This is a genomic window from Arthrobacter tecti (assembly GCF_054511355.1).
This window is the reverse complement of record NZ_JBTNCT010000001.1, coordinates 115,344-171,625: the sequence shown is the minus strand read 5'-3', so window position 1 is coordinate 171,625 and position 56,282 is coordinate 115,344. Positions and strand designations below refer to the sequence as shown.

The window sequence follows — 56,282 nt, the reverse complement described above, 5'->3', positions numbered from 1 at the left end:
ACGCGGTGAGCGTCCGTGCCGCGCTGCGCTTCCTGCTCTCGGGTCGCAGCGCTTATGTGAATGGCCAGTTCGTGAGCGTGAGAACCAGCGGCGGTTTAGAGCCGCAGAGCTGGCAGGCACCTCTTGCCGGCCGTACAGCGGTGGTCACCGGGGCTGCGCGTGGAATCGGCGCGGAGATCGTCAGGGTTCTGGCGAGGGAAGGCGCGCGCGTGATCGGCGTTGATGTTCCGGCTGCAGGGGAGCAATTGATGCGGGTTGTGAACGGCGTCGGCGGCACAGCGTTACACGCTGATGTCACCGCTTTCGATGCTGCCGAGATCATCCTGAACCATGCGGCTACCCGATACGGCGGCCTGGATATTGTGGTGCACAATGCCGGGATCACCCGGGACAAGCTACTCGCAAATATGGACGCGGGCCGATGGGATTCAGTGCTGGCAGTGAACCTTGAGTCGCAGCTACGTATCAATGATGCGCTTCTCGCTTCCCCGGACTTCAGTGCCGATGGACGGATTGTCAGCCTCGCCTCTACCAGCGGCATTGCCGGAAACAGGGGGCAGACGAATTACGCGGCGTCGAAGGCGGGAGTGATCGGTATGGTGCGCTCGACGGCGGCTATGCTGCAGGACTCGGAGCGGACGATCAACGCGGTTGCGCCCGGATTCATCGAGACGGAGATGACAGCCAGGATGCCGTTCGCTACCAGGGAGGTAGCCAGGCGACTGAGCAGTCTCCAGCAGGGTGGGTTGCCGATCGATGTTGCTGAGACGGTTGCCTTCCTTGCAACGGGTGCGGCCGCCGGAATCAGCGGGCAGACGCTGAGGGTCTGCGGACAGAACCTGGTCGGTGCGTGATGGAGACCCGGCTTGAGAGTGTTCCGGCCCTCACAGCCCTCTATGGGAAGGCGCTGACCCATTCCATCAGGGCACGCATACCGGCGGTCACAAGGCAGCAAACATTGCCTGCGGCCCGGCATCGGGTCGAATCGGTGACAGCGAGCCCCGAACACGTGCGAGCCTTTCAGGCCCTCATGGGGCAGCCTGCGGGGGAGTTTATGCCCTCGGGCTACCAGCATGTACTCGTCTTTCCCGTCGCGATGAGTGTTCTCGCCAGGAACGACTTCCCGTTGCCGTTGCTCGGCATGATCCATCTTCGCAATGACATCGAGCACTTCAGTCCGGTGAACGTCAGCGAGGAACTCTCGGTGTCCGCGTGGGTGGAAAACCTGGAGGGTCACCGGAGCGGTACCACGGTCGACGCGGTCGTCCAGGTCGAAAACAGCACCGGGTTGGCCTGGCGGGGCCGGTCGACGTATTTGGCCAAGGGAACCTATCTACCGGGTTTGACAAAGCCGGCGCCTGCGTCGGACGCAGCACTGGCCGGCGTGCTACCGGACTACCCGACCACTGTGTGGACTCTTGGACCGGATGCGGGCCGGCGCTATGCGGCCATCTCCGGTGATTACAATCCGATCCATCTAAGTGTCCCGTCCGCGCGGCTGCTTGGGATGAGGAAACCCATTGCCCACGGCATGTACCTGGCTTCACGCATGGTTGCCGAAGCCGGTCCCCGCGAATGGACGCCCATGCGTTGGACGGTCGACTTCCACTCGCCGGTTCCGCTTCCTTCGAAGGTCTTTCTCGCCCTTGATGTCGATCGCGCGGGAAGCGAGTGGGAGGGGGCCAATGTCACGGCGTGGGATCCCCGCCGTCGTCGTACGCACTTCACTGGACGGATGGATCGTCTTGGGTGAGCGCGGCGGAGATAATTGCATGACCGTTCTGAAAAGTCCACATCGCCCCTTCAATCTCACGTTATTTTGGACCAGATTTGTTCTCAAATTGTGATCTTCGTCGCAAACAGGGCAGACTCCAGTGGTCAGTTACCGCTGACGCTTCACACGATCGAAATGAGGAATTTCGTGAATTCACGAGGTTTGAAGGCAACCGTGCTGGCAGCATCGACGCTGGTCGCAACGGCTCTCATGGCCGGCGGTGCCGCCAACGCAGCCCCGGAGGCACAGTTGAAGGCGCAGGGCGCCACTGTTTCCCACGTCCAGGTCGAATCGCAGGAATCCCTTGAGGCGTACTGGACCCCCGAGCGGATGAAGGATGCCAAGCCGGGCAACACCATCAACTCGCAGGGATGGGCTGAGCAAGGTCGTTCGGTGATGCCCAAGGCCGGGGCGGGAACGCTCAAAGCGGCACCCGAGAAGAAGGCAGCGCCAAGCAAGCGGGCAGGCAGCCCGGCTCCTGTCTCACACATCGGGAAGGTGTTCTTCACCCTCGGCGGCCAGAACTACGTGTGCTCGGCCAATTCGGTCCAGAGCGCCAACCAGAGCACGGTCGCCACGGCCGGCCATTGCACGTACGACATCAACGCAGGCTGGGCCAGCAAATTCGTTTTCGTACCCGCGTACAACAACGGTGACGCGCCGTACGGGATGTGGTCTGCCACGTCGCTGCATTCCACCAGCGAGTGGATCTCACGCAACGACATCAGCTATGACGGTGCCTTCGCCGTCGTCGGGCCGCAGGATGGCAAGACCTTGGCCGCAACCGTCGGTGCATCGAAGATCGGTTTCAACCTCGCACGCGGGCTCTCCTACACCGCTTACGGCTACCCGGCCGCCAGCCCCTTCAACGGCGAGACGCTGAAGAGCTGCGCCGGCCGTGCCTCAGCTGACCGGATCGGCGGCTCGCAGTCTCAGGGGATTCCCTGCGACATGACCGGTGGTTCCTCCGGCGGCCCGTGGTTCGTGGGCTCCGGATCCGGTGGCACCCAGAACTCCGTGAACAGCTTCGGCTACAACACCCAGAAGAACGTGATGTACGGACCGTACTTTGGATCCTCGATCCAGACGGCCTACTTCACCGCCTCGAACAAGTAGCTTCATCGCAAGAAGCCAGGAGCCGCCTCCCGAACAGCAGCGGGAGGCGGCTCCTTTGCGCTTCCGGCTTCATGAGCCCGACCTAGACTGAAACCATGCCTTCCGACTCGCAGCTCACGCTCGCCCGATCCCTGGACGCGCAGGATCCGCTCGCGCGGTATCGACGGCGCTTTCATGGACACGACGACGGTGGGATCCCTGCCTACCTCGACGGCAACTCCCTGGGGCGGCCATTGACGGCAACCGCGGACCGCCTGGCTGACTTCGTTCGGAGCCAGTGGGGCGCGCGCCTTATCCGCGGCTGGGACGAGGGCTGGTTGGAACTCCCGGCACGCCTCGGCGACCAGATAGGTCGCGTGGCGCTCGGGGCCGCGGCGGGCCAGTGCGTCGTCGCAGATTCCACCAGCGTCATGTTGTACAAGGTGGTCCGCGCAGCCCTCGCTGCACGCCCCGGCCGAACTGAAATGGTGATCGACCGGGACAACTTTCCCACGGACCGCTTCATCGTCGAGGGGATAGCGGCCGACCACGGACTGAACGTGCGCTGGGTGGAAGCAGAGCACGACGCCGGTCCCACCTCTGCTGGTGTGACTGCGGCATTAAGCCCGGAAACCGCCGTCGTCGTACTGAGCCATGTCGCCTATCGGTCGGCACATATAGCGGACATGGAAGGCATTACCCGTGCCATCCACGAAGCTGGAGCGGTGGTTGTGTGGGACCTGAGTCATTCCGTGGGATCGGTTCCCGTGCAGCTGGATGCGTGGGATGTCGATTTCGCGGTGGGTTGCAGCTACAAGTACCTCAATGGCGGTCCGGGTGCTCCCGCGTGGGCGTATGTGGCGCACCGTCACCTCAGCGACTTACAGCAGCCGATTCATGGCTGGCTCGGGAGCGCCGATCCGTTTGGCATGGGAACCGCGTACGAGCCGGCAGAGGGAGTCCGTCGCTTGGTATCCGGGACTCCGCCCATCCTCGGCATGGTGGCCATGCAGGGCATGCTGGACCTCCTGGAAGAGGTGGGCATGACCAGGGTGCGGCGGAAATCAATGCAACTGACCGCGTTCGCCGTCGAAAGCGTGGAGGAACTGATGGGTGCCCATGGTGTGCGGATCGCATCGCCCCGGAACCCGGAGCTGCGCGGCAGTCACATCACGATCGACCACCCGGCGTTCAAGACGATGCTGCCTGAACTATGGAACGACGGCGTCATCCCCGACTTCCGAAACCCCGACGGTCTGCGGCTCGGTCTTTCACCCCTGTCGACATCGTTTGAGGAGACGTACACGGGAATCCGCGCGATTGCAGATCTGCTGCGATGAGCGTCCCCGATTAAGTTCTTGGCCCACTGTCGTGTTAGAGTTTTTCTCGCTGCTTTCGAGCGTTTCCCAAGGAAATTTTGCTTCGAAAACACCACCTGCGCGGGTGGCGGAATGGCAGACGCGCTAGCTTGAGGTGCTAGTCCTCTTATTGAGGGTGGGGGTTCAAGTCCCCCTCCGCGCACAATGAAAACCCCGGGTTTCCCGGGGTTTTTTTGTGCCTTCTGCAACTGCTCCCTGACCTTAAATGCAGAGCGCCTGCCCTCGAGGAGGGCAGGCGCTCGTCTCTTGGAGCAGAGGGCTACTCGGTTGCCGGTAGCTCCGCATCCGGTGTTTCTTCCAAGTAGGTGGCCTTCCAGGAGCCGTCCGTGTAAACGACAGTGGCCGAGTACATCGAACCGGCCGGGTCGAACGGGCGTGATTCCTGGACTTCGCCGGCCTCATCGAAGGACGTGTAGGCATCAGGATTGACGGGAATGAGCGCCTCAACCTCCGTGCCCTCGGCAACCTCTTCAGCAGGGGTCGTGATGACAATCTGCGTCACCTTGGGCTGCCCGCCGAGGATCCACCCGCCGTCGTCGTAAATAGCCTTGATTGCTTCGGCGTCCGTGGCAGCGGCCTCAGCGCCGTCCAAGGATGCGAGGAGGGGCTCGATGTCCCCGGTCTGCTGCGCGTAGGACTTCAATTCGAACACGTGGTGAAGGAAGGCCTTCGCGCCCGCGGCCGTTGGCTCGCTCATCAAGTCGTTGGTGGATGGCGCCGCGATGTTCTGCGCGGCGGCAGTGGAGCTTGCGGGAGCGGGTGACGTATTCGACGTCGAGTCGGGCGATTCGGTGGACTCCCCGCACCCGGTAAGCGCGGCGATGGCGACGGCGGCAACAGCCGCAAGCTTGGTGATCTTCATGTTCTCCCCAGCGAAGTTGGATGCTCGGCGCCTGGATGGCGCTGACACCTTCAAGATTAGCGGTGGCCTGGGGCAACAATGGTCGAAACGAGCGCGCTGTGCGCGAGATCACAGGGCCGCGCGGGTTGCATCATTCCAGGTAGGTACGCTGGGAGGACAGCCACTACCTATGGAGGTTCCGAGATGGGCAATGCCCCCGAAGATGAAGTAGTCCGCATCTGCCGAGACCTTATCCGAATCGACACCTCGAACTTCGGGGACAACGAAGGCCCCGGTGAACGGGAAGCTGCTGAATACACCGCCGGTCTGATCGAGGAGGTGGGCCTGAACGCGCAATTGTTCGAGTCTGCTCCTGGACGCGCCTCAGTGCTCACACGCATGGAGGGTACCGATCCCAGCTTGCCCGCACTGGTAGTCCACGGCCATCTCGACGTTGTTCCCGCCCAAAAGGAGGACTGGAGCGTCGATCCCTTCAGCGCGGAGGAGAAGGACGGACTTATCTGGGGGAGGGGAGCGGTGGACATGAAGGACATGGACGCCATGATCCTTTCCGTCCTGCGCTCAATGCAGCGCGACGGCACCCGCCCCAAACGTGACCTGATCTTCGCTTTCTTCGCTGACGAGGAAGCAGGAGGGAACTACGGCGCTTCCTGGCTGGTCGACAACAAACCCGAACTGTTCGACGGCGCAACCGAGGCCATCTCCGAGGTCGGCGGATTCTCCGCGAACATCGGCGGTCAGCGAACCTATCTGTTGCAGACAGCCGAAAAAGGAATCTCCTGGCTGCGCCTCGTGGCACATGGGCGTGCGGGGCATGGATCCCAAATCAATACCGACAATGCGGTGACCAGACTGGCGGGGGCGGTGGCGCGGGTCGGCGGCCACCACTGGCCGATCGAGCTGACGCCGACCACCAGGGCGTTCCTCGATGGTGTTACCGAACTGACGGGCGTCGAATTTGATGCCGAAAACCCCGAACGCCTGCACAAGGAACTTGGCACCGTGGCGCGGTTCGTGGGGGCAACATTGCAGAACACCTCCAACCCGACAATGCTGAAGAGCGGCTACAAGCACAACGTCATTCCGGGAACTGCCGAAGCGTTGATCGACGTTCGCACGCTTCCCGGCCAGGAGGAGCAGGTGCTGGCAACCATCAAGGAACTCGCGGGCGAAGGCGTTGACGTCACTTATGCGCATAAGGATGTCTCGCTGGAAGTACCCTTCGCCGGCAACCTCGTTGATTCGATGGTCGACGCGCTGCTGGCCGAGGATCCGGAAGCGAAGGTTCTCCCGTATACGCTTTCGGGCGGTACGGACAACAAATCCCTGAGCCGCTTGGGAGTCACCGGTTACGGGTTCGCGCCGCTCAGGCTCCCGGACGAGCTGGACTTCACCGGCATGTTCCACGGCGTCGATGAGCGGGTGCCCACTGACTCGCTGCGTTTCGGCTCACGGGTACTTCACCGCCTGCTCCGCACCAGCTGATGACCGCCCTTCCCGAGGACATCCTCCCCGACGGTCTTCTGGAGCGTTTCCGGCAGCGGGCGGCAGACTATGACGCCCGGAACGTGTTCTGCCAGGAAGATTTCGAGGAGCTGGTGGAGCGCGGTTACCTGCGCCTGTTCTGTGAGAAGGACGACGACGGCGCGGCGCTGGGGATGGTGGGGGCGGTCGCCTGCCAGCGGCGCCTGGCAGCGGCGGCTCCGGCGACGGCGCTGGCTGTCAACATGCACCTTGTCTGGACGGCGGTCGCTAGGCTGCTCCGGCAGAGCGGGGACACTTCGCTCGAATTCATCCTGCGGGAAGCCGCTGCCGGTGAAGTATTTGCGTTCGGCCTTTCGGAGCCGGGAAATGACTCAGTGCTGTTCGATTCCCTGACGCTCGCCCAGCGACGCGATGACGGCGCGTATGAGTTCACGGGTACGAAGATCTTTACGAGCCTTTCGCCCGTCTGGACCCGCCTCGGCGTGTTCGGAAAGTCCACTGGTCCGGAAAATGAAGAGCTGGTACACGGCTTCATCACTCGAGGCACCGCAGGCGTGGAGATCCTCGAGGACTGGGATACGCTCGGCATGCGCGCCACCCAATCCCATACCACGCGGCTGGAAGGCGTTCTCGTACCGGCAGAGCGAATTTTCCGGCACCTGTCCGTAGGTCCCAACCGCGATCCGCTCATCTTCGCGATCTTTGCCGCGTTCGAAACGCTCATCAGCGCCGTGTACACGGGCATAGCGGACAGGGCGTTGGAGCTGGCTGTCTCCGCTGTGGAGGATCGAAGCCCCGGTATCGACGGCACCCCCGTCATTGACCGCCCGGAAGTCCGGGGTGCGGTTGCGGATGCAGCAATCGACTGGGAAGCACTTGATGCCCACCTTCGCCTGCTCGCGCAGGACATCGACAACCAGGTGGAACACAACGGGCGCTGGTTCGCAAAGCTGGTTGCGCTTAAGCTTCATGCAACGTCCTGCGCGCAGAACCTTGTCGAGGCAGCGCGCACCCTGGCAGGGGGGCGGGGATACTTCCGCGGGAGCGAGCTCAGCCGATTGTCGCGCGATGTGGCGGCAGGGCGGTACCACCCATCTTCCCTGGAATCTGCCCGGCGGACCGTGGCAAGTGCATGGCTCGACGGAAACCGGCCGTGAACATCCCGGGACCGGGCAGCGAGTTCAGGCTGTGCGCTGTACCCGCAGGACTTTGCGCCTGAGCCAGAAACGCCTGTTCCCGCCGGTGTAAATGCAACTGCGCTCGAGTTCCCACTTGCCGTATTCTGCGTGTTCGGTCAGAAGCTGGCGCGCGGCAGACAGCGGTTCGCCCGCGTTGACAGTGACAACCAGATACTCATACTGGCGCCCATAATCCCGCTTTCGGATGACGGTTGAGTTCAGAAATTGTTCGCGCATTTCCCTCCAATTTGCTTCACTTTACCGATAACGTCTAGAGCATGAGCATCGATCCGCGTGTCGCATTGCAATCGCTCGTGTCCGCCCTCGAAGAACATCTCGCTGCTGCTGCATCCAGGCGCGGAGAAGACGATCCGGCGGTCGAAGCCGCCTACCTGTCCATCGCTGACGCGTTCGAGTCCTACGAGGAATCGCTGTACGAAGCACATGGTGAAGTCACCCCTCTCGTCATTTACGAGGATGACGACGAGGAAGAGGAAGACGAGGCAGTGCCGCGCGCTGCGAGGTGAGTCAGCGCGGAGCCGATACCTCATCCAGAACGTCTGAAATCTGTGCGGGCAGCGCAGCAAGAGAAGATCCGAGCAGTTCCTTGAGTTGCTGGCCCGTTCGCGCGCCCAGCAAGACAGCCGCAACCGTGGGGCGGTGAGCCAGCCATCGAAGGGCAACCTCATGCGGGGTTAGCTCCAGTCCCCGCGCGGCTGTACAGACTGCGTCGGTGATGCGAGGGGCTCGTCCGTCCAGGTAAGTCTCGACGTAGGGTGCCCAGGTATCGGATGCTGCCCGCGAATCCGAGGGGATCTGTGATCGGTACTTTCCCGTCAGGGCCCCACGCCCGAGAGGCGCCCAGGCAAAGGTACCGACGCCAAGGGCCGACGACGCCGGCAGGACTTCCGCTTCGACGCGCCGGTTCAACAGGGAGTACTCAGTCTCGTGCACGGTCACCGGAAATCCGGCCGTGGCACACAGCCGCGCTATTTCCCAGCCGGCATGATTGGTCAGCCCGACATACCGCGCACGCCCGGAGCGGTAGGCGCTTTCGAGGGCTGAAAGAGTTTCTTCGACCGGCACGTTTGCGCCCCCCGATGGAGCCATCCAAAAGTCGACACTGTCAGTCCCCAGCCGCGACAGCGAGGCGTCCAATGAATCGAGCAGCCCCTTACGCGATGCGTCGCTCTGTCCGTCTGCCCATCGTCGTGGTGTTCCTCCGAGTACGGCCAGCACTACTTCTGATCGCGCGACGACGTCTCCGAGCAGCGAACCGAGGATTGCCTCCGACCGGCCGTCCGAGTACCGCGCGGCGGTACTCAGCAGGGTGCCGCCTGCCTCTGTGAATACCCTGAGCTGTTCGCGCGCGCTCTCCTCGTCCGCGTCGATTCCCCAGGTCATCGTTCCGAGGCCAAGCACGGATACCGACTGTCCGCTACTGCCCACTTTTCGCGACTGCATACGCCTAAGCCTACTGGCCGAGGGTCCCGCGCCGAGCGTCAGCGAGGGGTGGGAGGCCGGTGGGCGCTACTGGCCGAGGGTCCCGCGCCGAGCGTCAGCGCACCCTTCCATGTGACGTAGGGTCTTATCTGTGAATTGGATTGAAGCGGCCGTCCTGGGCCTTGTTCAGGGCCTTACCGAGTTCCTGCCAATCTCATCGAGTGCGCACCTGCGCATTGTCGGGGAGCTGATGCCCGGAGCACAGGATCCGGGTGCGGCGTTCACTGCGATCACCCAATTGGGCACTGAAACCGCCGTCGTCGTTTTCTTCTGGCGGGACATCATGAGAATCATCCGCGCATGGTTCGGATCCCTGACCGGATCCGTGCCGCGCAATAACCCCGACGCCCGCATGGGCTGGCTCGTCATTCTCGGCAGCGTCCCGATCGTGATTCTCGGGTTGCTCTTCCAGGACCAAATCGAGAGCACGTTCAGGAGTATGTGGTTGGTTGCGACCATGCTCGTTGTCTTCGGTGTCTTTCTCGCGATCGCCGATGCCTACGGCCGGCAGCAGTTGACCCTGGATCGGCTGACGTACCGGCATGGCATTTTCTACGGTTTGGCCCAGGCGCTGGCGCTGGTGCCCGGCGTGTCGCGGTCCGGGGGGACCATTACTGCCGGCCTGCTCATGGGCTACACCAGGGAGGCCGCTGCCCGGTACTCCTTCCTCCTGGCGATTCCGGCTGTCTTCGGCAGCGGACTGTATCAGCTCTACAAGAGCGCCGGTACGCCCGGACCCTACGGTGCCGGTGAGACCCTGCTCGCGACGGTGATCGCATTTGCCGTGGGTTATGTCATCATCGGGTGGTTCCTCAAGTTCGTCTCCACCCGCAGCTATGGAATATTTGTGTGGTACCGGATCGCCCTGGGGCTGGTTCTCTTTCTTCTGCTGGGGTTCAACGTCATCAGTGCGTGATACGTCCCACCCGCGTTGGGACACGATCCCTGATCTGCCAGCCCGTAAGGTAGAACCGTGATTTCTTGGAACTCCCGCTCCGTACCAGATCTGCCGGGCTCTTCAGCAGCCATTCGCCTGTGGGACAGCGCAAAGGAGACGCTGGTCGAAGTCCCCGACGATCCGCAGCAGGGCCTCTACGTATGCGGCATAACACCGTATGACGCCACCCACATGGGCCACGCATCCACGTATGTCGCTTTCGACCTGTTGAACCGGTTATGGCGGGATGCCGGCGCCGAGGTCAACTACGTGCAGAACGTCACGGATATTGACGACCCCCTGCTGGAGCGTGCAGCGGCCACCGGCGTCGATTGGACCGACCTGGCGCAATCACAGACCGACCTGTTCCGCACGGACATGGAGGCCCTGAACGTATTGGCCCCTTCGCACTACGTTGGCGCCGTCGAATCAATAGGTTCAATCGTCCGGGTGATCGAGTCCCTGCTGGCGGAGAATCTGGCCTACCGCGTTCCAGGCTCGGGCTCCGAGCCCGACGGCGACATCTACTTCTCCGTTGATGGCGCGGTCGCGAAAACCAGCGAGTCGTCGGAGGCACAGTGGAGGCCGGGGTTTATTTCACACCTGACCGCGGAACAGATGCTTCCCCTCTTCGGCGAGCGTGGTGGTGACCCCGATCGGCCGGGCAAGCGAAACCCGCTGGATCCACTCCTGTGGCGGATGGCCAGGGAATCAGAGCCGTCCTGGGAAGCTGCTTCCCTCGGGAGGGGGAGGCCGGGGTGGCATATTGAGTGTTCAGTCATCGCGCTGCAGTTCCTCAAGACGCCGTTCGCCGTTCAGGGCGGCGGAGCAGACCTCATGTTTCCTCACCACGAGATGAGTTCAGGTCACGCCCAGGCCATCTCGGGGCGGTCTCTTGCACGGCATTACGCGCACGCGGGAATGGTTGGCCTCGATGGCGAGAAGATGAGCAAGTCGAAGGGCAACCTCGTTCTGGTTTCGGCGCTTCGTCAGGCAGGAACCGATCCCGCTGCCATCCGCCTTGCCATCCTTGCTAACCACTACCGTTCCGACTGGTCCTGGACCGCCGAGGGCCTCCACGCTGCCGGAGTGCGTCTCGATGCGTGGCGTGCTGCTCTAGACACAGCAACAGTAAAGTCAGTCGAGGACGTGCTGGGAAGTATCAGGGGCGCACTGGCTAACGACCTTGACGCACCCAGCGCGCTGCTTGCGGTTGATCAATGGTGCACCCTGACCGCGCATCAAAAAGGAACCGACGACGGCGCCCGGTTGGCAGCAGCGGCGTTCGACGCCCTGTTAGGAGTCCGGCTGAAGGACTAATCCTTCCGCCGCTTCTTCAGATAGCGTTCAAACTCCCTGGCTATCGACTCCCCGCTCGCTTCAGGCAGGTCCGCCGTGTCCTTAGCCTCCTCGAGCTGGCGAACATATGCCGCTACCTCCGGGTCTTCGGTGGACAATTCATCCACGCCTCGCTCCCAAGCCTCCGACTCTTCGGCAAGGACATGGGTATCAAGACTGACATGCAGAAGTTCTTCAAGCCGGTTCAGGAGCGCCAGCTGGGCTTTGGGCGACGGTGACTGACCGACATAGTGAGGCACGGCAGCCCACATCGAAAGGGTGGGAATGTCTGCCAACTGTCCCACCTCGGCCAGGACACCGACGATGCCGATGGGCCCCTCATAGGTGGATGACTCGACGTCGAGGGTGGTGCGCACCTGATCGTCATCTGTTGAGACTGTCACGGGGATGGGACGAGTGTGCGGCACATCTGCCAACAGCGCCCCCACCAGCACCAGGCAATCCACTTCGAGCTCTTTCGCCATGCCCACGAGCTCCGCCGTATAGGCGCGCCATTTGTAGGAGGGCTCAACGCCGTGAACGAGGATGATGTCAAGGTTGCTTTGAGATACCGATGCCCGGCTGATCCTGGTGGTGGGCCACTCGATACGACGTTGGCCAGAGCTGTTGCGCTTGATGACGGGACGTGTGAACTGGAAATCGTAGAATTCGTCGGCGTCGATCGTGGAGATTTTCTCGCCGTTCCAGTGTTTGCCCAGAAACTTCAGTGCGTCGCTTGCAGCCTCACCGGCATCATTCCACCCCTCAAACGCGGCGAGCATCACAGTGACCGGGCGCTCACCGCCGTTCTCGGTGAACATACCGCGTATGCCCGCGGGCTGGGCGTCATCAAAGGTACTCACCGTTTCACCCTAAACCTCTGCGCATAGACCTGTCAGGCGGTACGGGACGGCTTCGCGGAGAGCGGACCCGCCGTACGCAGGCAAGTGGACACGTAGACTTGGGGCATGGTCACCCCTCCCGGCAATACAACTGCGCCCTCAAACAGTGCTGACGGGACGGTCGGAGGAAGGCCGGCTCTGGAATATCTGCAGGCCGTTCTATGGGATATGGACGGAACAATTGTTGACACGGAGCCTTACTGGATCGAGGCGGAGCACGAACTGGTCAACACCCACGGCGGTTCCTGGTCCGATGAGGAGGCTACCGGCCTGGTAGGGCAGTCGCTCACATTCTCCGCCGGTGTGCTGCAAGCTGCCGGGGTGAGCCTGAGCGTGCGCGAAATCATCGACCATCTCATCGGGCGGGTGACCGAGCGGGTGCGCGTATCGGTGCCATGGCGGCCGGGAGCCCGGGAACTGCTCCTTGCCCTGCGCGAGAACGGCATACCTTGCGCAATGGTCACTATGTCCGAACAGCTCCTCGCGCAGGAAGTCGCGCGGAAGCTCCCCGTTGGTACGTTCGAACTACTCGTGACAGGCGACATGGTTGCCCGCGGCAAACCGGATCCCGAGGCGTATCAACTTGCGTTCGATGGTCTGGGGAGCTCACGGGCGCTGGATAAGTCGCGTGTTGTCGCCATCGAAGACTCAATCCCTGGAATCGCCTCCGCAAAAGCCGCGGGTCTTGTTGCGCTCGGCATTCCACACATGGTGGCATTGCCGACAGATTCGGCGGACCATGAGTGGGCGACACTGGCTGGTCGAACCGTGGGTGATCTTGAGGAGCTTGTCCAGTCTTCGTCAGCGGCGGCATTGTCAAAAGGACCCAAAGCATGAGTCGGCCCTCCCAACACGGAGCCGCCCGACGCGAAGGCATCCCGCTCGGTCGGCTCTGGGGCATCCCCGTGGTCCTCGCCTGGTCCTGGTTCATCATCGCCGCGTTTGTCGTCTTCGTGTTCGGCCCGCAGGTGGCGGACCTTTATCCGGGCATCGGCTTGGGCGCCTATGGGGTAGCACTTGCATATGCGGTCCTGTTGGCGGCCTCGGTTCTGGTCCATGAACTCGCGCATGCCCTCTCGGCGCGGGTCTTTGGCTGGCCAACCACACGAATCGTCCTGAACCTCTGGGGCGGACATACCCAGTTCGAGAATTTCGCGGCCAGCCCCGGCCGGTCGCTCATCGTTGCGCTCGCCGGGCCCGCCGCCAACTTCGTGATCGCTTTGATCGGTTGGGTGGCTCTGCTTCTCATAGAGCCGTCCGGTGTGGCGAATCTCCTCGCGAACATCCTCGTCTGGGCGAACTTCCTCGTGGCGCTCTTCAACGTGCTTCCAGGGCTACCGCTCGACGGCGGCCGGATCGTCGAGTCGGCCGTGTGGCAAGCGACGGGTAGCCAGGAGAAGGGCACGGTCGCAGCCGGCTGGACGGGGCGTGTGATCGCAGTCGGCTTGATCGTGGCCGTCGTTCTTGTACCGCTCATCCGCGGTACTCAGCCTAGCGCCACCACCGTACTCGTAGCCGTCGTCATGGGCGGTTTTCTCTGGCTTGGCGCGAGCTCAGCCATCACCAATGCCCGGATGCGTCTGCGCCTGCCTGAAGTAAGCGCCGGCAGGCTGAAGCATCCCGCGGTTGGCATGCTCGCGGGTAGCTCCGTACAGCAGGTCCGTCGGGTCCTTGGTGACCGCCCGGGGGTCGCGGTGGTCCTGACAAGTCCGGCAGGACTGCCGGAAGCCGTCGTGGATTCAGGTGCGCTGATGGCGGTTCCCGATTCGCAGGCCGCAGCGACACCTGCCAATGCTGTCGCCCGAGCGCTCGCTCCGGGAGCCTACGTACCCGAAATTGCTGAGGGCCAGGAACTCGTGCAGTATCTGGCGCGACTGGCCGGAAGCGAATACGCCGTTACGGACCGGCAGGGGACAGTAACGGGCTTGTTACAGCAGGCTGTCGTCATAGCTGCAATCACCGGTCGCTCGCACCTCTAGCGGCATTTCTTCAACTGAAGCACCGGACGGCAAAGAGCTGCCCGAAAGAACCCCGAAGGATCCTTCATGAACACAACTCACCCCGACACCGAGACCGGGCAGCAGCCTCACGGTGCCGCTGCCCGCCGTGGACCGTTTCGGCCCGGTGAACGGGTGCAGCTCACGGACGAGAAAGGGCGCATGAACACCATCACCCTTACACCCGGCGGAGCTTTCCATACCCATAAGGGTTTCCTTAGCCACGACCAGCTGATTGGCGCATCCGAGGGCACCATCGTCACTAATACCACCGGCGCCCCGTACCAGGCGCTGCGTCCGCTGCTCTCGGACTTCGTATTGTCGATGCCCCGTGGAGCTGCGGTTGTCTATCCGAAAGACGCCGGCCAGATTGTCACCATGGCCGACATCTATCCCGGTTCCCGTGTGGTCGAGGCTGGTGTGGGGTCGGGCGCACTCTCTATCTCGTTGCTCCGCGCCGTAGGCGACAGCGGGTATCTGCACTCCTTCGAGCGCCGCGAGGAGTTCGCAGATATCGCGAAAGGCAATGTCGAAACCATATTCGGCGGCAAGCACCCTGCCTGGAAGATAACGCTCGGGGATTTCCAGGAACAGGTCCTCGAACAGGAGGCACCCGGCAGCGTCGACCGGGTTGTGCTGGACATGCTCGCGCCCTGGGAATGCCTAGACTCCGTAGCCACCGTTCTTGCTGCCGGCGGTGTGTGGATCAACTATGTTGCCACCGTGACACAACTCTCCCGGACGGCTGAAGCTATCCGCGCAGACGGCCGGTTCACCGAGCCCGAGGCTTGGGAATCGATGGTTCGTGGCTGGCACCTGGAAGGACTCGCGGTACGCCCTGACCACCGGATGGTCGCCCACACCGGCTTCCTGCTGACCACGCGCCGCCTGGCACACGGCGTCACAGGGATCAGTACCAAACGACGGCCATCCAAGACCGGGTTCAGCGAGGAGGACCTCAACGCATGGACGCCGCAGGCGGTTGGGGAACGCGCGGTTTCCGACAAGCGGCTCCGCCGCGTTGCCCGCGACGCAAGTTCGACTGTTCAGCGCGGGGCACTCCCGGCAGACGAAGCACAGGCTCGCCGGGAAGCTGAGCAGAACGGCTCACCCGACTGACTGCCTCGAGCAAGATGACGAAGTGGTCACTTTCGCCGTAATCCGACCCCCTCTGCGCTATGGTCAAAGAGCAAGCATCAGACAACGGTGAAGGTGGCGATGACGTTGAATACAGCAGATAACGGCTCCGGAACCGGACAACCTGAGCCGGATCCGACCCGCGCGAATACTGATAGCCAGCTCGCAGTCGCCCAACGCCAGCTCAACGTCCTCCGTGACAAGCTGCGGCATATTGACCGACAGCTCGCTTCCGCCACGTCAAACAATGCCAAGTTGGTCGCGGCACTTGAAAACGCGCGGACCGAAATCATCCGGTTGAAAGCGGCGCTTGAGAAGGAGGGCGCCACGCCCTTCAGCTTCGCAACAATCATCCAGGTGAACGCCAGGGACTCGGGGGTGCCAGGCAGCGGGGCCCAGGCGGCGCACCAGGACAGCGCCGACATCTTCCAGTCCGGCCGCAAACTCCGGGTTTCGGTGAGTCCGCTCGTCAACGTCGAACAATTGATGCCCGGTCAGGAAGTGCTCCTGAATGAATCGCTGACCATCGTTGCGGCTCTCTCGTTCGAACGCACGGGTGAATTGGTAACAATCAAGGAGTTGCTCGGCAAGGACCGCGTCCTGGTGATCGGCCGGGCCGACGAGGAACGCGTTGTCCGGTTGAGCGGGCCGCTCCAGCTCGAGCGGATCAGAGTCGGTGATGCACTGTCGGTTGACAATCGGACCGGCTATGCGCTCGAGAAGATCGCACGGAGCGAAGTGGAAAACCTGGTGCTCGAGGAAGTGCCGGATATCGCCTATGAGGATATCGGGGGACTGGGTCCGCAGATCGAGCAGATCCGCGATGCCGTGGAGCTTCCGTTCCTGCACCCGGATCTGTACCGGGAGCACGGGCTCAAAGCCCCGAAGGGCATTCTTCTCTACGGCCCGCCCGGTTGCGGGAAGACCCTGATCGCGAAGGCCGTCGCAAATTCTCTCGCTGCGCGGGCCATAGAACGCACCGGATCCGAGGAAACGCGTAGCTACTTCCTTAACATCAAGGGGCCCGAGCTGCTTGACAAGTATGTCGGGGAGACAGAGCGGCACATCCGGCTCATTTTTGCCAGGGCGCGTGAGAAAGCATCCGACGGCTCGCCTGTGGTCGTTTTCTTCGATGAGATGGATTCGCTGTTCCGCACCCGGGGAACCGGTGTGTCCTCCGACGTCGAGACCACCATTGTTCCGCAACTGCTCAGTGAGATCGACGGTGTCGAGAAGCTGGAGAACGTGATCGTCATCGGGGCCTCCAACCGGGAGGACATGATCGATCCTGCGATACTGCGACCGGGAAGGCTCGACGTCAAGATCAAGATTCACCGTCCCGATGCGGAGGGCGCCGCGGAGATCTTTGCGAAGTACATCACTGATGATCTGCCGTTGCATCGCGATGACCTCGCTGAATACGGTGGCAGCGTTCCGGCGACCATCCAGGCGATGGTTGATCGCACTGTGGAGAAGATGTATTCCACCGAGAAGTCCAATGAGTACCTCGAAGTCACGTACGCCAATGGCGACACGGAGATGCTGTACTTCAAGGATTTCAATTCGGGCGCAGTCATTCAGAACGTGGTGGACCGCGCGAAGAAGAATGCCATCAAGGATCTGCTGCTCGACGGACAGAAGGGCTTGCGCATCGAGCATCTGCTGCAGGCTGTCGTCGATGAGTTTCGCGAGCACGAAGATCTCCCCAACACCACGAACCCCGATGACTGGGCACGGATCTCAGGCAAGAAGGGTGAAAGGATCACTTACATCCGCACGATTGTGCAGGGTAAGGCGGGCCAGGAGCCGGGGAAGACCATCGAGACTACGGCCAATACAGGACAGTATCTTTGACAGAGAATTCACACGGGCCAGGTCCTACCAGACACGACGGGACGCCCCTGACCGTGCACAGGGTGATGGGTACGGAGACCGAATACGGCATCATCGCCCCTGGAGTGGCAGACGCCAATGCAACGGTACTCTCCACTCAGGTTGTCAATGCGTACGCAGCAACCCTGCGCGAAGGGCTGGGGAACCTCGCCGGAACGCGCTGGGACTACACCGATGAAGCGCCGCTGTCGGATGCTCGTGGCTGGCAGATGGGACGGTTGGCAGCGGACCCCAGCCAGCTAACTGATGAAGCGCCGGTGTTGTCTGCTGAGCAGATCGCCCTCGTGGACCAGGGGTTGAGCGAGCCCTCTGAAGACGCCGCGATTCTGATGAACCTTGTTCTGGGTAATGGTGCGCGGCTGTACGTCGACCATGCGCACCCCGAGTACTCCTCTCCGGAGGTGACAAGTCCGCTGGATGCTGTGCGTTGGGATCGCGCGGGCGACGTCGTCGTGCAGCGTGCAATGCAGCGCATTGCTGCCACCCCGGGGTTCTCGCCCGTCAACCTGTACAAGAACAACACGGATAGCAAGAGCGTGTCCTATGGTTCCCACGAGAACTACCTGGTGCCCCGCGCGGTCCCCTTCAACAGGATCGCTGCTGCGCTGATTCCGTTCTTCGTTTCCCGGCAAGTGATCTGTGGAGCGGGCAGGGTTGGCATCGGTGCGCTCAACCAGCAGGCGGGTTTCCAACTCAGCCAACGGGCCGACTTCTTCGAGAACGAGGTGGGCCTGGAGACCACTGTTCGGCGTCCCATCATTAATACCCGCGATGAGCCGCATGCCGTTGCGGAGAAGTATCGCCGGTTGCACGTCATCATCGGCGACGCCAATCTCAGCGAGGTATCGAACTACCTCAAGCTCGGAACTACATCACTGGTGCTTTCACTCATCGAGCAGGACCTTGTGCCGGTCCCGGAAGTTGCCGAACCGGTCCGCGAACTGCAGGCAGTGAGCCATGATCCGTCCCTGCGCCATCTGATCCGTTTGACGGACGGGCGTCAGATCACAGCAGTCGATTTGCAGGCGATCTACTTCGAGGCAGCGAGCAAGGCAGTGGCTACGCAGGGTTCATCGGACCCACAGACAGCCGACATTCTTCAACGCTGGGGGGCGTTGCTGGACGTCCTGCGCAGCGAACCAATGGATGCCGCACGGCAGGTGGACTGGATCGCCAAGCTGAAAGTTCTGCAGGCCTACCGGGACCGAGACGCGTTGGGTTGGAAAGATCCACGACTTGCGCTGGTGGACCTCCAGTACGCGGATCTTCGCCCTGGGAAGGGCATCTACTACCGGCTGGCGGCCAGGGGCGCGATAGAGCGGCTCGTGACCGACGACGACGTCGTGCGCGCTGTCAGCGAGCCCCCTCGCGACACGCGGGCGTACTTCCGGGGGCACTGCATCTCGCGCTTCCCCAAGGAAGTGGTTGGCGCGAGCTGGGATTCGATCATTTTCGAGCTGCCGTCCCAGCGGCGGCTTCAACGAATCCAGACCCGCGAACCCCTTCGTGGGACGGCTGAACTGACCGAGGAACTGTTCGCGGGTTCGCGGACGGCTGAGGAATTTGTCTCCCGGCTGCAGGGCGGTCCGGAACCCAGCATGGCACCATAGAAGTAGCGGACAACAGGCGAAGAGAAGGGCTCTCACCATGGCAACACAGGACCAGCGGAACACCGGATCACGCCCGCAGGAGCAGGACGAGGCAGAGCAGGATCCAACGCCTCCGGAGCCAGCCGGCCAGCCGCAGGAGACCAGCCAGACCGAAGGCGTCGACGATCTCCTCGATGAGATTGACGGCGTCCTTGAATCGAACGCCGAGGAATTTGTTCGCGGGTTCGTACAGAAGGGCGGACAGTAACGCATGCTGCCGGAAGACGCCGCTGCGGCCATCGGCCGGGCGGCATCCACCTCTTTTTCCGATTACATCGCTTCCCAGAATCCAACGGCCCTGCCCTCGGCGCGTAACGCGGGAAGCAGCGGGTCCGGCAGCGGCACCGAACTGGCACCACACGCCACCACCATCGTCTCGCTGACCTATGCGGGCGGAGTCCTCATGGCTGGTGATCGCAGGGCAACCATGGGCAACGTGATCGCCAGCCGCCATATCGAGAAGGTCTTTCCGGCAGACATGTTCTCGGTTCTCGGCATTGCCGGCAGCGCGGGGATCGCTCTTGATCTCACCCGGCTGTTTCAGGTTGAGCTCGAGCATTACGAGAAGATCGAGGGAACCCGCATGAGCCTGGACGGCAAGGCCAATCGTTTGGCTGCAATGGTTCGGGCAAACCTGCCGCTCGCCCTGCAGGGGCTCGCAGTCGTTCCGCTCTTCGCGGGATTCGACACTACCCGAAGGATCGGCCGGCTCTTCTCCTATGACGTGACCGGCGGCCGTTACGAGGAACAGGAGCACCACTCGGTGGGCTCAGGTTCCGTTTTCGCCCGTGGAGCCCTGAAGAAACTCTGGAAGCCGAACCTCGGCGAGGATGAGGCCGTGAAGGTAGCGGTCGAAGCACTCTACGATGCGGCAGATGACGACTCCGCGACAGGTGGCCCCGACGTCGTCCGCCAGTTGTGGCCCGTTGTCTACACCGTTAACGGCGCCGGGAACAGGCGCATCCCGGAGCGCAGTCTGGCCCAGGCGGCTGAGGAGATTATCGCCTCCCGTTCGGTATCCGGCCGGGAGGCTTAACCATGACACAACAGTTCTATGTATCGCCGGAACAGCTGATGAAGGACCGCGCGGATTTCGCCCGCAAGGGGATCGCGCGGGGACGATCAGTAGTGGTTCTCAGTTGTCGGGAGGGTATGGCGCTCGTGGCTGAGAACCCCTCTCCTTCACTACACAAGCTCGGTGAGATCTACGACCGAATCGCCTTCGCGGCCGTCGGCAAGTACAACGAATTCGAGAGCCTGCGCCAGGCGGGCGTCCGCTACGCCGACGTTCGCGGATACTCCTACGACCGGGAGGACGTGACTGCGAGGGGCCTTGCCAGCGTGTACGCGCAAAGCCTCGGGGCGGTGTTCACTGCGGAGAGCAAGCCATTCGAAGTTGAGCTCGCGGTCGCTGAGGTCGGTCTACACCCGGGCCAGGACCACATCTACCGGTTGACCTTCGACGGTTCCATTGCGGACGAGACCGGTTTCATTGTGATGGGCGGTCAGGCAGATGCTGTCGTTGAAGCCTTGTCCGGACGCTGGGAGGCCGAGCTCGATTTCGCGCAGGTGGTTCGCGCGGCCGTGGATTCCCTCAGGTACGACGCCGGGACTTCCGGGGAGCCGCGGGCTCGTCTGGATTCAGCGACCCTCGAGGTCGCCGTTCTGGACCGTGATCCCCTGGCTGCCCGTGGAAGCGCACGTGCCTTCCGGCGCCTGCCTGCAGCAGAAGTCGATGCCGTACTCGCAACGGACAGGGCATCCTCATAATGGACAGACGCATTTACGGCATCGAGACGGAGTTCGGGATCGCGTACTCCGGCCCCAACTCGCGCCCCTTATCACCCGAGGAAGTGGCCCGCTACCTGTTCCGCAAGGTGGTGAGCTGGGGGCGGTCCTCGAACGTCTTTCTCACGAACGGATCCCGTCTCTATCTCGACGTCGGGTCCCACCCCGAGTACGCAACGGCCGAGTGCGACGACGTCGCGCAACTGATCGCGCATGACCGCGCCGGTGAGCTCATTCTGGAAGACCTCATTACCGAGGCTCAGCGAAAGCTTGGACAGGAGGGTTATGACGGTCGGGTCTACCTCTTCAAGAACAACACGGACTCCGCCGGTAACTCCTACGGCTCCCACGAGAACTATCTGATCCCGCGAAAGCTGGAGTTTTCCCGCCTCTCGGATATCCTCATTCCGTTCCTCGTTACGCGGCAGTTGCTGGTCGGCGCGGGGAAGGTGTTGAAAACTCAGTCGGGGTCTATTTATGCCTTCTCCCAACGAGCGGACCACATCTGGGAGGGTGTATCTTCCGCCACCACACGCTCCAGGCCAATCATCAACACCCGCGATGAACCGCACGCGGATGCCGAATACTATCGCCGCCTGCATGTGATCGCCGGTGATTCCAACATGTCCGAGACCACCACTCTGCTGAAGATAGCCTCAGTGGATCTCATCCTGCGCATGATCGAGGCCGGAGTGATCATGCGGGACTTCCGGTTGGAGAACCCGATCAGGAGCATCCGGGAGATATCCCACGACCTGACGGGCCGTCTGCCGCTGAAGCTCGCTAACGGACGGCGTGTTTCGGCGCTCGATATCCAGCGCGAATATCTTGGTCGAGCCCGGTCATTCGTCGAAACGGAGGGGGCCCACACGCCACACCTCGAGCGGGTGCTGGAGTTATGGGAACGCACGCTCACTGCGGTCGAAACAGACAATCATTCTCTGGTTGAACGCGAGATCGACTGGGCGATCAAGAAAAAGCTCCTTGATCGCTATATGGATCGGAACGGCCTGGACCTCGAGTCGGCCCGCGTCGCCCAGCTCGACCTGACCTACCATGACATCTCGCCGGGGCGCGGGCTGTTCTTCATGCTGCAGGCCCGTGGCGAGACCGAGCGCGTGGTTGACGATGTCGACATCAAGGCAGCAGTCGACATCCCGCCCCAGACGACGCGTGCCAAGCTGCGTGGAGAATTTGTCCGGCGCGCTAAGGAAGCGAACCGCGACTTCACCGTGGACTGGGTCCATCTGAAGCTGAATGACAGGGCTCAGCAGACCATTCTCTGCAAGGATCCCTTCGCATCCGAGGACGAGCGCGTCAGTGCGTTGCTGGAACATCTCTAATTTTTACGCCGCAATCCCGGGAGAAAATTTCGCACCCAACCCGTTAGGGTAGGTAAGTCCGCCGCCGTAAGGGTGGCCGACACGATCGCGAATCCTTCTCTCCATCCCACCCGAAAGAACTACCGTGCGAAAAGTACTAGCTATCCTGCTGCCCGCAATGCTATTCCTCAGTGCATGCGGCGGAGCCAGCACGCCCGCAGACTTCGAGGACGGCAAGTCCGCCGGAGCGGTCGAGACACTCGAATCCGTCAGGGTCACTGACGCGGGAACCGACACAGCGCCGGAAGTCGAGTTCGACGCGCCCCTCGACATCACTGAGACGGCCGTTCGTGCGGTCACCGAAGGTGACGGAGAGGTCATTGAAGCCGGACAGGACCTCACATTCCATCTCGTCTTCCTCAATGCGGAGGATGGGAGCGTTCTTCAGAGTTCCTACGAGGACGGTCAGCCGCAGAGTCTTACGCTGAATGACCAGTTGAAGGAAGTTGACCCGGAGCTTTATGAAGTCCTCGTTGGTACAAACGTCGGAGCGCAGATTGCCTATACGGCCCCGCTTCCTGAGGGATCCCAGGCTCCCACGGATCAACTGCTGGTACTGAAGGTCCTGAGCGCGGAGACTCCTCCTGAGCCGCCGAAGAAGCTTTCCTCCGAAGAAGTTGCTGCGCTTGAGGAAGCCGGGGAGTTGCCCACCGTTACTTTGGACAACAACGGTGTGCCTTCGATCGAGTTTCCCGACGTTGAAGCGCCTTCGGGCCTCGTGGTCAAGGTGATCGAGGAGGGTACGGACGAGGAAGTCACAGAGGCAGACACAATTGCGGCCAACTACACCGGATGGAGCTGGCAGGGCGAGCAGTTCGATTCCAGCTTCGAGCGCGGGGAGCCGAGCGAGTTCCCGCTGAGTGGAGTCATTCCGGGATGGACTCAGGGCCTTTCCGGTTTGAAGGTGGGCGCGAAGGTGCTGCTGGTTATTCCGTCGGAAATGGCATATGGGGATACTCCCGCGCAGGGCCAGCCCGCCGGGCCACTTGCCTTCTACGTTGAGATCGTCAAAAAAGTACCCCAGGACTAGAAAAAGTACCCCAGGACTAAGGAGCACCCATGTCATTTGGAGCGCGAGAGTATGACCGCAGCAAACCAGAAGTCGATTTTCCGGGGCAGGACCTGCCCGAGGACCTCGTAGTAAAGGACCTCATCGAAGGCAGCGGCCGTGAGGCACAAGTCGGTGACACGGTTTCCGCCCATTATGTGGGCGTCGCATTCTCGACGGGAGAAGAGTTTGATTCCTCCTGGAACCGTGGCACGCCGCTCGATTTCAGGATCGGTGTGGGGCAGGTCATTCAGGGCTGGGATCAGGGCATCCCCGGGATGAAGGTCGGTGGTCGCCGCCGCCTTGAGATCCCGCCGAACCTCGCATACGGCGACAGCGGCGCCGGGTCCGCCATCGCACCCGGCGAATCACTCATATTCGTGGTGGACCTGATGGGTGTCCGGTAACCGAAACGCGCCAGCAGGGATATGAACAGGGCGGGTGCTACACCGGCGTGTAGTGCCCGCCCTGTTTGCGCGTTCCGGTGAAGGGGAGCGGGTATCCTAGCGACCGTGTCTGCGAAACGAACGGAACGCCTCCTTACTCTGGTGATGCTGCTTCTTGCCGGCCGCCGGGGTTGGACCAAGGAGGAACTGTTCCGCGAGGTCGAACAGTATGCCCAGGCACCAACAACAGCGGCACGGGAGAAACTCTTCGACCGGGACAAGGCCACGCTTCGCGAGCAGGGCATACCTGTGGAGTCCTTTACCGATGATCCTTTCTTCGACAGTGACAACGCCAACGTCCGGTACAGGATCGACGCCGAGGACTACCGGCTTCCCGGGATGAGCTTCACCCCTGCGGAATCAGCTGCCCTCACAGTGGCGGCCGGGATGTGGGATGAAGCCTCCCTCGGAGCTGCAGCGTCACGCGCCCTGCGCAAGCTACGCGGCAGGGGAGTGGACACTGGCGGCCCTGCGGCACTGCCGGTTGCAGCGCGAATTCAGACGAACGAGCCATTCTGGGACGTGCTCTGGCGCGCCATCACCGGACGCCACGGCGTCCGGTTCAGCTACCGCGCGGCCAGTACTGGGGATGAACGATCGCGGACCGTTCAGCCGTGGGGGATGGGCAGCCGCTTCGGGCATTGGTACCTGGTCGGGTTCGATGTCGATCGAGAGGCTGAACGATGGTTCCGGCTCACGCGCATCACCTCTGAACCGACGTTTGTCGTCGGCACCTACGAAGCCCCTGCGGACTTTTCCATGGCGCGCTCTTTGGCGTCACTGGACAGTGCCCCGGGAGCCGCGATTGCTGCCGTCGATATTCGACCGGGAACAGCACAGATCCTCCGTGCGCGGCCAGGTGCAACTGTAACGGAACGCTCCGAAGGGTGGCAGCGAGTCACTTACAGCTACTCGGACCAAGCGGCGGCGAGCGGGGAACTTGCGTCGCTTGGTGCGAATGCCCGCGTCATTGCGCCGGCGTCGTTGGTGAACGAGGTCCGGGCGCGGCTGGCAGGTGCCCTGGAATCGCTCAGCCAGGAACCGCCATCGTTCATCCTGAGTGACCAGCCGACCGCCAGCGGTTCGTCTCCTGCTGCGTCGACGGAGGACCGGCTCCTGAGGCTGCTCGACCTGGTCCCCTACTTCCTGGGTAAGCCCGGGGTGGACGTTGCTACAGCGGCCCGGGACTTCAGAATTTCGGAAGCGCAGCTCCTGCGGGATCTGGAACTGTTATTCGTCAGCGGGCCGCGCTACTATCCGGATGGATTAGTAGATATTCACCTGGAGGACGGCCGTATACAGGTGAGCGACCCGCAGGTGTTGAGTGAGCCCATCCGGTTCGGCCTCGACGAGGTGTGCGCGCTCCTGGTCGGTCTGGAGACCCTGAGCGCGCTCCCGGGCCTGCCTGAGCGTTCGGCGGTTGTGTCCGCGCGTGACAAGCTCCGCGAAGCCGCGGGTGAAATCGGGCGGCCGGACCGCTCCATCGCTACCCTCCTTACCGAGGACAGCGTTGCGGCGACTTTGGAGCTCATCCGCACCGCAATGGACCAACAGAGGCAGCTGTGGTTGAGGTATGTTGTCGCGGCACGGGATGAAGTCACAGACCGCTTCGTGGAGCCACAGAGAACGTTCCTTCAGGACGATGTGTGGTATCTAGAAGCCTGGTGTCACAGTGCGCAGGGGCGGAGGCATTTCCGCCTTGACCGTATTGGGGACGCCCGCCTTACCGACCGTCCTGCCACTATCAACCCACAGCACGACGACTGCGCCACCAGGCTGTTCGATCCGTCCGAAGCGGACGAAACAGTAGCGCTGATTCTTGCGCCGCACGCCCGCTGGCTCGCCCAGCGGTACGCAGCGCAGCACACCGCTGAACTGCCGGATGGACGATTGGCCGCCGAAATCAGGGTGGCCTCCACGGGCTGGCTCCCCGGCCTTGTCGCAAGTCTGGGCGGGGACTGTGCGGTCGCCGCCCCGGACGCCCTCAGACGGGCGGCCGTGGGTTTCCTCGAAGCCGCGTTGGCAGTGTATAGGGGGCCCGAGGAAGCCTGAGTTAGGCTGGTTTCATGCTCTGGTGGACATGGATTCTTCTGTGGGTGGCACTCATCGCTGTCTCCCTGCTTTTCTTCGGTTTTTTGGCGTGGCGCCTTTTCCGTGGCTCCACAGCGCTCATGGAGGAAGTCGGGCGGGCCGCCGAAGTGCTGACTCCCTCATTCACCGGCACGGAGACGGCGGAGGGCAGGCACTTCGTTTCGGCCGTGTTTCGAGCCCCCGCAGAAGTGAGAGCGGAGAACGCCCTCAACACCCGGCTCCGTCGTTGGGCACGGCTGGAGCAGCGGGTCCATCGGCGGGTATTACGCGATCAACCCCAACTTCTTCGTGATCTGCCCCACTTATGACCTAGACTTGAAGAAGACTCATCGAGAGGAATTCCGTCATGCAGATTCAGGGTTGGCACATACTGATCATCATCGCAATTGCGATACTCCTGTTTGGTGCGCCCAAACTTCCCGGGCTTGCCCGGAGCGTGGGGCAATCTCTGCGCATCTTCAAGTCGGAAGTCCGCCAGATGAAGGAAGAGAACGGCCCAAATGACAATGACAATGACGGGTCGCCGGTCGAAGGTCGGGTAGTCAATGAGCAGCGCACGGACGGAACCCAGGAGCACGATTCCCAACACGGAACGCCCCGCGCGTCCGGGCCTGGTAGCACCTCCTCCAGCACCTGACAGGCATGCCACGGGTCAAAGGGCGCAAGGCCGCCAATCCTGAAGGGCGAATGGCGCTCAAAGAGCACTTGAAGGAAGCCCGTAACAGACTGTTCAAATCCGCGATCGCTTTGGTTGCCGGCACGGTCATTGGCTTTTTCATTTATAACCCGGTGCTTCAAGCACTCTCGCAGCCAATCCGAACTATCAACACGATTGACGGGCGCAACGCCGCGCTGAATTTCGATGGTGTTGGTTCGCCGTTCGACCTGATGATTCAGATCTCGGTCTTCCTGGGCCTGGTCATCGCAAGTCCGGTATGGCTCTACCAGCTCTGGGCTTTCATCACGCCCGGGCTGCGGGTCAAGGAACGCCGCATAACCCTCGGGTTCATTGCCGTTGCGGTTCCCCTGTTCCTCTCCGGTCTCGCGCTGGCATGGCTGATCCTGCCGAGCGCCGTTCGCGTGCTTACCGACTTCACCCCGGAAGGTTTTGCCAACTTCATAACCGTCCCTGTGTACATCACCTTCATGCTCCGGTTGATGTTGGCCTTTGGGATTGCGTTTCTGCTGCCGGTCGTGCTCTTCGGCCTCAACATGGTGGGAATCATCAAAGGCAAGCAGATCCTCAAATCCTGGCGGATCACAGTGTTCCTGGTCTGTCTGTTCGCTGCTATGGCGGCTCCAGGCGGCGATGCCATGAGCATGTTCTACCTCGCTGTCCCGCTTCTGTTGCTGTTCTTTATCGCCGTCGCCCTCTGCCTGCTCAACGACAAGCGACGCGAGAAGAAGAACGCGGAACGTGAGGCCGATCTCGAGGCGAACGCAGACCGCGCCTCAAGCCTGGAAGGGCTCTGAGGCAAGCGCAGCTCGCTGACGCTCGCCTCGGGTCCTGAGCCGATAGCGCCCGTCGAACCCCCCAAGGCTCGCTGACGCTCGCCTCGGGTCCTGAGCCGATACGCTTAGACCATGACCACCCCAGCCGAGCAGTATCAGGCAGCGCGGGCGCGTAATCGGTATGCGAAGACCCGGCTACACGAGTTTGAGCAAACCCTCGGATTTGAACTGGATGAATTCCAACGGGACGCCTGCACATCGCTCGAGTCCGGCCGGGGGGTGCTCGTCGCGGCACCCACGGGCGCGGGGAAGACCGTCGTTGGAGAGTTCGCGATTTTCATGGCGCTCTCAAACGGTCTCAAAGCCTTCTATACGACCCCCATCAAGGCGCTGTCCAACCAGAAATACGCCGAACTGGCAGCAGTACACGGCGCGGACCAGGTGGGCCTGCTCACCGGCGACACGAGCATCAACCCGGAAGCCGCCGTCGTCGTTATGACAACAGAGGTCCTGCGCAACATGCTGTACGCGGATTCGGACACACTCGCCGGTCTTGGCTATGTGGTCATGGATGAAGTGCATTATCTCGCGGACCGTTTCCGCGGCGCTGTGTGGGAAGAAGTGATCATTCACCTGCCCACCGAGGTCAAAGTCGTGTCGCTGAGCGCGACAGTCTCAAACGCCGAAGAGTTCGGCGCGTGGCTGCACACGGTGCGCGGGGACACCGACGTAGTCGTATCCGAGCACCGCCCGGTTCCGCTATGGCAGCACGTTATGGTCGGGCAGGAACTGCTGGACCTTTTCGCAGGGGAAGTCGCTTTCGATGAGGCTGCGCCGGTCGGCACAACGGGAGCCGAGGAAAAGTTCGCGGTCAACCCCGAGCTGCTGGAGCTCGCGACCAGCGAGACCCGGCTGAACCAGCGGGCGCGCTGGGGGTCTGGTAGCCGACGCGGGCGCGGAGGCCCCAATCGCCATCAGCGTCCGCACACCGCGGTGGCCAGAGCGAACCGGCCGCAGGTCATATCCGCGCTCGATCGTGAGGGCCTGCTGCCTGCAATCACCTTCATATTCTCGCGCAACGGCTGTGAAGCCGCTGTCAGCCAATGCCTGGATGCAGGGCTATGGCTCACCACGGAGTACGAGCAGAGCATCGTCAGTTCACGCATTGACGAGGCAACGCTGGACATCCCCGAGGAGGACCTTGAAATCCTCGGATACTGGGCATGGCGTGAAGGTCTCATCCGCGGATTCGCTGCCCACCACGCCGGCATGCTGCCCACCTTCAAGGAGGTCGTTGAGAAACTCTTCGAGGAGGGGCTGGTCAAGGCAGTTTTCGCGACGGAGACACTCGCCCTTGGTGTCAACATGCCGGCACGCTCGGTCGTCCTGGAGAAGCTCGATAAGTTCAACGGAGAATCCCATGTGAACATCACGGCGGGGGAGTACACACAGCTCACCGGCCGCGCCGGACGCCGGGGAATCGACGTCGAAGGACACGCGGTGGTGCTGTGGCGACCCGGGACAGATCCGGGCGCCGTCGCCGGTTTGGCCTCCCGGCGCACCTACCCGCTGAACTCGAGCTTCCGGCCCACCTACAACATGAGTGTCAACCTCATCTCGCAGTTCGGGCAGTACCGCACGAGGGAGATCCTGGAAACCTCCTTCGCCCAGTTCCAGGCAGACCGATCAGTGGTTGGCCTGGCACGGCAGGTCCGAACCAGGGAGGAATCCTTAAAGGGTTACGCAGAGTCGATGACCTGCCATCTGGGCGATTTCTCGGAATACTCGGGCATTCGGCGTGAACTATCGGATCTGGAAACGGCTGCATCAAAGGCCGGCGCCCGGAGCTTGCGGAGCGCGGCCGCTGAGTCGCTTGAGGCACTTCGCCCCGGGGATGTCATCGATGTTCCCGCAGGCCGCATCGCGGGCTTCGCTGTAGTGCTGGCGGGGGATTCCTCGCGCGAACCGCGCCCAACGGTGCTGACTGCGGAGAAGCACGTTCGCCGCCTCGGGGTTCAGGACCTGGACGGGCCGGTGGAGGTCCTCTCCCGAGTCCGAATACCGAAGCAATTTGATGCCCGCAAACCGAAGGACCGCCGCGACCTCGCCTCATCACTTCGCAATGCGCTGAACGAGAACCGACCGCCGACCATCCGCCGACCCCAGGCATTCGCGACTGGCGGTACCGACCGCCAGGAAAAGGCTATCGCGGAGCTGAGGCGACGCCTTCGGGCACATCCATGCCACGGCTGCAGCGACCGGGAGAACCATGCGCGGTGGGCTGAACGCTGGTGGAAGCTGCGCCGGGAAACCGACCGGCTGGTTCAGCAGATCCAGGGACGCACCAACACCATCGCCAAGATCTTCGACAGGGTTTCAGAGGTGCTGCTCGAATACGGCTACCTGCAGCCGGACGAGGACCAGGGGCTCGCGATCACACCCACAGGGCAAAGGCTCCGGCGCATCTACGGCGAGAAAGATCTACTGATCGCGCTAGCGCTGCAGCACGGCGCATTCGAAGACCTCGAGGCGGCCGAGCTCGCTGCCCTCGCCTCGGCCCTCGTCTATCAGGCCAAGCGCGAGGAGCGCGGACTTCGTCCGCGGATGCCGAGTGTTTCGCTGGAAACCTCGATTGACCTCGTCACTCGCCAGTGGTCCCGGCTTACCGACCTCGAGGAACAACATCGCCTCGCCGTCACGAGCGAGCCTGACTTCGGCCTGATGTGGCCGATGTACAAGTGGGCACGCGGCAGGGGATTGCAGAACGCACTTCAGGGCACGGAACTGGCCGCAGGCGATTTTGTGCGGTGGGCCAAACAGGTGATAGACCTGATCGATCAACTGGCCAAGGTTCCCGATCTTCCGGCTGGCTTCCGACGCCGATGCCTTGATTCGATCGACCTGATCCGTCGCGGTGTTGTCGCGTACTCCGCGGTCACCGAGTAACCGTCTCCCTACCTGAAAGCTGCGTCAGCCGTGCCGAGTCCAAGCCCTACGCCCGTTTTGTACCGTAATGGATCCGTCTATAGTGCGGCTGATCCCTTCGCAACAGCCATGCTGGTAATCGGCGATACGGTTGCGTGGGTCGGCTCCGAGCATGCCGCGGCCGCCCTGGCTGACAGCAGCATGTCGGTAGTGGATCTGCAGGGCGCCCTCATCGCGCCGGGTTTCGTCGACTCCCACGTTCACACGACGGAGACGGGGCTGGCGCTCACTTCCCTGGATCTATCCCAGGTCAATAGCCTCGATCAGCTACTCGATTCAGTGGCGCGTGCGGCCGTGACCTCTGCTGGAACGATACTGGGCAACGGCTGGGATGAGTCACGTTGGCCTGAACGTCGACCACCGTCCGCGCTTGAGCTTGGGAATGCGTCAAAGGGACGTGATGTCTACCTGGTCCGGGCAGACGTGCATTCAGCCGTCGTATCCGCTCCGCTCGCGGATAAGCTCTCGCTCTCCGCCCTTGACGGCTGGGATGACGGGTTCGTCGTCCGCGACGCCCACTTTGCCGTGCGGACGGCTGTGCGTGCACTGAGCCTGCCCGAAAGGGAGGACCTGCAGCGTGTGGCGCTCGGCGCGGCTGCTTCGGAAGGCATCGTTGCGATCGTTGAGATGGCGGCTCCGCACATCGCCCCACGGGAGGATCTCCTGTCGTTATTGTCGCTGGACGGTGGTTTCCCTGAGGTCCTCGCTTACTGGGGGCAGGCTGCCGGGTCGGAGGAGGAACTGCGGACGATCCTCCACGAATTCGGCGAACGTATTCTCGGTCTGGGCGGCGATCTGAACGTAGACGGATCAATTGGCTCGCATACTGCGCGTATGCGCGTTCCCTATGCGGATGCCCCAGATTCCTGCGGAACCGCTTTTTTGCAGGCCGACGACGTCGCGGCGCACCTTGGGGCAGCTACGTCGGCCGGGGTGCAGGCCGGCTTCCATGTCATCGGAGATGAAGGACTCGATACCGTTATTGCCGGACTCGAGAAGGCTGCGGCCACACATGGCATAGAAAAGGTACGAGGTGCGCGCCACCGCCTGGAACACGTAGAAATGGCAGACGATGCTGCAATCAGCAGCCTCGCCCACTTCGGGATCACAGTTAGCGCGCAGCCGGGGTTCGACGCGCTATGGGGTGCATCTGGGGGGTTGTATGAGCAGCGTCTAGGCAGCGGCCGTTATCGTCCGATGAACCGTGTGGGCAGCATGCTGGGACGGGGCATACCAGTCTGCCTCGGTTCCGATTCCCCGGTAACGCGCATGTCGCCTTGGCAGTCGATTCGCGCTTCCGTCAGTCACTTCAGTCCAGGCGAACGAATCTCTGCCCGAGCCGCCTTCATCGCACATACACGGGCAGGGTGGCGTGCAGCGGGAGCAGGACACCCTTTGCTGGGGCAACTCGTTCCCGGAGCACCGGCGTCCTACGCCATCTGGGAGGTGGACGAGCTCATGGTCCAGACGCCCGACAGCCGGGTTCAATCCTGGAGTACCGACCCAAGAGCCGGTACTCCACTCCTGCCGGCGCTCGATACAGACCGCGAACCGCGCTGCCTGCAGACCGTTCACCACGGCCGGCAACTGTTCTCCAGCGGTGACCTCGGCGACAGGGCTTGATCCATCGGATGGAAAAATAGCTGTGCCGTAACCGTTATGGCTCTGACCTGCGAAAACACTCAAAAGTGCAGGTCAGCGAGCTGTTGACACTTCCTCCACAACCCGTAAGCTTTTAGATCTACGGGTCGGGATCCATGCTTCGGATAGACCTGACCGAGTCAGCGCACACTGCGACGCCAGGGGGACCAATCATATGGACGTTGTGTTCTTCTGCGTGGTCGAAGGCTCGGTACTCATAACGGGTAGGTTCGCACGTCAGTAGAAAACAGCGCCGATCGATTGATCACTGCTGGCCCGAAGGCGTGCGAACCTACCCGTATTCCCTAGCTCTGTTGAGCCGGCGTTCCAACTGAGAGCTGTAAGAACTTTCCGCTGCCACCCTCGACGCTCATGGCGCGCTACACGTGCGGAGGCTTCAGCCTATACTGGGTAGTTGGTCCGCCCCTCCGCTGCGCCTTGCGCACCGCTATCCGCTGAAAGGTCTCCTGAGTGCGCACTGTCACGATCATTCCCACCTACAACGAGCGTGTTTCCCTCCCATTGACGCTGGGCAGGCTGCGGGACGCAGTCCCGCATTCGGATGTACTGGTGGTCGATGACAACAGTCCGGACGGAACCGGGAAGCTTGCAGACGACATCGCAGCCCAGGACGCCGCCGTACATGTGCTGCACAGGCAGGGCAAGGAAGGATTGGGCGCCGCCTATATCGCAGGATTCCGATGGGCATTGGAACAGGGGTATGAAGTCCTGGTTGAGATGGACGCTGACGGCTCACATCGGCCCGAAGAGCTTCCCGCCCTGCTCGAAGCGGTCAAGGATGCGCATCTCGTCATCGGCTCACGCTGGGTCCCAGGTGGCTCAGTTGTGAACTGGCCGGCGCACCGCAAGCTTCTTTCACGCGCGGGCAGTCTTTATTCCCGCACAATGCTGGGGCTTGATGTCCGTGATATCACTGCAGGATACCGGGCTTTCCGCAGCGAGACGCTGCGAAGCATCGATCTTGGCAGTATTGAATCCGTCGGGTATGGGTTCCAGGTGGATATGACCTTCCGTGTTGCGAGCCAGGGCATGCGGATCGTCGAGGTCCCAATCACCTTTGTTGAGCGGGAGCACGGTGATTCCAAAATGAGTGGAAACATCGTCTTCGAGGCCATGGCGAACGTGACCCGGTGGGGAGTGTCTGCCCGCCTCGCGGCGATTCACCGAACGTTCCAGCGGCGCTCAAACGCGAACGTGAAGTAGCAGTGGGTACCTGGCGTAGTTCCACACACCCTGCGCGATGTTGACTTCCGGCGGTTTCAAACTTGCAGAAATGCCCGGGCGCTTCTCTTGAAGCGCCCGGGCATTTTTCGATTTTTTCAGGCGGAGCGGCGCTCTCCGCGGCGTTCACGCAGGATATTCAGCCGATCCTCGAGGATCTGCTCCAGTTCCTCCATGGAACGGCGCTCCAGCAACATATCCCAGTGGGTTCGTACGGGCTTGTCGCCCGAAGTGTCGGGACGCTCACCGTCGACCAGCAGCGCCTCCTTGCCTGTCTTGGAAACCCACACGGGAGGAATCTCGGCCTCCGCGGCAAAGGTCACGAACACGCGCTCTCCGTCCTCGCAACGGTATTCAATACGTTGCCGGGGTGCGGGCTCGACGCCGGATTCGGTTTCCATGCTCTGGGCGCCAAGGCGCATACCCCGCAGGCTACGGTCGCTCATCATTTCTCCCTACTACGTATGGCATCCTGGACTTCCAGATACCTCTGCTGCGCGTTCAGTTGGTGCGCAACACAGCGGCTGCTACTCCGCGTTCCACCACGTATAACGCGGAGCGAACGCGGCGTGTTCCCGGCGGTGTGGTAATCCGGCAAACACCCAACTATACTCATCCACCGGCCCCAGCGCCCAATCGACAATCGCCGAAACGACGACGACGGCCGCCCCACCAAGGAGGAGGCCGTCGTCGTCGTAGTTCGTCAGGAGCGGACCGGGCCACCCGGCGCAGCGGGGGATGGGTCCTGGCCGTCCGGCGTGGTGGCTCCCAGGACGCTGCCTATACCCTTGAGTGCTTCGCCGACCTCACTGGGGATAATCCACAGTTTGTTCGAGTTGCCCTCAGCCAGCTTGGGCAGGGTCTGCAGGTACTGGTAGGCCAACAGCTTTTGGGTGGGGTTTCCCTTGTGGATGGCATCGAATACCTTCTGGATCGCCTGTGATTCACCGTCCGCCCTGAGGATGGCTGCTTTCGCATCACCCTCAGCGGCCAGGATCGCTGCCTGGCGCTGCCCTTCGGCCGTGAGAATCTGGGACTGCTTGGTCCCCTCCGCAGTAAGGATGGCCGCCCGGCGGTCGCGTTCCGCGCGCATCTGCTTCTCCATGGAATCCTGGATGGAGAGCGGTGGATCGATGGCTTTCAGCTCGACACGTGAGACTCGGATGCCCCAGCGGCCGGTGGCGTCGTCAAGTACACCGCGAAGTTGACCGTTGATCTGGTCACGGGAGGTCAGCGCCTCCTCAAGATTCAACCCGCCGACCACGTTACGAAGTGTTGTGGTGGTCAACTGCTCGACGGCCTGGATGTAGTTGGCGATCTCGTAGGTCGCCGCCCGCGGATCCGTGACCTGGAAGTAAACGACTGTGTCTATGGATACAACGAGGTTGTCCTCAGTAATGACGGGCTGGGGTGGGAAGGACACAACCTGTTCGCGCAAGTCGAGCAGCGGGAGCAGCCGGTCGACGAATGGAATGAGGATCGTCAATCCGGGCTGGAGCGTCCGCTGGTACTTACCGAGCCGTTCGACCACTCCGGCGCGGGCCTGCGGGATGATCCGCACAGACTTCACCAGAACGATCAGAACGAAGATGATCAGAACGATCAGAACAATCGTCAACCCGATTGCTCCTGCGTCTGTAGGCATGTTTCCCCTTTATTGGTTTTGGATATGGGATGAGCCGTGGTTACGGGGCCGTGGCGGTCCCCGGATCGGGCTGACGAACACCGATGACGACGGCAGTGGCGCCATCGATGCGCGACACGGAAACCCTCTCACCTGCCGGAAGCGACGAACCGTCCGCCGTGCGGGCCGTCCACGTGTCGCCACCGATTTTGACGGTGCCGGACAAGCCGCTGACAGGTTCCAGCGTGAGGGCATCTTCGCCTACCAACCGGTCGATATTGGTGCGTTGATCCTTGGTGCCGAGCTTGAGGTGTCTCAGCGCGACTGGCCGGACGAGCAGCACCATCAGGAGTGAAACCACGCAAAACAAAAGCACCTGGATGAAAAAAGCCGCTTCAGCGAGGGAAGCAATCAGGGCGGCGAGAGCGCCCATGGACAGCATGATGAAGAAGAGATCGAGCGTGATGGTTTCGACTGCGGCAAGCCCCAGAAGCAGAACCAGCCACAGAACCCAGGTGTTTTGTATCAGCCAATCGAACATAGTGTTCCCCTCACGTTCCGGCCGCTGGCCCGCAGGATCTCCCGATGGCGCACTTGCCTTTCTCCATCATGCCAAATCGCGGCCGGGGAATATAGCACTTGGTCGCTTGTTCGGACTACCGTTATCCGTTTGGAAGGATCGGAAGCCGGTCGGCTCCCAGTGGCCGGAAGACCTGTACCGTAAATGCGCCGGTAACCTTCACGACAGTCGGTAGCGCCTGGGGATCGGGACGCGGCCGATGATGGCCTGCGGGCCCCATGGCAGCCACGTCGGCGATGTCCTCCGATGTCAGCGTCATCGTAAACTTCACGGTCGATGACTCGAGCTCCTGGAAAGTGTCGGCGAGACCGGCGGCGACGGCCTCGTGCTTGTCCGGCTGAATCTCGAGAAGTCCGGCGATCCCAGCAATTTCGCTGAGATGCTCTGCCAATGGCGTGACAACGATCAGCATCCCGTCCTCGCCCAGGACGCGGTGGAACTCGCCCGGGTTGCGGGGGGCGAAGATGTTGAGGATGACGTCGACGCTGCCGTCCTGGAGCGGTAGGCGACGCCACACGTCCCAGACCAGGCAGGGAGTCCGGGGCAGGAGGCCGGTTGCCCTCCGGAGGGCGTATTTCGAGATATCGATGGCAATGGCGGAGGAGGAAGGGAGTCGGTTCCGCAGCGCCGCCAGATAAAATCCGGTGCCGGCTCCCGCGTCCAGAACCACCGGATCCGTAGCGGAATGTTTCTGCGCCGCGGCACACACGGCCTCCGCCAGGGGGTTGTAGTGACCGCGGCTGAGGAAATCGATGCGCGCTTGGACCATCGCTGCGGTGTCCGGTTGCAGTGATGTCCCCTTCCCGGTCAGAAGGTTGAAGTATCCCTGTCGCGCCGCATCGAACCGATGGCCGCGGGCGCAGTGCAGGATTCCGCCGTCGTCGTCAGTTTTCAGCGCGAGGGGGGTCCCGCAGACCGGGCAGGCGAGAATCTTCTCTAGGGAGGCGGCCATTGGACCATGGTAGGTCCAACGCCCTGCCGAAACTTTGGGCGGCGCCGCCCTCGGGCATAGTCTCGTCAGTGTGAAACCAAACACACTGAATCTGCTGAACGACGTGAGCACACCTTCGCTACACCCGCAATCCCGGCGCTGCGTTGTCTCGGTCACCCGACCGGACTACGACGCCGACACCTACGTTGGTCAACTGTGGGAGGTGCCATTGGATGATGCCCAACCACGCCGCCTGACCCGCGGCTTCAGGGATGTCTCGCCCCGATATTCGCCCGACGGCGCCGTGCTGGCATTCCTGCGTGCGGGCCAGGGAGGAAAACCACAGATCTACATCACAGAGAGCGGGGGAGGGGAACCCCGACAGATAACGGACCAGAAGCTTGGCGTGTCCGGGTTTGAATGGTCGCCCGATTCCCGGCGCCTCGTCTTCACGGCACGCGTTCCTGAGGAGGGCCGGTACGGCACCATCGAGGGTGTGGCCGGCGGCCAGGAAGATCCGCGTCACATCACGGGCTTCAAGTACCAGATGAACGGTGTGGGGTACACCGCGGACAAGCGGACGCAGTTGTTCCTCATTGATGTTCCGGCGGTGGATGAAGAACCGGCTGTTGAACCTGTGGGACGTGCCAAAAAGGCTGCCGGCGAAGACGGTCCCTCGCTCTACCCGGAGGCGCGTCAGCTCACTTCCGCGGATGCGGACTCGTCATCGCCCTCCTTCTCAAGCGACGGATCACGGATCCTCTTCGCGGCCTCTCCTGAGGCCGGATCGGACTCGAACCTGCGCACGGACATCTATTCGATCGCGCTAGACGGTTCCGACAGGCAGCGGCTCAGCAACCTTTCAGATGAACTGATCGGCTGCGGCAGGCCGGTCAACAGCGCGGACGGCAACTGGCTTTACTACCTTGGAAGCCCACTCTCTCCCAGTGGCCTTGATTTCGTCGCGCGAAACACCGCGCTGTATGTTGCGCCGATCGAGAACCCGGCGGACGTCCGCCTGCTCACGGATCCCGAAACGCAGGACCTCGGCGAAGTAGGCGACATTGTTCCTTATCGTGACGGGGTGCTTGTCTTCAACCGTGCCAGGGGTGCGGGTCAGCTGCTTGCCGTCACGCCCGCCGGCGAGGTGCGGACGCTCATCGACGGCGAATTCATCGTGACCGGCGCAGCAGCAGAAGGCGACGACATCGTCGTCGCCTTCACCGACCCCCGGACTGCCGGCGACGTGGCGCGAATCGACGGGGGAGTCCTCAACCGGTTGACGGACTTCTCGGACAGGCTGCGGGCCGAAACGGTGATGGCCGAAATGCACGAGGCAACGTTCAACGCACCGGACGGCTATCCCGTTCACGGCTGGGTGCTTGTACCCGAGGGGGAGGGCCCGCACCCTGTTCTCCTGAATATTCATGGTGGGCCATTCGCCCAGTATGGCTGGGGCTACTTCGATGAAGCGCAGGTCTACGTCGAGGCGGGTTACGCCGTCGCCATGTGCAACCCCAGGGGAGCCGCCGGCTACGGCCAGGCCCACGGCCGGGTGATCAAGGAGGCTATGGGCACGGTCGATATGCAGGACGTGCTGGCATTCCTTGAGGGCGCGGCGGCGCAGTTCGGCCAACTCGACGGCGACCGGTTGGGCGTCATGGGCGGTTCATACGGCGGGTATCTGACGGCTTGGCTCGTGGCGAACGATCACCGCTTCCAGGGAGCGATCGTGGAGCGCGGCTTCCTGGATCCGGAATCGTTCATCGGCTCATCTGACATCGGATGGTTCTTCTCGGAGGCGTACACGGGCACGGATCCCGATAAGGTCCGGGCGCAGAGTCCTTATGCGCATACTGACCAGGTGAAGACGCCAACGTTCGTGGTCCATTCGGAAGACGATCTGCGGTGCCCGCTTGAGCAGGCGCAGCGGTACTATACGGCGCTGAAGCGTAACGGCGTGGATGCCGAGATGCTAATTTTTCCGGGGGAGACCCACGAGCTCTCGCGTTCCGGGACGCCCTGGCACCGCCGTCAACGCTTCGAGCACATTCTTCGATGGTGGGCAGAAAAGCTCCCGAGCAAGAAAAACCAGCCTGCTTAGCAGCGGAGCGTCCTAGAAGCCGAGCGAGCGCTGGGCCAGTTCGATACCGGGCTGCGTCCAGCGTTCGCCGTACTCAACGCTGCTGACGAGTGACCGCGGGTTCGCCTTATCGATATAGATGGTTCCGTTGAGATGGTCCGCCTCGTGCTGGACGATGCGCGACGGCCACCCGCTGAACTGGCGGATTACACGCGTCCCGTCAGGCTCGAAGTAATCAAGCTGTACACGGCGATAGCGTTCGACGACGGCCTGCCATCCGCTGAATGACAGGCATCCCTCGAAGAACGAGGCCGTTTCGTTGTCGACCGGCGCATATCGCGGATTGACAACGGCGAAGTATGGGACCGCGGTGCGCTCGCGAACTCGGACAATTTCGTCGGGTTGAACACCGACATCCTCGATGACCGCCAAGCGAAGCGGGATGCCGAGCTGCGGAGCGGCCAGCCCGACCCCCGGCGCATCATGCATGGCCTGGCGCATCGCGGCAAGCAGCGCAGTGAGTTCTTCCGTATCGAGTTGGCCATCGAAGTCCTCAGCTGGCATCCGCAGCACCGGATGCCCCAACTGAACAATGGGCGGTGAGTCCTGTTCGAGTAGCCGCTGAACGAGAATTTTGATGTTCTGGCTGTTGTTGGTCCACACTGTCTCATCCTAGGCAGGGTGCTCAGCCAACGGCTGGCACCCTCAGACTGGTGAGCTCTTGCCTTGCCCCGGCTCGGCTCGGCTCGGCTCGCAATCCTGCCGGTCCGGGTGTGTCCCCGACAGCGGTGAGATGATGAAGCAATGACGACCTATACCGGCTCAAAGGAGTTCGAAGGCGCGACCTTCGTCAAGGCGAGTTTCAAGGGTGCCACCCTGCGATTCTCCGATGTCAGTGGTATGACGATGCGCGGCGTCGATCTAGATGGGCTCGACGTCGACAGCCACGACCTGTTTTTCGGTAGCCTTCTCGTCAACGGGGTCGACGTGGTGCCGCTCGTGGACGCCGAGCTCAATCGGCAGTTCCCGGGCCGCGAGCTGCAGAAGGCTCAAACCCCCGAACGTCTGCGCGAGGGGTGGGTCGCGGTACAGTCTGCGTGGCAGGCAACGGTGGCAAACACGCCGGCGGAGCTGGTGGACGCCCACGTCGAGGATGAGTGGTCCCTGGCCCAGACTTTGCGCCACCTCATCCTTGCGACGGACGCCTGGCTCCGCGGAGGAATCCTGGGGGTGAGGCAGCCGTTCCACGAGATCGGTCAGATCTTCACCGGTGCCGACCAGATGGGCTTCGACATGTCGATCTTCCGCGCGGAGATTCCGACTTACGATGAGATACTCGCTGTGCGCGCCGACCGACAGCAGCTCGTTACGGACTTCCTGGCTACGGCCACGACGGAGACGCTCGCAGAAGAACGCGAAAACCCTTGGGGTGGCGGCGACTGGCGTCCCAGTGTCGGCGACTGCATTCGTGTGATCCTGGAGGAGGAATGGGCGCACCTGCGCTACATTCGTCGGGATCTCGCGCGTTTACCTTGACTCCGCACTTCTGTAGGCAGGGTATAAATTGCCGATAATCTGCATTATGTCAACTAAGCGGGTCTCAGAGCGCCTCCTGAAGATATCCTGTCTGCCCGGATCCACTACTGCTGAGGCGATGTTCCCGCGATGTTGATCAGCCAGGCAACGCCGAACTTGTCCGTGCACATACCAAAACGATCTCCCCACGGAGCCACCTCGAGTGGGACGGTAACCGCCCCGTCGCCGGCGAGCCGGTCCCAGTAGCCCTGCAGTTCATTCTCGTCCTCACCGCTGAGTGAGATCGAGAAAGTGTTACCCGGGTTGTAATCCATGCTGTTCGGCGTGTCGGCGGCCATGAGGACCATGCCGCTTTCGGTGGTGAGCATCCCGTGCATGATCTTGTCGAGTTCGGCTTCGTCCTCGCTCGCATGGAAGTCGCGGAATGTGCTGAGCGTGAGTTCACCACCGAAGACTGACTGGTAATAAGTCATGGCATCCTTGGCCGTATCGCGGAAACCAAGATAGGGATTCAGACGAGCGCTCATGGTTGATCTCCTGGTGCCTCGGCGTAGCGGCCGGTGCCTGGTGAGCCCGAATGCACGTCTACGGCGCGCCACCTGATAATACTGCCCCAAATGGCCCGATCTGCCCAGCATTTTTGCCGGCCGGGCGGCACTGCCCTAGGCCGTCGCGAACCGCTTCGCGGAGCGCTCCTTCGCCTTCGCTGCTTCTTCGTCCCGGTCCTTGGGCGGAGCCGAAGTGACGAGGTCAGCCAGAAGACGTTCGGTGATGGCTGTGATGTCCGCTACAGCCCTGTCGAAGACGTCCTGGTTTGCCTTCGAAGGCTTCGTGGCACCGCTGACCTTACGCACATACTGGAGCGCTGCGGCCTGCACTTCGTCGCTGGTGGCAGAGGGCTCAAAGTTGTGAAGTGTTCTGATATTCCTGCACATGCATCAAGCGTATGCCTCGAAACGGTGAGGGGAAACGGTTCGGCTGGTACGGATCCGGAAGCGCTGTGCCAGTAGGCTGATTCCATGACAAGGGCACCGGCACAGATTCGACTGGTGTGGGCGCTTCTGGACATTGCGCTCATCCTGGTCTTCGCTTTCCTTGGCCACGCGTCGCACTACGGTTCGGTATCGCTGTCCGGAGCCTTAGTGACCGCTGCCCCGTTCCTCGGTGCGTACACCTTGACCTACTTCGCCTGCCTTGCCTGGCGCCGGCCGGCGGCGCCGCTGCGTACGGGCACGCCGATTTGGCTCGGCACCGCCGTGGGCGGTCTGGTGCTTCGGGTCGCGTTCGGTGAGAGCGCAGCGCCGGCTTTCCAGATCGTCGCCGTCGTCGTTCTGGCGATATTCCTCATCTTGCCCCGGGTCGCGGCGGCGACCCTGGGTGCCGTGCGCCGTCGTCGTCGTCAGTCTTCTGACCACTACTCCCCCGCCCAGAATCAAGGAGCAGCTTCATGATCACAGCGTTTGTGCTTATTCAGACCGATGCCTCCCGTATCCCCGAGTGCGCCAAGGAGATTTCGGAGATCGACGGGATCAGCGAGGTGTATTCGGTGACCGGTGAGTGGGATCTCATCGCGATCGCCAGGGTCAACCGCCACGAGGACCTCGCAGATGTCATCGCGGACCGCCTCTCCAAGATCGAGGGCGTCGAATCGACCACAACCCAGATTGCGTTCAGGTCCTACTCAAAGCACGACCTCGACGCCGCTTTCTCCCTCGGGTTCGAGGGATAGCAGCCGGCGGACCTGCTACTGCCCCGTGACCGCGATCCAGCGGTCAAGGGCAGCCTGTGCCGCACCCGAATCGATCGATTCAGCGGCGCGCACCATCTGCCTGCTGATCCGATCCGTAAGCGCCGCGGAATGGTCGGTATCAAGAGCCACCAGCCCTGCCGCCGCGTTGAGGACGACGGCGTCCCGCACCGGTCCGCGCGCACCCGACAGGACAGCGCGTACTACCTTTGCGTTGTTCTGCGCATCGGAGCCTTTGAGCGCTTCGACGGGAACGACAGAGATGCCGAACTCCTCCGGATGAATCGTGTGTTCGGTAACTTCACCCGTGCGCACTTCCCAGATAGTCGAAGATCCGCTGGTCGTTAATTTGTCCCGGCCGTCACTCCCGCGGAAAACGAGAGCCCGAATGCCTCGTGCGGCCAGTACACCGGCCATCAACGGAGCCATGCGTTCGTTGGCGCATCCCACCGCCTGGGCCTCGACGCCGGCCGGGTGGCTCAATGGACCCAGAAAGTTGAAGGCGGTCGGAACGCCCAGTTCTCGGCGCGGGACCGCAACGTGGCGCATCGAGGGATGAAAGACCTGGGCGAAGCAGAAGGTGATGTCCGCCTCCTCCGCTGAGCGTGCGACATCCTCGATCGACAGGTCCAGGCGCACGCCCAGCGCTTCGATCACGTCGGCGGATCCGGCCGACGACGACGCACTTCGGTTCCCGTGCTTAACCACGCGCGCACCAGCGCCAACAGCCACGAGGGAAGACATCGTGGAAATATTCAGTGTGTCGAGACCGTCACCGCCTGTGCCGACGATGTCCAGGGTTCTTCCCGAAACCTGAATCCGGTGTGCGCGTCCCAGCATCGCTTCGACCAGACCAAGCAGTTCCTGAACCGACTCCCCTTTGCTCTGCAGACCGACCAGGAAGCCGGCCACCTGCGCATGAGTTGCCTCGCCCGCCATGATGGATTCCATCGCCCAACGGGTCTGTGCTGCCGTGAGATCCCGGCCCGCGATGAGGGCGGAAATCAGCTTCGGCCAGGTGGTGGAACTTGGCGCCGGGGCAGAAATCGGAGTCACTCCCCTAGGTTATCTACGAAATGTAGAAAGTCGTGACGTTATTACTCCCGCGCCATTACTGGCCGGGAAGGGCATCGCGCGTTCAGACGGGCCACGCCGAGGCGGTTTCGCATTGGTGAACTGGGCATCTTTAGAGACATAATGTCAGGGTGACGACAGCGACCCATGCCCCAAACTCCACTGCGCATCCAACTTTGAACAGGCCGAACATGGTTTCGGTCGGCACCGTTGTATGGCTCTCCAGTGAACTGATGTTCTTTGCCGGCCTCTTCGCCATGTATTTCACATTGCGCTCCACTTCGGGGGACCTTTGGGCTGCCGAGACGGAGAAGCTGAACGTTCCGTTCGCGCTGGTCAACACCATCATCCTGGTATCGAGTTCCTTTACCTGCCAGATGGGCGTCTTCGCGGCCGAGCGCCTCCAGCCGCGGCGGGTCGGCAGCATGTTCAACATGGCCAGGTGGGGCATGGTCGAGTGGTACCTGCTGACCTTTCTGATGGGAGCAGTCTTTGTTGCTGTGCAGGCTTACGAATACGCCGAACTTGTTGCAGAAGGCGTATCACTCTCCTCCAATGCCTACGGCTCCTCGTTCTACATCACTACCGGTTTCCATGGACTGCACGTCATCGGAGGGCTGATTGCGTTTCTCTTCATCATCGGACGCGCGTACGCCGCCAAACGTTTCGGCCACTTTGAAGCAACTTCAGCCATCGTCACCTCCTATTACTGGCACTTCGTGGACGTGGTCTGGATCGGCCTGTTCATCATCATCTACTTCTTGAAGTAGATTTCTCTTGAACCCTTTTCTACCCGGGGTAGAATTAGCGTGGCGGTCGCAACTGGGACTGGCACCAACTGTGCAACGTACAAAGGCAATACAGAAGGCAGGAAACAGGACGTGAAGGCACTTTCGCAGAGGCGGCGCCACCCCCTTGCAGCTATAGCGCTGCTGCTGATGGGGCTGTTGTTAACCGGCGGCATCTATGCCATCGCGAGCAACGCGAATGAAGCCAAAGCGCAGACAACCGTTTCTGCAAGCGACATCGAAGAAGGGGAAAAGCTCTTCGTCGCCAACTGCGCCACCTGTCACGGAATGGGAGCGGCAGGCACCGAGGACGGCCCCTCCCTCGTTGGTGTCGGAGCTGCAGCGGTTGACTTCCAGGTTGGAACCGGACGGATGCCTCTTCAGATGCAGGGACCGCAGGCACTAGAGAAGCCAGTTCAGTTCACTGACGAGCAGATCAGCCAGATGGCCGCATACGTAGCTTCCCTTGGCGCGGGGCCTGCGATACCCGGAGAGGAACTGCTTGACGTTTCCGGTGAGGACGTGGATCCCGCGAACGGCGGCGAGCTATTCCGCATCAACTGCGCCATGTGCCACAATGCGGCCGCTGCCGGCGGTGCACTAACACGCGGAAAGTTTGCACCGTCACTTGAAGGCGTAAGCAACAAGCACATCTACGAGGCCATGGTTACCGGGCCCCAGAACATGCCGGTTTTCAATGACGCAAACATCACGCCCGAGGACAAGCAGGACATCATTGCGTTCCTGAACATCATCGAGGAACAGGGCTCGCCCGGCGGAGCTGACCTGGGATCGCTGGGACCCGTTTCCGAGGGGCTGTTTATCTGGGTCGCGGGGCTCGGCGTAATCATCGCATTCACAGTCTGGCTCACTTCGCGCTCGTCATAGGCGCGGGCAGCGGAAACCATAAGAACTAAATACACAGGATTGATGAGTGAAGTTTCTAAAGAAGGATGAGAGGGATCATGGCCGACCATAGTCACGGCAGCCCGGAACACACGGGCACCGTAGCTAAGCCCGGTCAGGGCGGCGTGCAGAAGTTCCAGGATCCTGGGCTCCCGCCGCACCGGCCTCGTTTGGCTGACACCGATCCCCGCGCGGAGAAGCGCGCAGAGCGTCAGGTCGGAGTACTGTTCCTCGTTTCGATATTCGGGACGGTCCTCTTTTTCTTCGGGTATTTCGCCATCCCGCTGGACCAGACAATCGGGACGCTTCGTCTGCAGAACCTGCTACTTGGCCTCGGCACCGCGTTCGCGATGCTGGGCATCGGAGTGGGAATTGTGCACTGGGCCAAGACCCTCATGCCGGATCACGAAATTTCGGAAGACCGTCACGAAATCAGGCCAGAGGCCGACCGCGCCGACGCCGAAAAGATTGTTGGGGACATTCTCGAGGAATCGGGCATCAAGCGCCGCCCGCTGATCAGGAATACCCTCCTCGGTGCGAGCATTCTGGCGATCTTCCCAGCCATTGCCATCTTCCGGGACCTCGGGCCGCTTCCCGGCGACGTACTGCGTCAGACCATGTGGGATGAGGGCGTTCGCCTCACCCGCGACCCGAGCGGCACGCCCATCAAGGCCTCCGATGTAACAATCGGCTCTGCTTTCCATGTAATTCCGGAGGGGCTCAACGAGTCCGAGCACAAGCTTGAAGAGAAGGCCAAAGCGGTCGTTCTCCTCATGCGCTTGAAGCCCGAGTCACTCAATCCGTCGCCGGGACGGGAAGATTGGGGATTCGAAGGCATCGTTGCCTACTCCAAGATCTGTACCCATGTGGGCTGCCCGGTAGCCCTTTACGAACAGCAGACGCACCACCTGCTGTGTCCGTGCCATCAGTCGACCTTCGACCTCACGCAGGAATGCAAGGTCATCTTCGGCCCGGCCGTCCGTCCGCTCCCCCAGCTGCCTATCTCAGTCGATGATGAGGGCTATCTGGTGGCGACGAGCGACTTCCAAGAACCCGTAGGACCAAGTTACTGGGAGCGTGGCTGAGATGAGCAGCTCGGCAGCTGGGCGCGAATACCAGCCCAAAACAAGCGTCGGTAAGATCACCAACTTCGTTGACACGCGCGTGGGTGGTTCCGCCATAGTCAAGGAGTTCGGTCGGAAGATATTTCCCGATCACTGGACGTTCATGTTCGGCGAGGTTGCCCTCTACTCGTTTGTGATCCTTCTGCTTTCGGGTACGTTCCTGACCTTTTTCTTCGATCCGTCGATGGCGGAAACCCACTATGACGGCAGCTATGTGCCGCTTCGTGGGATTGAAATGTCAGTGGCATACTCCTCATCGCTTGATATTTCCTTTGATATCCGCGGTGGCCTCTTCATGCGCCAGGTGCATCACTGGTCAGCGCTGCTCTTCGTGGCTGCTGTCTCGGTACATATGCTCCGTGTGTTCTTCACGGGTGCATTCCGCAAACCCCGCGAGCTCAACTGGGTGATCGGCGGTGTGTTGCTTATCCTGGCCATGGCGGCTGGTTTCACTGGTTATTCGCTGCCTGACGATCTGCTCTCCGGCAACGGGCTGCGCATCATCGACGGCGTTATCAAGTCCATTCCCGTTGTGGGCACGTACATCAGCTTCTTCCTCTTCGGAGGCGAGTTTCCAGGCACGGAAATCATTCCGCGGTTGTATGTCCTGCACATCCTCTTGATTCCTGCCCTCATTCTGTTGTTGATCGCGATCCACCTTTTCCTGGTGGTCGTTCACAAGCACACGCAGTTCCCCGGCCCCGGCCGCACAAACGACAACGTGGTGGGTTTTCCGGTCGGCCCGGTGTATGCAGCCAAGGCCGGCGGCTTCTTCTTCATCGTGTTCGGCGTGGTTGCCGCTATCTCGGCGGCCTTCACCATCAACCCGATCTGGAACTACGGACCCTACGACCCCTCCCCCGTATCCGCGGGAACCCAGCCGGACTGGTATATCGGGTGGGTTGACGGAGCATTGCGCCTCATGCCGGGTATCGTCGCGGGATTCCCGTTCGAATGGGAGATTCCCTTCCCATGGGGTGTCAACACACTGTCGCTGAACGTCCTATTGCCTGCTCTGGTGCCCGCCGGCATCGTATTCACCTTGCTCTTCGCATGGCCGTGGATTGAAGCCTGGGTAACCAAGGATCGGCGGGAACGCCACTTGCTGGACCGCCCGCGCAATGCGCCGACCCGCACCGGTGTCGGAGTAGCCGGCGTCGTGTTCTATTGCGTGATGTGGGCGGCAGCGAGTTCCGACCTCATTGCTACGCACTTTATGGTGTCCCTGAACGACGTCACATACTGGCTCCGCGCACTGTTCTTCATCGGCCCGGTGATCGGCTTCATCGTTGCCCGCCGCATCGCGCTGGCGTTGCAGCGGAAGGACCGTGAGATTGTTCTGCACGGGCGCGAGACGGGGCGCATCGTTCGCCTGCCTCACGGTGAGTTCATCGAGGTTCACGAACCGGTAGACGAGTACAAACGGTACAAGTTGACCACGTTCGACTCTCCACAGGTGCTGCAGGCTCAAGCTGACGTCAACGGGCACATCACGAAGGGCGAGAAGCGTCGCGCCTGGGCTTCCAGGTTCTTCTTCGAGGATCGGGTTGCACCCGTTACGCCCGCTGAGCTTGAAGAGGCACACTCGCACGGGCACCACGGCGAGCTTGCGAAAGAACACGATAAGGCCTCGATTTCCAGCCACTAACTGGCGAGGTTCATTAGAGAGGAGCGGGCAACCCGGGCATCGGGCGGCCCGCTCCTCTCTTTTGCGAAGCAGCCCTTGCCCGAGAAGTTTGATCGGCAGGTCGAAAGCCTAAGACAAGCGCTTTGGCGTGTAGGTTCGCGGAGTACGCACTCCAGGCCGTTGGAGCGGTACCCACAGCTTGTAGCGGTCCGCACGGTAGTAGGAGACCGAGTAGTCAACCATCGCGCGCGCAACATAGGCATGGCGTTGAATCTTGAGCAACGGAGCTCCCATTTCCACGTTCAGCAAGCGGGCGATCGAGGGCGAGGCAGCAGTTGCCTCCACAGTATCCTCGCCCCACTCCATCACCAGCCCAAAACGCTCGCTGAGCACGTTGTACAGTGACGTCGGTGGATCGTCCTCGAGTATGCCGGGAACGCGGTGCGCCGGAATGAAGTTCTCGTCTACGCTCATCGGCTCCTTGTCCGCGAGCAGTTGCCGCCGAAACCGGATCACGGGGGTACCCTGTTCGAGCTGAAGCTCACGGGCGATAAGCGGAGTGGCAGCCATCTGCTCGAAACTCAGCACTCTCGCATCGGGAACCATCCCGCGGCGGTGCATCTCTTCGCTGTACGACGTCAGCTTCATCTGCAGGTCCAGCTTGCTGTGTGAGACAAACGTTCCCAGCCCGACGATCCTCTCCAGGACCTCTTCTGCCACCAGCGCGTCTATTGCATGACGCACGGTCATTCGCGCTACACCGAAGTGCTGGGTAAGTTTGCGCTCGGAGGGAATAGCTGTCCCCGGCTCGGCGTGCTGGAGGATGTATTCCCTGAGCACTTCACGAAGTTGTACGTGCTTCGCCCCGTCGCCTTCAAGAGCGGTCTGCATGCCGCGTAGCGGGTCCGCCATCGTTCCTCCAGGGGACAGAGCGCCAAGTTGTTGCACTTCCGCTTCCATTCTATTGCGGACAGCGAGGACGTCTTATTAGGTCGACGAGATTACGCAATACCCCGCGAAACGAGGAAGAGGTTCCACACCTTTGTGTGGAACCTCTTCAGTGACGCAAGACGAGTGCCTAGTGTGCGTGGTCTCCCCTGCTGTACTCGTAGACCCATCCCACGAGGGCAATAGCGGCCAGACCAGCGGAAATGTAGAGGATCCACCAGCCGACGGCGAGTCCGAGGAATCCGCCTGCTGCCGACATACCAAGGACGAGCGGCCACCAGCTCCACGGGCTGAAGTGTCCCTGTTCCCCGGAGCCCTCGTGAATTTCGGCGTCCAGACGATCCTCCGGCCGGAGCCCTACCCTACGTCCGGTGAATCCGAGGTAGAAGCCGATCATGCCCGCAAGGCCACCAACGAGCAGGATGCCAAGAATACCTACCCACTCGGACCAGTTCGTCAGGAAGCCGTAGATCAGTGCGACAGGTATGAAAAAGGGAACGCCCCAGAAGAAGAGACCGGTTTCAACCTTCATGGATCAAGCGTCCTTTCTATCGGCAGCACCGAGGACAGCTCCCGCAGCCGAGTCATTAGGGGTATGCCATTGGGCGAGCTCTGGATGGTGAAGGTCCAAGGCGGGTCGCTCGGAGCGGATACGAGGCAGGGACGTAAAGTTATGACGCGGCGGCGGGCAGGAGGTAGCCCACTCAAGCGAGGCTCCGAAGCCCCACGGGTCATCGACCTCGACCTTGGTCCCGCTTCTCCAGGTGACGTAAACATTCCAGAAGAACGGGATGAGCGATGCGCCCAGAACGAACGAAGCGATGGTGGAGAACTGGTTCATCGCGGTGAACATGTCCTCGGGGAGGTAGTCGGCGTACCGGCGAGGCATGCCGATGACTCCGAGCCAGTGCTGGATGAGGAAGGTTCCATGGAAGCCAAGGAAAAGCATCCAGAAGTGGATCTTACCGAGGCGCTCGTTGAGCATCTTCCCGGTCCACTTCGGCCACCAGAAGTAGAAGCCGGCGAACATCGCGAAGACAACGGTTCCGAAGACCACGTAGTGGAAGTGCGCCACGACGAAGTAAGTGTCGGAGACGTGGAAGTCCAGCGGCGGAGACGCGAGGATGATTCCAGTCAGGCCGCCGAAGAGGAAGGTCACGAGGAAGCCGAGGCTCCAGAGCATCGGGGTTTCGAAAGTGATCGAACCCCGCCACATGGTACCTATCCAGTTGAAGAACTTAACGCCGGTAGGTACAGCGATGAGCATTGTCATAAACGCGAAGAACGGTAGCAGAACCGCTCCGGTGACGTACATGTGGTGCGCCCAGACGGTGACGGACAACGCAGCGATCGCGATGGTGGCGTAAACCAGACCCTTGTAACCGAAGATCGGCTTGCGGCTGAAGACCGGGAAAATCTCCGAGACGATGCCGAAGAACGGCAGGGCAATGATGTACACCTCCGGATGACCGAAGAACCAGAAAAGGTGCTGCCAGAGAATGGCTCCGCCGTTGTCCGGATCGAAGATGTGTGCTCCGAACCGTCTGTCAGCACCGAGTGCAAAGAGGGCTGCTGCCAGCGGCGGGAATGCCATTAGGACAAGAATCGACGTGACCAAAGCGTTCCACGTGAAGATCGGCATACGCCACATAGTCATGCCAGGGGCACGCATGCAGATGATGGTGGTGATGAAGTTCACCGCGCCAAGGATCGTTCCGAAGCCCGATAGCGCAAGTCCGAAGACCCAGAGGTCACCGCCGACACCGGGCGAGAACGTAGTATTCGAGAGCGGAGCATACGCGAACCAGCCGAATGAGGCTGCACCCTGCGGTGTGATGAAGCCCGACACGGCGATGGTGCTGCCGAACAGGAAGAACCAGAAGGCCAGTGCGTTCAGCCGTGGGAAAGCGACGTCCGGTGCGCCGATCTGCAACGGCATGATGACGTTTGTGAAGCCGGCAAACAGCGGGGTAGCGAACATCAACAGCATCACCGTGCCGTGCATGGTGAAGAGCTGGTTGTACTGCTCCTTCGTCTGCAGGATCTGCATACCCGGCTCAAACAGTTCGGCGCGGATGACCAACGCCATCACGCCGGCGAGGCAGAAAAAGACGAAGGAGGCGATCAGATACATGTACCCGATGGTCTTGTGGTCGGTCGAGGTGATCCAGTTGACGACGATCCGACCCTTGGACCGGGGCACAACGCGCGGCGCGACGGTGGTGCCGGCTTCCTCTGCGGTGTATTCGTAAGTAGACATCTAACTAATCCTGCCCAATTTGATCGTTGACACTGCTCGGGCTTTCGCCTTCTTCCACACCTTGCGGGTTGCGGTCGTACTCTTCGCCGAGCTGCCCGTCCTCAAGGGTTTCTAGATGCGCTTCGTACTCCTCTTCGGAAACGACAGCTACGTTGAACAGCATCTCGGAGTGGTACTCGCCGCAAAGTTCTGCGCACTTGCCTTCGAACACACCCTCACGGGTGGGGGTCAACGTGATGTAGTTTTCCCGCTCGGGAATCATGTCCCGTTTCTGGAGGAACGCAGGGATCCAGAAGGAGTGCAGTACATCGCGTGCATTGAGGCGGAACTCAACGGTCTGGTTAACGGGCAGGTACAGCGTCGGCAGCGTTGCCGGTACGCCCGGCTCGCCGTCGAGCTGTGCCTGGACTCCGGCGTCGTACTTGTCCTCCAGCACATAGTTGAAGTCCCAGGACCACTGCTTTCCCCTGACATCAATGATGACGTCCGGATTTTCCACACGGGCATCAATGGCCTGCTGGTCGCGGTCGGTGAAGTAGAAGAACACCAACACCATGAAGAGCGGAATGGTCAGGTAGAACACTTCCAGCGGAAGGTTATAGCTGATCTGGCGGGGATACCCTGTCTCGTTACGACGACGACGGTAGGCAACGATGCACCAGATGATCAGACCCCAGGTGATAACGCCGACAATCAACGCGGCGATCCAGGAATTGACCCAGAGGTCAATGATCCGGCCGGTGTGGTTGGTGTTGTCGCGTTCAGCAGGCAACCAACCCTTTTGGACTTCCGATGAACAACCAGACAAGAACAGCGCAGCCACTACTACGAGGCTTGAGACTTTGAAAATCTTTGCGCGTCGGCTGCCGGTTCGGTCCTGCGAACTCACAGACGGCCCTTCCTTTTCTTACGTGCGGTGTCACCGACGGTGACAGCATCTCCCGTGCACACCCATTACACAATCTGCGATCGAGAATCGCGGTGCACTTTCAGTTTTACTACTCACTGTAGAGCTTACCCGCAACGGCAGCCATCATGTGACAACAAAGCCTCCGTAGGGACCCGTTTCGGGACCCTACGGAGGCTTCGGAGTTGAAACTCTAGTGGAACGAATCACCGCAGGCGCAAGACCCGCCGGCGTTGGGATTATCGATGGTGAAACCCTGCTTGGAAATGGTGTCCTCGAAGTCGATCGAGGCCCCCGCCAGGTAGGGCACGCTCATCCGGTCGACGATGACTTCCACGCCGTCGAACTCGCGCACTGCATCGCCGTCGAGGACCCGCTCGTCGAAATAAAGCTGGTAAATCAGGCCTGAACATCCCCCGGGCTGCACGGCCACCCGGAGCCGGAGGTCGGTACGCCCCTCCTGCTCAAGGAGGCTTCGGACCTTGTTCGCGGCGACATCCGACAGTGCTACCTCGTGAATCGGCAGCTCATTCTCTGCAACCGTTTCGGTGGTCGGTTCGCTGGTTGATGTGCTCATAAGTTGTGCGTTCTCCTTAGCTTCGTGCCGACCGCTTCGGCTCATACCCGATCAGGTGTGCGGGCTCAAGCAGCAGATGGCCTCCAGTGCCTTGCGGCGCCGGCCACTATCCATGGTACGTCCGGTACTTGCGCAGTGCCCAGCTATGTAACGAACCATACGCCGCAAGAATTCCTCGACGCCGCTTCCGCCCCGGGCAGCTAACGGGTTTCGGTGTTTAGCCCGGCCAGCAGGAGCGCCTCCGCAAGTACTGCACGGCTGAACTCCTCAAGGTGCAGAGATTCGTTGGCACTGTGTGCGCGGGAGTCCGGATCCTCGACGCCGGTAACCAGGATCTGGGCTTCGGGATAGACCTCCGTCAGGTCGGCGATGAAGGGAATGGAACCACCGATACCCGCTTCCACCGCTTCGGTCCCCCACGCCTGTTGGAGGGACCATAGCGCAAGCTGCGCCGCAGCCTGCGAGGTGTCGGTCGAGAAGGGGTTGCCGGATTCGCCGGGGGTGAAGCTCACCCGGGCGCCGAAGGGAGCGTGGTCCAGCACGTGCCGCTCGACGGCAGCCATTGCAGCCTGTGGATCCTGCCCGGGTGCCAGTCGCATGCTGAATTTCGCCCGCGCCGACGGCAGCAGTGTGTTGGATGAGAGGGCAACGCTCGGCACGTCTATCCCGATGATGGACAGGGCCGGCTTGGTCCAGAGGCGGGAGGCGATTGAACCAGTTCCTGCGAGCTGGACGCCATCGAGGACCGACGCGTCCGCCCGGTAGTCTGCTTCGGGGTACTCAACCTCAGCCGTGTCCTCGGCGACAAGCCCCTCGATCGCTACGTTTCCGTCGTCATCATGCAGGGTGGCGATAAGACGGGCCAAAAGTGTCGGCGCATCGAGCACCGGTCCGCCGAACATTCCGGAGTGCACAGCGTGCTCAAGGACCTGCACCTCGATGGCGCCGTCCACGAGGCCCCTCAGGCTTGTGGTCAGCGCGGGTACTCCGACCTTCCAGTTGCTCGAGTCGGCGACGACTATGACGTCTGACCTCAGCAGGTCGCGGTGCGTCTCAAGGAACCGGCGGAAGGTTGGCGAACCAGCCTCCTCCTCACCCTCGATGAAAAGCGTTACGCCGACCCCGAATTCATCCCCGAGTACTTCCTGGACGGCCCGGAAAGCGCCGATGTGGGCCAGGATTCCCGCCTTGTCGTCTGCCGCTCCCCTGCCGTATAGCCGGCCGTTCCGTTCCTCGGCGACGAAAGGCTCGCTCTGCCAAAGTTCACGCGCGCCGGGGGGCTGTACATCGTGATGGGCGTACAGCAGGATGGTCGGCTTACCCGCAACTGCGGGTCGGCGGGCGACGACGGCGGGGCCTCCCGGCTGCCCGTCGTTGTCGACGCGAAGAATGCGCACGTCGTCAATGCCGGTTGAGCGGATGAGGACGGCGACAGCTTCGGCGCTCCGGTCGAGTTCGGCCGGATCGAATGCCTCCCATGCGATACCCGATATGGCTACAAGCGACTTCAGGTCCGTGATTGTCTGCCCGAAGGATGATTCGACGCTGGCCCGCAGTGCGGTGACGGTGGCCTCCGGCAGTGGGTCAGTAGATAGGTTCTTCATACGTCCGAGACTACACACGCGCGCGCTGCGGCGTACGTTCGCGCAAGCGCCCGGGGGTGGTTCAAATCCGGTGAGCCCGGCGGGCAGGCGGCGGGTATCCTTGAAGAGTGTTTGGACGAAAAAGAGATGCTGCCGTTGCCGATGCCCCTGCCACTCCCGACGCCGGGGAGCAGGCTGTAAAGACGGTGGGTAAGGGTGCTCCAACGCCCAAGCGCAACGTGCAGGTTGCGGCACGTAAGCGTCCACTGGTTCCCAATGACCGCAAAGCCGCCCGCGAGGCTAACCGGACCGCGCGCCGTGAGGAACAGCTCCGTATGCGGAAGGCACTGGACACCGGAGATGAGCGTTACCTTCCGCTTCGCGACAAGGGGCCGGCCCGCCGTTACGTCAGGGACTATGTCGATGCCCGCTGGAATATTGCGGAGTTCCTGATGTTTGCCGCACTGGTCTTTGTCTTCATGAGCTTCATACCGAACCTGACCGTGCAGGGTTACGTCATGATGACGTTCTGGGTGGTCATTGTCGCGGTCATCATCGATTGCTTGATCCTGCGCGGAAAGCTCAAGAAGCGGCTCACCGAGAAGTTTGATACCCCAGCCCGCGGAGACCTCTGGTACGGGATCACCCGTGCCATGCAGATCCGGAGGCTGCGGCTTCCGAAGCCGCAGGTCAAGCGCGGCGAATATCCAGTCTAGGGAACCCGGACCCTCAAAACAGGTACTCCGGCCCTCAAGGCTTACTGGAATTGCGCTGCCGCAACGCCCTGTTGATGCGAGCAGCCCAGAACGGCCCCTCATACAGGAATGCAGTGTAGCCCTGCACCAGGGTGGCGCCGGCGTCGAGCCGACAAACGACGTCCTCCGCTGTCTCCACTCCTCCGACTGAAATCAAGGCCAAGTGTGAGCCTGCGGCCTGCCGTAGCCGCGTCAGCACTTCAAGCGAACGGTGCTTCAGCGGGGCGCCGCTGAGTCCGCCGACACCGCAGGCGAGGACGGCCTCGGGGTCGGTCGCCAGTCCGGCACGCGTGATCGTTGTGTTTGTCGCGATGATTCCATCCAGCTTCAGCTCGTTCGCGAGCGACGCAACCTCGTCGATGTCCTCGTCCGTGAGGTCAGGCGCAATCTTGACCAGAAGCGGCACATGGCGGCCGGCGCTTTCATCGGCAGCCTTCCGCACAGCCGTGAGCAGTGGTCTCAGGGATCGCACGCTCTGCAGGAGTCGCAAGCCCGGCGTGTTCGGCGAGCTGACGTTCACCACCAGGTAATCGGCAACCGGAGCCAACGCCCGGGCAGAGACACGATAATCCTCCACGGCATCGGAAAGGTCCACCGACTTGGTCTTGCCGATGTTCACGCCGATGACCGGGCCCTGTCCCAGGTATCGGCGTTCGAGAGTCCGCCGGGCGGCGGCGATTCGGGGCGCCACAGCGGCGGCGCCGTCGTTATTGAATCCCATCCGGTTGATGACGGCGCGGTCCTTGACCAGACGGAAGAGGCGCGGTTTCGGGTTGCCGGGCTGAGCCTGCCCGGTGATCGTTCCGACTTCGATATGGCCGAAGCCCAGATCCGATAGCGCACCAATGCCGTGGCCCTCCTTATCGAAGCCCGCTGCCAATCCGAACGGCGACGGGAAGGACAGTCCGAAAGCCGTTGTCTGCAGTTCCTTCGAAGGTTGGGTGAGCTTGCGAAGCACGGCCCGTACCGGCGTCTTTCCCGTCCACCGGATCAAACGGAAGCCGATGCGGTGCGCCCGCTCAGCGTCCATACCACTGAAGACGACGCGGAAGAAGGCGGGATAAATTCGCATGATCCAAAGTTGCCACGGCCGCAGCCCCTTAACCAACTTGGTGAGCGACACGGATATTCTCGGTCAATGGGAATCGAATGGCGGCCGGATCACCTGGGGGACGGCTTTGCCCTCGCTGAGCTGGAGCTTGATCCTGACGAAGAGGGTCCGTGTGTCGCGACCCTTGTCTCGTACGCGCCGCCGCCCCGGCCCGCGGCAACTGATTGGCGTTCGACCCTTCGAAGGTGGATACGGCTCGAGCCTTCGGCGAAAAAGCCTGTTTCAACTGTCCTCTATGTCCACGGCTGGAGCGACTATTTCTTCCAGTACGAGCTCGCGCATTTCTTCGCGGACCGCGATGTAGCCTTCTATGCACTCGACCTGCGCAAGTACGGGCGGAGCCTGCGGGACTGGCAGACGCCCGGTTATGTCACGGACCTGTCAGAGTACGACGACGACATCACCGCAGCGCTCGATGCGCTCAGTACGGATATTCTCGTCAGGACCGGGCTCCAGCCGGCGAACGTGACCTTGATGGCGCACTCTGCTGGCGCGCTCGTGGCGGCCCTCTGGGCGCACCGGTTCCCGGGGCGGGTGGACAGCCTGGTTCTGAACAGCCCGTGGTTGGACACACAGGGCAGCGCGATCCTGCGGACAACCACGCAGGGGCTTCTGGAACCCATCACCCGGTTCAGGCCGAAAGCACGCCTCAAGCTGCCGGAGTTCGGATTCTACTGGCGGAGTATCAGCAATCAGGCCGACGGTGAGTGGGAACTGAATCCGCAGTGGCGGCCCCAGTTCGGGTTCCCGATTCGGGCCGGCTGGCTCACGGCAGTGCTGGCAGGACACGCACAGGTCCGCCGGGGGCTGGCTATTGACGTGCCGGTGCTCGTCCTCGCCTCGTCCAGGTCGATGGTCAGCCCGGTCTGGAATGACGCGATGCTCTCCTCTGACAGCGTCCTGGACGTCAGCGTGAT

At 61.8% G+C, this 56,282-nt stretch carries 56 protein-coding genes and 1 tRNA gene (2 of these 57 cut by a window edge); 38 read left to right on the top strand and 19 right to left on the bottom strand.

Translation table 11 applies throughout. The features are described 5' to 3' along the window. From ACX80C_RS00810 to ACX80C_RS00790, 5 genes are all read left to right on the top strand, one after another. Positions 1 to 854 carry the 3' portion of a 3-oxoacyl-ACP reductase gene (locus ACX80C_RS00810; RefSeq protein WP_459324329.1) on the top strand. It extends 487 nt beyond the left edge of the window, so 854 of the gene's 1,341 nt are visible here — the last part of the coding sequence; the start codon falls outside the window, past its left edge; the stop codon is at positions 852 to 854. A gap of 134 nt (positions 855 to 988) precedes the next feature. Then, positions 989 to 1,753, top strand: a complete 765-nt coding sequence (locus ACX80C_RS00805; RefSeq protein ID WP_459324328.1) for a MaoC family dehydratase — start codon at positions 989 to 991, stop codon at positions 1,751 to 1,753. A gap of 168 nt (positions 1,754 to 1,921) precedes the next feature. Beyond that, positions 1,922 to 2,890, top strand: a complete 969-nt coding sequence (locus ACX80C_RS00800; protein WP_459324327.1) for a trypsin-like serine peptidase — start codon at positions 1,922 to 1,924, stop codon at positions 2,888 to 2,890. A 95-nt stretch (positions 2,891 to 2,985) separates the two neighbouring features. Then, complete coding sequence (locus ACX80C_RS00795; protein ID WP_459324326.1) at positions 2,986 to 4,209, top strand: kynureninase; 1,224 nt, start codon at positions 2,986 to 2,988, stop codon at positions 4,207 to 4,209. A gap of 97 nt (positions 4,210 to 4,306) precedes the next feature. Continuing rightward, positions 4,307 to 4,390 (top strand) — tRNA-Leu (locus ACX80C_RS00790). Between the two features lie 117 nt (positions 4,391 to 4,507). Here the strand turns inward: ACX80C_RS00790 and ACX80C_RS00785 are convergent. Further along, positions 4,508 to 5,110, bottom strand: a complete 603-nt coding sequence (locus ACX80C_RS00785; protein WP_459324325.1) for a DUF6318 family protein — start codon at positions 5,108 to 5,110, stop codon at positions 4,508 to 4,510. Positions 5,111 to 5,293: 183 nt separating this feature from the next. On the opposite strand from ACX80C_RS00785, the gene ACX80C_RS00780 reads away from it, so the two are divergent. Next, a complete protein-coding gene (locus tag ACX80C_RS00780) occupies positions 5,294 to 6,595 on the top strand; it encodes a M20/M25/M40 family metallo-hydrolase (protein ID WP_459324324.1) in 1,302 nt (433 codons plus the stop codon). Beyond that, complete coding sequence (locus tag ACX80C_RS00775) at positions 6,595 to 7,752, top strand: acyl-CoA dehydrogenase family protein (RefSeq protein WP_459324323.1); 1,158 nt, start codon at positions 6,595 to 6,597, stop codon at positions 7,750 to 7,752. Before ACX80C_RS00780 ends, ACX80C_RS00775 begins: the two co-directional genes overlap by 1 nt. Positions 7,753 to 7,776: 24 nt before the next feature. Here the strand turns inward: ACX80C_RS00775 and ACX80C_RS00770 are convergent, their stop codons facing one another. Further along, on the bottom strand, positions 7,777 to 8,010 hold the full coding sequence (locus ACX80C_RS00770; RefSeq protein WP_459324322.1) for a DUF5703 family protein: 234 nt from the start codon (positions 8,008 to 8,010) through the stop codon (positions 7,777 to 7,779). Between the two features lie 41 nt (positions 8,011 to 8,051). Here ACX80C_RS00770 and ACX80C_RS00765 point away from each other — a divergent pair, with 41 nt between their 5' ends. Beyond that, positions 8,052 to 8,300 (top strand): hypothetical protein, encoded by a 249-nt coding sequence (locus tag ACX80C_RS00765; protein WP_459324321.1) that lies wholly within the window; start codon positions 8,052 to 8,054, stop codon positions 8,298 to 8,300. A gap of 1 nt (position 8,301) precedes the next feature. Here the strand turns inward: ACX80C_RS00765 and ACX80C_RS00760 are convergent, their stop codons facing one another. Next, entirely contained in the window at positions 8,302 to 9,237 is a 936-nt protein-coding gene (locus tag ACX80C_RS00760) for an aldo/keto reductase (protein ID WP_459324320.1), read from the bottom strand. 130 nt (positions 9,238 to 9,367) lie between these two features. Here ACX80C_RS00760 and ACX80C_RS00755 point away from each other — a divergent pair, with 130 nt between their 5' ends. Beyond that, complete coding sequence (locus tag ACX80C_RS00755; RefSeq protein WP_459324319.1) at positions 9,368 to 10,192, top strand: undecaprenyl-diphosphate phosphatase; 825 nt, start codon at positions 9,368 to 9,370, stop codon at positions 10,190 to 10,192. Positions 10,193 to 10,249: 57 nt separating this feature from the next. After that, positions 10,250 to 11,533 carry a cysteine--1-D-myo-inosityl 2-amino-2-deoxy-alpha-D-glucopyranoside ligase gene (gene mshC / locus ACX80C_RS00750; RefSeq protein WP_459324318.1) on the top strand — a complete coding sequence of 428 codons (1,284 nt, stop codon included), beginning with the start codon at positions 10,250 to 10,252 and terminating at the stop codon, positions 11,531 to 11,533. On the opposite strand, the gene ACX80C_RS00745 is transcribed toward mshC, so the two are convergent. Continuing rightward, on the bottom strand, positions 11,530 to 12,372 hold the full coding sequence (locus ACX80C_RS00745; protein WP_459324613.1) for a proteasome assembly chaperone family protein: 843 nt from the start codon (positions 12,370 to 12,372) through the stop codon (positions 11,530 to 11,532). The genes mshC and ACX80C_RS00745 overlap by 4 nt on opposite strands. Positions 12,373 to 12,519: 147 nt before the next feature. Between ACX80C_RS00745 and ACX80C_RS00740 the strand changes: the two genes are divergently transcribed. The 18 genes from ACX80C_RS00740 to ACX80C_RS00655 all read left to right on the top strand — a co-directional run bounded on the left by ACX80C_RS00740 (position 12,520) and on the right by ACX80C_RS00655 (position 33,186). Then, positions 12,520 to 13,290, top strand: coding sequence for an HAD family hydrolase (locus ACX80C_RS00740; RefSeq protein WP_459324317.1), 771 nt, complete (start codon positions 12,520 to 12,522; stop codon positions 13,288 to 13,290). Then, a complete protein-coding gene (locus ACX80C_RS00735) occupies positions 13,287 to 14,432 on the top strand; it encodes a site-2 protease family protein (protein WP_459324316.1) in 1,146 nt (381 codons plus the stop codon). The genes ACX80C_RS00740 and ACX80C_RS00735 overlap by 4 nt, the downstream gene beginning before the upstream one ends. A gap of 66 nt (positions 14,433 to 14,498) precedes the next feature. Then, entirely contained in the window at positions 14,499 to 15,569 is a 1,071-nt protein-coding gene (locus tag ACX80C_RS00730) for a tRNA (adenine-N1)-methyltransferase (protein ID WP_459324315.1), read from the top strand. Between the two features lie 99 nt (positions 15,570 to 15,668). Then, the gene (arc, locus tag ACX80C_RS00725; protein ID WP_459324314.1) at positions 15,669 to 17,441 is read left to right on the top strand and encodes a proteasome ATPase; all 1,773 of its coding nucleotides are present in this window, start codon (positions 15,669 to 15,671) and stop codon (positions 17,439 to 17,441) included. Positions 17,442 to 17,506: 65 nt separating this feature from the next. Next, positions 17,507 to 19,090 carry a depupylase/deamidase Dop gene (gene dop, locus ACX80C_RS00720; protein WP_459324612.1) on the top strand — a complete coding sequence of 528 codons (1,584 nt, stop codon included), beginning with the start codon at positions 17,507 to 17,509 and terminating at the stop codon, positions 19,088 to 19,090. Positions 19,091 to 19,127: 37 nt separating this feature from the next. Continuing rightward, positions 19,128 to 19,337 carry a ubiquitin-like protein Pup gene (locus ACX80C_RS00715; RefSeq protein WP_459324313.1) on the top strand — a complete coding sequence of 70 codons (210 nt, stop codon included), beginning with the start codon at positions 19,128 to 19,130 and terminating at the stop codon, positions 19,335 to 19,337. 3 nt (positions 19,338 to 19,340) lie between these two features. After that, the gene (gene prcB / locus ACX80C_RS00710) at positions 19,341 to 20,165 is read left to right on the top strand and encodes a proteasome subunit beta (protein WP_459324312.1); all 825 of its coding nucleotides are present in this window, start codon (positions 19,341 to 19,343) and stop codon (positions 20,163 to 20,165) included. Positions 20,166 to 20,167: 2 nt separating this feature from the next. Further along, complete coding sequence (gene prcA, locus ACX80C_RS00705) at positions 20,168 to 20,899, top strand: proteasome subunit alpha (RefSeq protein ID WP_459324311.1); 732 nt, start codon at positions 20,168 to 20,170, stop codon at positions 20,897 to 20,899. Then, positions 20,899 to 22,260 (top strand): Pup--protein ligase, encoded by a 1,362-nt coding sequence (gene pafA / locus ACX80C_RS00700; protein WP_459324310.1) that lies wholly within the window; start codon positions 20,899 to 20,901, stop codon positions 22,258 to 22,260. Before prcA ends, pafA begins: the two co-directional genes overlap by 1 nt. Before the next feature lie 124 nt (positions 22,261 to 22,384). Then, positions 22,385 to 23,329: an FKBP-type peptidyl-prolyl cis-trans isomerase gene (locus ACX80C_RS00695; protein ID WP_459324309.1), complete on the top strand. Its 945-nt coding sequence runs from the start codon at positions 22,385 to 22,387 to the stop codon at positions 23,327 to 23,329. Positions 23,330 to 23,358: 29 nt separating this feature from the next. Next, positions 23,359 to 23,754: an FKBP-type peptidyl-prolyl cis-trans isomerase gene (locus tag ACX80C_RS00690; protein ID WP_459324308.1), complete on the top strand. Its 396-nt coding sequence runs from the start codon at positions 23,359 to 23,361 to the stop codon at positions 23,752 to 23,754. Between the two features lie 105 nt (positions 23,755 to 23,859). Continuing rightward, the gene (locus ACX80C_RS00685; protein WP_459324307.1) at positions 23,860 to 25,845 is read left to right on the top strand and encodes a helix-turn-helix transcriptional regulator; all 1,986 of its coding nucleotides are present in this window, start codon (positions 23,860 to 23,862) and stop codon (positions 25,843 to 25,845) included. Positions 25,846 to 25,859: 14 nt separating this feature from the next. Then, on the top strand, positions 25,860 to 26,192 hold the full coding sequence (locus ACX80C_RS00680) for a hypothetical protein (RefSeq protein ID WP_459324306.1): 333 nt from the start codon (positions 25,860 to 25,862) through the stop codon (positions 26,190 to 26,192). A gap of 38 nt (positions 26,193 to 26,230) precedes the next feature. Next, on the top strand, positions 26,231 to 26,521 hold the full coding sequence (gene tatA, locus ACX80C_RS00675; protein WP_459324305.1) for a Sec-independent protein translocase subunit TatA: 291 nt from the start codon (positions 26,231 to 26,233) through the stop codon (positions 26,519 to 26,521). A 50-nt stretch (positions 26,522 to 26,571) separates the two neighbouring features. Beyond that, entirely contained in the window at positions 26,572 to 27,357 is a 786-nt protein-coding gene (gene tatC / locus ACX80C_RS00670) for a twin-arginine translocase subunit TatC (protein WP_459324304.1), read from the top strand. 111 nt (positions 27,358 to 27,468) lie between these two features. After that, entirely contained in the window at positions 27,469 to 30,282 is a 2,814-nt protein-coding gene (locus ACX80C_RS00665; RefSeq protein WP_459324303.1) for a DEAD/DEAH box helicase, read from the top strand. A 108-nt stretch (positions 30,283 to 30,390) separates the two neighbouring features. Beyond that, entirely contained in the window at positions 30,391 to 31,944 is a 1,554-nt protein-coding gene (locus ACX80C_RS00660) for an amidohydrolase (RefSeq protein ID WP_459324302.1), read from the top strand. A gap of 489 nt (positions 31,945 to 32,433) precedes the next feature. Then, positions 32,434 to 33,186: a polyprenol monophosphomannose synthase gene (locus ACX80C_RS00655; RefSeq protein ID WP_459324301.1), complete on the top strand. Its 753-nt coding sequence runs from the start codon at positions 32,434 to 32,436 to the stop codon at positions 33,184 to 33,186. Positions 33,187 to 33,302: 116 nt separating this feature from the next. Here the strand turns inward: ACX80C_RS00655 and ACX80C_RS00650 are convergent, their stop codons facing one another. The 4 genes from ACX80C_RS00650 to ACX80C_RS00635 form a co-directional block, all read right to left on the bottom strand. After that, positions 33,303 to 33,650 carry an RNA polymerase-binding protein RbpA gene (locus ACX80C_RS00650; RefSeq protein ID WP_026543576.1) on the bottom strand — a complete coding sequence of 116 codons (348 nt, stop codon included), beginning with the start codon at positions 33,648 to 33,650 and terminating at the stop codon, positions 33,303 to 33,305. A gap of 257 nt (positions 33,651 to 33,907) precedes the next feature. Beyond that, complete coding sequence (locus ACX80C_RS00645; RefSeq protein WP_459324300.1) at positions 33,908 to 34,849, bottom strand: SPFH domain-containing protein; 942 nt, start codon at positions 34,847 to 34,849, stop codon at positions 33,908 to 33,910. A 40-nt stretch (positions 34,850 to 34,889) separates the two neighbouring features. Continuing rightward, the gene (locus tag ACX80C_RS00640) at positions 34,890 to 35,369 is read right to left on the bottom strand and encodes an NfeD family protein (RefSeq protein WP_459324299.1); all 480 of its coding nucleotides are present in this window, start codon (positions 35,367 to 35,369) and stop codon (positions 34,890 to 34,892) included. Between the two features lie 121 nt (positions 35,370 to 35,490). Continuing rightward, entirely contained in the window at positions 35,491 to 36,360 is an 870-nt protein-coding gene (locus ACX80C_RS00635) for a putative RNA methyltransferase (protein ID WP_459324298.1), read from the bottom strand. Positions 36,361 to 36,430: 70 nt separating this feature from the next. On the opposite strand from ACX80C_RS00635, the gene ACX80C_RS00630 reads away from it, so the two are divergent. Further along, positions 36,431 to 38,443, top strand: coding sequence for a S9 family peptidase (locus ACX80C_RS00630; protein ID WP_459324297.1), 2,013 nt, complete (start codon positions 36,431 to 36,433; stop codon positions 38,441 to 38,443). Positions 38,444 to 38,455: 12 nt separating this feature from the next. On the opposite strand, the gene ACX80C_RS00625 is transcribed toward ACX80C_RS00630, so the two are convergent. Further along, positions 38,456 to 39,085 (bottom strand): peptide deformylase, encoded by a 630-nt coding sequence (locus tag ACX80C_RS00625; RefSeq protein ID WP_459324296.1) that lies wholly within the window; start codon positions 39,083 to 39,085, stop codon positions 38,456 to 38,458. Positions 39,086 to 39,226: 141 nt separating this feature from the next. Here ACX80C_RS00625 and ACX80C_RS00620 point away from each other — a divergent pair, with 141 nt between their 5' ends. Beyond that, positions 39,227 to 39,958, top strand: coding sequence for a DinB family protein (locus tag ACX80C_RS00620; RefSeq protein ID WP_459324295.1), 732 nt, complete (start codon positions 39,227 to 39,229; stop codon positions 39,956 to 39,958). Positions 39,959 to 40,062: 104 nt separating this feature from the next. On the opposite strand, the gene ACX80C_RS00615 is transcribed toward ACX80C_RS00620, so the two are convergent. Together ACX80C_RS00615 and ACX80C_RS00610 are read right to left on the bottom strand one after the other, a co-directional pair. Then, on the bottom strand, positions 40,063 to 40,485 hold the full coding sequence (locus ACX80C_RS00615; protein WP_459324294.1) for a VOC family protein: 423 nt from the start codon (positions 40,483 to 40,485) through the stop codon (positions 40,063 to 40,065). Positions 40,486 to 40,620: 135 nt separating this feature from the next. Then, the gene (locus ACX80C_RS00610) at positions 40,621 to 40,893 is read right to left on the bottom strand and encodes a DUF2277 domain-containing protein (protein WP_459324293.1); all 273 of its coding nucleotides are present in this window, start codon (positions 40,891 to 40,893) and stop codon (positions 40,621 to 40,623) included. An 84-nt stretch (positions 40,894 to 40,977) separates the two neighbouring features. On the opposite strand from ACX80C_RS00610, the gene ACX80C_RS00605 reads away from it, so the two are divergent. Both ACX80C_RS00605 and ACX80C_RS00600 read left to right on the top strand, forming a co-directional pair. Beyond that, complete coding sequence (locus tag ACX80C_RS00605) at positions 40,978 to 41,409, top strand: DUF3054 domain-containing protein (protein ID WP_459324292.1); 432 nt, start codon at positions 40,978 to 40,980, stop codon at positions 41,407 to 41,409. Next, positions 41,406 to 41,687 carry an Lrp/AsnC family transcriptional regulator gene (locus tag ACX80C_RS00600; protein WP_459324291.1) on the top strand — a complete coding sequence of 94 codons (282 nt, stop codon included), beginning with the start codon at positions 41,406 to 41,408 and terminating at the stop codon, positions 41,685 to 41,687. The genes ACX80C_RS00605 and ACX80C_RS00600 overlap by 4 nt, the downstream gene beginning before the upstream one ends. Before the next feature lie 15 nt (positions 41,688 to 41,702). Here the strand turns inward: ACX80C_RS00600 and trpD are convergent, their stop codons facing one another. Then, complete coding sequence (gene trpD, locus ACX80C_RS00595) at positions 41,703 to 42,761, bottom strand: anthranilate phosphoribosyltransferase (RefSeq protein ID WP_459324290.1); 1,059 nt, start codon at positions 42,759 to 42,761, stop codon at positions 41,703 to 41,705. 149 nt (positions 42,762 to 42,910) lie between these two features. On the opposite strand from trpD, the gene ctaE reads away from it, so the two are divergent. From ctaE to qcrB, 4 genes are all read left to right on the top strand, one after another. Continuing rightward, a complete protein-coding gene (ctaE, locus tag ACX80C_RS00590) occupies positions 42,911 to 43,549 on the top strand; it encodes an aa3-type cytochrome oxidase subunit III (protein WP_459324289.1) in 639 nt (212 codons plus the stop codon). Positions 43,550 to 43,660: 111 nt separating this feature from the next. Continuing rightward, positions 43,661 to 44,455 (top strand): cytochrome bc1 complex diheme cytochrome c subunit, encoded by a 795-nt coding sequence (qcrC, locus tag ACX80C_RS00585; protein WP_459324288.1) that lies wholly within the window; start codon positions 43,661 to 43,663, stop codon positions 44,453 to 44,455. Between the two features lie 77 nt (positions 44,456 to 44,532). Then, positions 44,533 to 45,558 carry a cytochrome bc1 complex Rieske iron-sulfur subunit gene (gene qcrA, locus ACX80C_RS00580; protein WP_459324287.1) on the top strand — a complete coding sequence of 342 codons (1,026 nt, stop codon included), beginning with the start codon at positions 44,533 to 44,535 and terminating at the stop codon, positions 45,556 to 45,558. 1 nt (position 45,559) lies between these two features. Further along, on the top strand, positions 45,560 to 47,245 hold the full coding sequence (gene qcrB, locus ACX80C_RS00575) for a cytochrome bc1 complex cytochrome b subunit (protein WP_459324286.1): 1,686 nt from the start codon (positions 45,560 to 45,562) through the stop codon (positions 47,243 to 47,245). A 108-nt stretch (positions 47,246 to 47,353) separates the two neighbouring features. Here the strand turns inward: qcrB and ACX80C_RS00570 are convergent, their stop codons facing one another. From ACX80C_RS00570 to ACX80C_RS00545, 6 genes are all read right to left on the bottom strand, one after another. Beyond that, positions 47,354 to 48,136 carry a GntR family transcriptional regulator gene (locus ACX80C_RS00570; protein WP_459324285.1) on the bottom strand — a complete coding sequence of 261 codons (783 nt, stop codon included), beginning with the start codon at positions 48,134 to 48,136 and terminating at the stop codon, positions 47,354 to 47,356. Positions 48,137 to 48,302: 166 nt separating this feature from the next. After that, positions 48,303 to 48,704, bottom strand: coding sequence for a cytochrome c oxidase subunit 4 (locus ACX80C_RS00565; protein ID WP_459324284.1), 402 nt, complete (start codon positions 48,702 to 48,704; stop codon positions 48,303 to 48,305). Between the two features lie 3 nt (positions 48,705 to 48,707). Next, positions 48,708 to 50,432 (bottom strand): aa3-type cytochrome oxidase subunit I, encoded by a 1,725-nt coding sequence (gene ctaD / locus ACX80C_RS00560; RefSeq protein WP_459324283.1) that lies wholly within the window; start codon positions 50,430 to 50,432, stop codon positions 48,708 to 48,710. A 4-nt stretch (positions 50,433 to 50,436) separates the two neighbouring features. Next, positions 50,437 to 51,321 (bottom strand): aa3-type cytochrome oxidase subunit II, encoded by an 885-nt coding sequence (gene ctaC, locus ACX80C_RS00555; protein WP_459324282.1) that lies wholly within the window; start codon positions 51,319 to 51,321, stop codon positions 50,437 to 50,439. A 211-nt stretch (positions 51,322 to 51,532) separates the two neighbouring features. After that, positions 51,533 to 51,916, bottom strand: coding sequence for a HesB/IscA family protein (locus ACX80C_RS00550; RefSeq protein WP_459324281.1), 384 nt, complete (start codon positions 51,914 to 51,916; stop codon positions 51,533 to 51,535). Between the two features lie 200 nt (positions 51,917 to 52,116). Beyond that, positions 52,117 to 53,520, bottom strand: coding sequence for a M20/M25/M40 family metallo-hydrolase (locus ACX80C_RS00545; RefSeq protein ID WP_459324280.1), 1,404 nt, complete (start codon positions 53,518 to 53,520; stop codon positions 52,117 to 52,119). Between the two features lie 107 nt (positions 53,521 to 53,627). Here ACX80C_RS00545 and ACX80C_RS00540 point away from each other — a divergent pair, with 107 nt between their 5' ends. Next, complete coding sequence (locus tag ACX80C_RS00540; RefSeq protein ID WP_459324279.1) at positions 53,628 to 54,215, top strand: DUF3043 domain-containing protein; 588 nt, start codon at positions 53,628 to 53,630, stop codon at positions 54,213 to 54,215. Between the two features lie 34 nt (positions 54,216 to 54,249). Here ACX80C_RS00540 and ACX80C_RS00535 read toward each other — a convergent pair whose 3' ends face one another. After that, entirely contained in the window at positions 54,250 to 55,326 is a 1,077-nt protein-coding gene (locus tag ACX80C_RS00535) for a quinone-dependent dihydroorotate dehydrogenase (RefSeq protein ID WP_459324278.1), read from the bottom strand. Between the two features lie 66 nt (positions 55,327 to 55,392). On the opposite strand from ACX80C_RS00535, the gene ACX80C_RS00530 reads away from it, so the two are divergent. Continuing rightward, positions 55,393 to 56,282: the 5' portion of an alpha/beta hydrolase gene (locus tag ACX80C_RS00530; RefSeq protein ID WP_459324277.1), read on the top strand. The gene runs 160 nt beyond the window's last position; 890 of the gene's 1,050 nt are visible here — the first part of the coding sequence; its start codon is at positions 55,393 to 55,395; the stop codon falls past the right edge of the window.

Excerpts from the sequence above, each read along its gene's own strand:
- ACX80C_RS00795 (WP_459324326.1), top strand. The coding sequence starts at position 2,986 with ATGCCTTCCGACTCGCAGCTCACGCTCGCCCGATCCCTGGACGCGCAG.
- ACX80C_RS00785 (WP_459324325.1), bottom strand. The coding sequence starts at position 5,110 with ATGAAGATCACCAAGCTTGCGGCTGTTGCCGCCGTCGCCATCGCCGCG.
- ACX80C_RS00780 (WP_459324324.1), top strand. The coding sequence starts at position 5,294 with ATGGGCAATGCCCCCGAAGATGAAGTAGTCCGCATCTGCCGAGACCTT.
- ACX80C_RS00775 (WP_459324323.1), top strand. The coding sequence starts at position 6,595 with ATGACCGCCCTTCCCGAGGACATCCTCCCCGACGGTCTTCTGGAGCGT.
- ACX80C_RS00770 (WP_459324322.1), bottom strand. The coding sequence starts at position 8,010 with ATGCGCGAACAATTTCTGAACTCAACCGTCATCCGAAAGCGGGATTAT.
- ACX80C_RS00765 (WP_459324321.1), top strand. The coding sequence starts at position 8,052 with ATGAGCATCGATCCGCGTGTCGCATTGCAATCGCTCGTGTCCGCCCTC.
- ACX80C_RS00760 (WP_459324320.1), bottom strand. The coding sequence starts at position 9,237 with ATGCAGTCGCGAAAAGTGGGCAGTAGCGGACAGTCGGTATCCGTGCTT.
- ACX80C_RS00745 (WP_459324613.1), bottom strand. The coding sequence starts at position 12,372 with ATGTTCACCGAGAACGGCGGTGAGCGCCCGGTCACTGTGATGCTCGCC.
- ACX80C_RS00740 (WP_459324317.1), top strand. The coding sequence starts at position 12,520 with ATGGTCACCCCTCCCGGCAATACAACTGCGCCCTCAAACAGTGCTGAC.
- ACX80C_RS00735 (WP_459324316.1), top strand. The coding sequence starts at position 13,287 with ATGAGTCGGCCCTCCCAACACGGAGCCGCCCGACGCGAAGGCATCCCG.
- ACX80C_RS00730 (WP_459324315.1), top strand. The coding sequence starts at position 14,499 with ATGAACACAACTCACCCCGACACCGAGACCGGGCAGCAGCCTCACGGT.
- arc (WP_459324314.1), top strand. The coding sequence starts at position 15,669 with ATGACGTTGAATACAGCAGATAACGGCTCCGGAACCGGACAACCTGAG.
- dop (WP_459324612.1), top strand. The coding sequence starts at position 17,507 with ATGGGTACGGAGACCGAATACGGCATCATCGCCCCTGGAGTGGCAGAC.
- ACX80C_RS00715 (WP_459324313.1), top strand. The coding sequence starts at position 19,128 with ATGGCAACACAGGACCAGCGGAACACCGGATCACGCCCGCAGGAGCAG.
- prcB (WP_459324312.1), top strand. The coding sequence starts at position 19,341 with ATGCTGCCGGAAGACGCCGCTGCGGCCATCGGCCGGGCGGCATCCACC.
- prcA (WP_459324311.1), top strand. The coding sequence starts at position 20,168 with ATGACACAACAGTTCTATGTATCGCCGGAACAGCTGATGAAGGACCGC.
- pafA (WP_459324310.1), top strand. The coding sequence starts at position 20,899 with ATGGACAGACGCATTTACGGCATCGAGACGGAGTTCGGGATCGCGTAC.
- ACX80C_RS00690 (WP_459324308.1), top strand. The coding sequence starts at position 23,359 with ATGTCATTTGGAGCGCGAGAGTATGACCGCAGCAAACCAGAAGTCGAT.
- ACX80C_RS00680 (WP_459324306.1), top strand. The coding sequence starts at position 25,860 with ATGCTCTGGTGGACATGGATTCTTCTGTGGGTGGCACTCATCGCTGTC.
- tatA (WP_459324305.1), top strand. The coding sequence starts at position 26,231 with ATGCAGATTCAGGGTTGGCACATACTGATCATCATCGCAATTGCGATA.
- tatC (WP_459324304.1), top strand. The coding sequence starts at position 26,572 with ATGGCGCTCAAAGAGCACTTGAAGGAAGCCCGTAACAGACTGTTCAAA.
- ACX80C_RS00665 (WP_459324303.1), top strand. The coding sequence starts at position 27,469 with ATGACCACCCCAGCCGAGCAGTATCAGGCAGCGCGGGCGCGTAATCGG.
- ACX80C_RS00660 (WP_459324302.1), top strand. The coding sequence starts at position 30,391 with ATGCTGGTAATCGGCGATACGGTTGCGTGGGTCGGCTCCGAGCATGCC.
- ACX80C_RS00650 (WP_026543576.1), bottom strand. The coding sequence starts at position 33,650 with ATGAGCGACCGTAGCCTGCGGGGTATGCGCCTTGGCGCCCAGAGCATG.
- ACX80C_RS00645 (WP_459324300.1), bottom strand. The coding sequence starts at position 34,849 with ATGCCTACAGACGCAGGAGCAATCGGGTTGACGATTGTTCTGATCGTT.
- ACX80C_RS00640 (WP_459324299.1), bottom strand. The coding sequence starts at position 35,369 with ATGTTCGATTGGCTGATACAAAACACCTGGGTTCTGTGGCTGGTTCTG.
- ACX80C_RS00635 (WP_459324298.1), bottom strand. The coding sequence starts at position 36,360 with ATGGCCGCCTCCCTAGAGAAGATTCTCGCCTGCCCGGTCTGCGGGACC.
- ACX80C_RS00620 (WP_459324295.1), top strand. The coding sequence starts at position 39,227 with ATGACGACCTATACCGGCTCAAAGGAGTTCGAAGGCGCGACCTTCGTC.
- ACX80C_RS00615 (WP_459324294.1), bottom strand. The coding sequence starts at position 40,485 with ATGAGCGCTCGTCTGAATCCCTATCTTGGTTTCCGCGATACGGCCAAG.
- ACX80C_RS00610 (WP_459324293.1), bottom strand. The coding sequence starts at position 40,893 with ATGTGCAGGAATATCAGAACACTTCACAACTTTGAGCCCTCTGCCACC.
- ACX80C_RS00605 (WP_459324292.1), top strand. The coding sequence starts at position 40,978 with ATGACAAGGGCACCGGCACAGATTCGACTGGTGTGGGCGCTTCTGGAC.
- ACX80C_RS00600 (WP_459324291.1), top strand. The coding sequence starts at position 41,406 with ATGATCACAGCGTTTGTGCTTATTCAGACCGATGCCTCCCGTATCCCC.
- qcrA (WP_459324287.1), top strand. The coding sequence starts at position 44,533 with ATGGCCGACCATAGTCACGGCAGCCCGGAACACACGGGCACCGTAGCT.
- qcrB (WP_459324286.1), top strand. The coding sequence starts at position 45,560 with ATGAGCAGCTCGGCAGCTGGGCGCGAATACCAGCCCAAAACAAGCGTC.
- ACX80C_RS00570 (WP_459324285.1), bottom strand. The coding sequence starts at position 48,136 with ATGGCGGACCCGCTACGCGGCATGCAGACCGCTCTTGAAGGCGACGGG.
- ACX80C_RS00565 (WP_459324284.1), bottom strand. The coding sequence starts at position 48,704 with ATGAAGGTTGAAACCGGTCTCTTCTTCTGGGGCGTTCCCTTTTTCATA.
- ctaD (WP_459324283.1), bottom strand. The coding sequence starts at position 50,432 with ATGTCTACTTACGAATACACCGCAGAGGAAGCCGGCACCACCGTCGCG.
- ACX80C_RS00550 (WP_459324281.1), bottom strand. The coding sequence starts at position 51,916 with ATGAGCACATCAACCAGCGAACCGACCACCGAAACGGTTGCAGAGAAT.
- ACX80C_RS00545 (WP_459324280.1), bottom strand. The coding sequence starts at position 53,520 with ATGAAGAACCTATCTACTGACCCACTGCCGGAGGCCACCGTCACCGCA.
- ACX80C_RS00535 (WP_459324278.1), bottom strand. The coding sequence starts at position 55,326 with ATGCGAATTTATCCCGCCTTCTTCCGCGTCGTCTTCAGTGGTATGGAC.